General features: G+C 67.6%; 61 protein-coding genes and 3 pseudogenes (1 of these 64 cut by a window edge). 31 read left to right on the top strand and 33 right to left on the bottom strand.

What is annotated here, in order from left to right; translation table 11 throughout:
* Positions 1–25 precede the first annotated feature (25 nt).
* On the bottom strand, positions 26–871 hold the full coding sequence (locus tag C2R22_RS12540) for a hypothetical protein (protein ID WP_103426056.1): 846 nt from the start codon (positions 869–871) through the stop codon (positions 26–28).
* Between the two features lie 85 nt (positions 872–956).
* Between C2R22_RS12540 and C2R22_RS12535 the strand changes: the two genes are divergently transcribed.
* The gene (locus tag C2R22_RS12535; protein WP_103426055.1) at positions 957–1748 is read left to right on the top strand and encodes an MBL fold metallo-hydrolase; all 792 of its coding nucleotides are present in this window, start codon (positions 957–959) and stop codon (positions 1746–1748) included.
* 3 nt (positions 1749–1751) lie between these two features.
* On the opposite strand, the gene C2R22_RS12530 is transcribed toward C2R22_RS12535, so the two are convergent.
* From C2R22_RS12530 to C2R22_RS12515, 4 genes are all read right to left on the bottom strand, one after another.
* The gene (locus C2R22_RS12530) at positions 1752–2525 is read right to left on the bottom strand and encodes an isopentenyl phosphate kinase (RefSeq protein ID WP_103426054.1); all 774 of its coding nucleotides are present in this window, start codon (positions 2523–2525) and stop codon (positions 1752–1754) included.
* The gene (mvk, locus tag C2R22_RS12525; protein WP_103426053.1) at positions 2522–3610 is read right to left on the bottom strand and encodes a mevalonate kinase; all 1089 of its coding nucleotides are present in this window, start codon (positions 3608–3610) and stop codon (positions 2522–2524) included. The genes C2R22_RS12530 and mvk overlap by 4 nt, the downstream gene beginning before the upstream one ends.
* A 132-nt stretch (positions 3611–3742) precedes the next feature.
* A complete protein-coding gene (locus tag C2R22_RS12520; protein WP_103426052.1) occupies positions 3743–4486 on the bottom strand; it encodes an acetoacetate decarboxylase family protein in 744 nt (247 codons plus the stop codon).
* Positions 4487–4490: 4 nt separating this feature from the next.
* The gene (locus C2R22_RS12515) at positions 4491–4832 is read right to left on the bottom strand and encodes a hypothetical protein (RefSeq protein ID WP_103426051.1); all 342 of its coding nucleotides are present in this window, start codon (positions 4830–4832) and stop codon (positions 4491–4493) included.
* An 85-nt stretch (positions 4833–4917) separates the two neighbouring features.
* Between C2R22_RS12515 and C2R22_RS12510 the strand changes: the two genes are divergently transcribed.
* Complete coding sequence (locus C2R22_RS12510) at positions 4918–5982, top strand: M42 family metallopeptidase (protein WP_103426050.1); 1065 nt, start codon at positions 4918–4920, stop codon at positions 5980–5982.
* A gap of 4 nt (positions 5983–5986) precedes the next feature.
* Here C2R22_RS12510 and C2R22_RS12505 read toward each other — a convergent pair whose 3' ends face one another.
* Positions 5987–6232: a hypothetical protein gene (locus tag C2R22_RS12505; RefSeq protein ID WP_103426049.1), complete on the bottom strand. Its 246-nt coding sequence runs from the start codon at positions 6230–6232 to the stop codon at positions 5987–5989.
* Between the two features lie 133 nt (positions 6233–6365).
* Between C2R22_RS12505 and C2R22_RS12500 the strand changes: the two genes are divergently transcribed.
* Entirely contained in the window at positions 6366–6683 is a 318-nt protein-coding gene (locus C2R22_RS12500; protein ID WP_103426048.1) for a PadR family transcriptional regulator, read from the top strand.
* A gap of 88 nt (positions 6684–6771) precedes the next feature.
* Here the strand turns inward: C2R22_RS12500 and C2R22_RS25640 are convergent, their stop codons facing one another.
* A complete protein-coding gene (locus tag C2R22_RS25640) occupies positions 6772–6921 on the bottom strand; it encodes a hypothetical protein (RefSeq protein ID WP_173862801.1) in 150 nt (49 codons plus the stop codon).
* 206 nt (positions 6922–7127) lie between these two features.
* Here C2R22_RS25640 and C2R22_RS12495 point away from each other — a divergent pair, with 206 nt between their 5' ends.
* The gene (locus C2R22_RS12495) at positions 7128–7616 is read left to right on the top strand and encodes a 50S ribosomal protein L11 (protein ID WP_103426047.1); all 489 of its coding nucleotides are present in this window, start codon (positions 7128–7130) and stop codon (positions 7614–7616) included.
* A 152-nt stretch (positions 7617–7768) separates the two neighbouring features.
* On the opposite strand, the gene C2R22_RS12490 is transcribed toward C2R22_RS12495, so the two are convergent.
* Both C2R22_RS12490 and C2R22_RS12485 read right to left on the bottom strand, forming a co-directional pair.
* A complete protein-coding gene (locus C2R22_RS12490) occupies positions 7769–8635 on the bottom strand; it encodes an inositol monophosphatase family protein (protein ID WP_216824724.1) in 867 nt (288 codons plus the stop codon).
* A gap of 93 nt (positions 8636–8728) precedes the next feature.
* Positions 8729–9034: a MazG nucleotide pyrophosphohydrolase domain-containing protein gene (locus C2R22_RS12485; protein ID WP_103426046.1), complete on the bottom strand. Its 306-nt coding sequence runs from the start codon at positions 9032–9034 to the stop codon at positions 8729–8731.
* Between the two features lie 233 nt (positions 9035–9267).
* On the opposite strand from C2R22_RS12485, the gene C2R22_RS12480 reads away from it, so the two are divergent.
* The 6 genes from C2R22_RS12480 (at position 9268) to C2R22_RS12455 (ending at position 13339) form a co-directional block, all read left to right on the top strand.
* Positions 9268–9906, top strand: a complete 639-nt coding sequence (locus C2R22_RS12480; RefSeq protein WP_103426045.1) for a 50S ribosomal protein L1 — start codon at positions 9268–9270, stop codon at positions 9904–9906.
* On the top strand, positions 9906–10955 hold the full coding sequence (locus C2R22_RS12475; RefSeq protein ID WP_103426044.1) for a 50S ribosomal protein L10: 1050 nt from the start codon (positions 9906–9908) through the stop codon (positions 10953–10955). Before C2R22_RS12480 ends, C2R22_RS12475 begins: the two co-directional genes overlap by 1 nt.
* 20 nt (positions 10956–10975) lie before the next feature.
* On the top strand, positions 10976–11317 hold the full coding sequence (gene rpl12p / locus C2R22_RS12470) for a 50S ribosomal protein P1 (protein ID WP_103426043.1): 342 nt from the start codon (positions 10976–10978) through the stop codon (positions 11315–11317).
* 237 nt (positions 11318–11554) lie between these two features.
* Positions 11555–12796 (top strand): tripartite tricarboxylate transporter permease, encoded by a 1242-nt coding sequence (locus C2R22_RS12465; protein ID WP_103426042.1) that lies wholly within the window; start codon positions 11555–11557, stop codon positions 12794–12796.
* 82 nt (positions 12797–12878) lie between these two features.
* Positions 12879–13064 (top strand): HVO_2753 family zinc finger protein, encoded by a 186-nt coding sequence (locus C2R22_RS12460; RefSeq protein ID WP_103426041.1) that lies wholly within the window; start codon positions 12879–12881, stop codon positions 13062–13064.
* Positions 13065–13072: 8 nt separating this feature from the next.
* Positions 13073–13339, top strand: coding sequence for an elongation factor 1-beta (locus tag C2R22_RS12455; protein WP_103426040.1), 267 nt, complete (start codon positions 13073–13075; stop codon positions 13337–13339).
* 54 nt (positions 13340–13393) lie between these two features.
* Here C2R22_RS12455 and C2R22_RS12450 read toward each other — a convergent pair whose 3' ends face one another.
* On the bottom strand, positions 13394–13690 hold the full coding sequence (locus C2R22_RS12450) for a hypothetical protein (RefSeq protein WP_103426039.1): 297 nt from the start codon (positions 13688–13690) through the stop codon (positions 13394–13396).
* A gap of 148 nt (positions 13691–13838) precedes the next feature.
* Between C2R22_RS12450 and C2R22_RS12445 the strand changes: the two genes are divergently transcribed.
* The 8 genes from C2R22_RS12445 to C2R22_RS12410 all read left to right on the top strand — a co-directional run bounded on the left by C2R22_RS12445 (position 13839) and on the right by C2R22_RS12410 (position 20178).
* Complete coding sequence (locus C2R22_RS12445) at positions 13839–14129, top strand: 50S ribosomal protein L21e (RefSeq protein WP_103426038.1); 291 nt, start codon at positions 13839–13841, stop codon at positions 14127–14129.
* Complete coding sequence (locus C2R22_RS12440) at positions 14130–14486, top strand: RNA polymerase Rpb4 family protein (protein WP_103426037.1); 357 nt, start codon at positions 14130–14132, stop codon at positions 14484–14486.
* 130 nt (positions 14487–14616) lie between these two features.
* Complete coding sequence (locus C2R22_RS12435) at positions 14617–15237, top strand: DUF655 domain-containing protein (RefSeq protein ID WP_103426036.1); 621 nt, start codon at positions 14617–14619, stop codon at positions 15235–15237.
* Between the two features lie 53 nt (positions 15238–15290).
* Positions 15291–16133 carry a 16S ribosomal RNA methyltransferase A gene (locus C2R22_RS12430; protein ID WP_103426035.1) on the top strand — a complete coding sequence of 281 codons (843 nt, stop codon included), beginning with the start codon at positions 15291–15293 and terminating at the stop codon, positions 16131–16133.
* A complete protein-coding gene (locus tag C2R22_RS12425; RefSeq protein WP_103426034.1) occupies positions 16133–17395 on the top strand; it encodes a mechanosensitive ion channel family protein in 1263 nt (420 codons plus the stop codon). Before C2R22_RS12430 ends, C2R22_RS12425 begins: the two co-directional genes overlap by 1 nt.
* Positions 17392–18009, top strand: a complete 618-nt coding sequence (locus C2R22_RS12420) for a HemK2/MTQ2 family protein methyltransferase (protein ID WP_103426033.1) — start codon at positions 17392–17394, stop codon at positions 18007–18009. The genes C2R22_RS12425 and C2R22_RS12420 overlap by 4 nt, the downstream gene beginning before the upstream one ends.
* Before the next feature lie 85 nt (positions 18010–18094).
* Complete coding sequence (locus C2R22_RS12415; protein WP_103426032.1) at positions 18095–19099, top strand: 5-methyltetrahydropteroyltriglutamate--homocysteine methyltransferase; 1005 nt, start codon at positions 18095–18097, stop codon at positions 19097–19099.
* Entirely contained in the window at positions 19096–20178 is a 1083-nt protein-coding gene (locus C2R22_RS12410; protein WP_103426031.1) for a methionine synthase, read from the top strand. The genes C2R22_RS12415 and C2R22_RS12410 overlap by 4 nt, the downstream gene beginning before the upstream one ends.
* Before the next feature lie 99 nt (positions 20179–20277).
* Here the strand turns inward: C2R22_RS12410 and C2R22_RS12405 are convergent, their stop codons facing one another.
* Positions 20278–20517 (bottom strand): hypothetical protein, encoded by a 240-nt coding sequence (locus C2R22_RS12405; protein ID WP_103426030.1) that lies wholly within the window; start codon positions 20515–20517, stop codon positions 20278–20280.
* A 75-nt stretch (positions 20518–20592) separates the two neighbouring features.
* A complete protein-coding gene (locus C2R22_RS12400; RefSeq protein ID WP_103426029.1) occupies positions 20593–20796 on the bottom strand; it encodes an HVO_0649 family zinc finger protein in 204 nt (67 codons plus the stop codon).
* A 170-nt stretch (positions 20797–20966) separates the two neighbouring features.
* Between C2R22_RS12400 and C2R22_RS12395 the strand changes: the two genes are divergently transcribed.
* Entirely contained in the window at positions 20967–21734 is a 768-nt protein-coding gene (locus C2R22_RS12395) for an Lrp/AsnC family transcriptional regulator (protein ID WP_103426028.1), read from the top strand.
* Positions 21735–21775: 41 nt separating this feature from the next.
* Here C2R22_RS12395 and C2R22_RS12390 read toward each other — a convergent pair whose 3' ends face one another.
* Positions 21776–24121 carry an amino acid permease gene (locus C2R22_RS12390; protein WP_103426027.1) on the bottom strand — a complete coding sequence of 782 codons (2346 nt, stop codon included), beginning with the start codon at positions 24119–24121 and terminating at the stop codon, positions 21776–21778.
* Positions 24122–24309: 188 nt separating this feature from the next.
* Between C2R22_RS12390 and C2R22_RS12385 the strand changes: the two genes are divergently transcribed.
* Both C2R22_RS12385 and C2R22_RS27470 read left to right on the top strand, forming a co-directional pair.
* Positions 24310–24735 carry a dCTP deaminase/dUTPase family protein gene (locus C2R22_RS12385; RefSeq protein WP_103426026.1) on the top strand — a complete coding sequence of 142 codons (426 nt, stop codon included), beginning with the start codon at positions 24310–24312 and terminating at the stop codon, positions 24733–24735.
* Positions 24736–24821: 86 nt separating this feature from the next.
* Positions 24822–25306, top strand: a pseudogene (locus C2R22_RS27470) (ester cyclase).
* Between the two features lie 19 nt (positions 25307–25325).
* Here the strand turns inward: C2R22_RS27470 and C2R22_RS12375 are convergent.
* The 6 genes from C2R22_RS12375 to rpl7ae form a co-directional block, all read right to left on the bottom strand.
* The gene (locus C2R22_RS12375; protein ID WP_245902750.1) at positions 25326–25676 is read right to left on the bottom strand and encodes a 2Fe-2S iron-sulfur cluster-binding protein; all 351 of its coding nucleotides are present in this window, start codon (positions 25674–25676) and stop codon (positions 25326–25328) included.
* Positions 25673–27079, bottom strand: a complete 1407-nt coding sequence (locus C2R22_RS12370) for a selenium-binding protein SBP56-related protein (protein WP_103426024.1) — start codon at positions 27077–27079, stop codon at positions 25673–25675. The genes C2R22_RS12375 and C2R22_RS12370 overlap by 4 nt, the downstream gene beginning before the upstream one ends.
* A 164-nt stretch (positions 27080–27243) precedes the next feature.
* Positions 27244–27723, bottom strand: a complete 480-nt coding sequence (ndk, locus tag C2R22_RS12365) for a nucleoside-diphosphate kinase (protein WP_103426023.1) — start codon at positions 27721–27723, stop codon at positions 27244–27246.
* Entirely contained in the window at positions 27720–28169 is a 450-nt protein-coding gene (locus tag C2R22_RS27465; RefSeq protein ID WP_103426022.1) for a 50S ribosomal protein L24e, read from the bottom strand. The genes ndk and C2R22_RS27465 overlap by 4 nt, the downstream gene beginning before the upstream one ends.
* The gene (locus C2R22_RS12355; RefSeq protein ID WP_103426021.1) at positions 28169–28393 is read right to left on the bottom strand and encodes a 30S ribosomal protein S28e; all 225 of its coding nucleotides are present in this window, start codon (positions 28391–28393) and stop codon (positions 28169–28171) included. The genes C2R22_RS27465 and C2R22_RS12355 overlap by 1 nt, the downstream gene beginning before the upstream one ends.
* Positions 28394–28399: 6 nt before the next feature.
* Complete coding sequence (gene rpl7ae, locus C2R22_RS12350; protein WP_103426020.1) at positions 28400–28762, bottom strand: 50S ribosomal protein L7Ae; 363 nt, start codon at positions 28760–28762, stop codon at positions 28400–28402.
* 299 nt (positions 28763–29061) lie between these two features.
* On the opposite strand from rpl7ae, the gene tmcA reads away from it, so the two are divergent.
* The gene (gene tmcA / locus C2R22_RS12345; protein ID WP_103427664.1) at positions 29062–31422 is read left to right on the top strand and encodes a tRNA(Met) cytidine acetyltransferase TmcA; all 2361 of its coding nucleotides are present in this window, start codon (positions 29062–29064) and stop codon (positions 31420–31422) included.
* A 6-nt stretch (positions 31423–31428) separates the two neighbouring features.
* Here tmcA and C2R22_RS12340 read toward each other — a convergent pair whose 3' ends face one another.
* Entirely contained in the window at positions 31429–31779 is a 351-nt protein-coding gene (locus C2R22_RS12340; protein ID WP_103426019.1) for a hypothetical protein, read from the bottom strand.
* Between the two features lie 200 nt (positions 31780–31979).
* On the opposite strand from C2R22_RS12340, the gene C2R22_RS25635 reads away from it, so the two are divergent.
* Positions 31980–32144: a hypothetical protein gene (locus C2R22_RS25635; RefSeq protein WP_173862800.1), complete on the top strand. Its 165-nt coding sequence runs from the start codon at positions 31980–31982 to the stop codon at positions 32142–32144.
* Here C2R22_RS25635 and C2R22_RS12335 read toward each other — a convergent pair.
* The 6 genes from C2R22_RS12335 to C2R22_RS12310 all read right to left on the bottom strand — a co-directional run bounded on the left by C2R22_RS12335 (position 32141) and on the right by C2R22_RS12310 (position 38386).
* Positions 32141–32884 (bottom strand): GNAT family N-acetyltransferase, encoded by a 744-nt coding sequence (locus tag C2R22_RS12335; protein ID WP_103426018.1) that lies wholly within the window; start codon positions 32882–32884, stop codon positions 32141–32143. The genes C2R22_RS25635 and C2R22_RS12335 overlap by 4 nt on opposite strands.
* A gap of 169 nt (positions 32885–33053) precedes the next feature.
* Complete coding sequence (locus tag C2R22_RS12330) at positions 33054–33461, bottom strand: hypothetical protein (RefSeq protein ID WP_103426017.1); 408 nt, start codon at positions 33459–33461, stop codon at positions 33054–33056.
* Positions 33458–35161, bottom strand: a complete 1704-nt coding sequence (locus tag C2R22_RS12325; RefSeq protein WP_103427663.1) for an FAD-dependent monooxygenase — start codon at positions 35159–35161, stop codon at positions 33458–33460. The genes C2R22_RS12330 and C2R22_RS12325 overlap by 4 nt, the downstream gene beginning before the upstream one ends.
* Entirely contained in the window at positions 35154–36860 is a 1707-nt protein-coding gene (locus C2R22_RS12320) for an electron transfer flavoprotein subunit alpha/FixB family protein (RefSeq protein ID WP_103426016.1), read from the bottom strand. The genes C2R22_RS12325 and C2R22_RS12320 overlap by 8 nt, the downstream gene beginning before the upstream one ends.
* A 2-nt stretch (positions 36861–36862) precedes the next feature.
* Entirely contained in the window at positions 36863–37753 is an 891-nt protein-coding gene (locus C2R22_RS12315; protein ID WP_103426015.1) for an electron transfer flavoprotein subunit beta/FixA family protein, read from the bottom strand.
* A 288-nt stretch (positions 37754–38041) separates the two neighbouring features.
* A complete protein-coding gene (locus C2R22_RS12310) occupies positions 38042–38386 on the bottom strand; it encodes a 4Fe-4S dicluster domain-containing protein (RefSeq protein WP_103426014.1) in 345 nt (114 codons plus the stop codon).
* Positions 38387–38846: 460 nt separating this feature from the next.
* Here C2R22_RS12310 and C2R22_RS12305 point away from each other — a divergent pair, with 460 nt between their 5' ends.
* Positions 38847–39329: a DUF456 domain-containing protein gene (locus C2R22_RS12305; RefSeq protein ID WP_103426013.1), complete on the top strand. Its 483-nt coding sequence runs from the start codon at positions 38847–38849 to the stop codon at positions 39327–39329.
* 76 nt (positions 39330–39405) lie between these two features.
* Here the strand turns inward: C2R22_RS12305 and C2R22_RS12300 are convergent, their stop codons facing one another.
* Positions 39406–40047: a cyclase family protein gene (locus C2R22_RS12300; protein ID WP_103426012.1), complete on the bottom strand. Its 642-nt coding sequence runs from the start codon at positions 40045–40047 to the stop codon at positions 39406–39408.
* 155 nt (positions 40048–40202) lie between these two features.
* Here C2R22_RS12300 and C2R22_RS12295 point away from each other — a divergent pair, with 155 nt between their 5' ends.
* Both C2R22_RS12295 and C2R22_RS12290 read left to right on the top strand, forming a co-directional pair.
* Complete coding sequence (locus C2R22_RS12295; RefSeq protein WP_103426011.1) at positions 40203–41735, top strand: sodium:solute symporter family protein; 1533 nt, start codon at positions 40203–40205, stop codon at positions 41733–41735.
* A complete protein-coding gene (locus C2R22_RS12290) occupies positions 41732–41962 on the top strand; it encodes a hypothetical protein (protein WP_103426010.1) in 231 nt (76 codons plus the stop codon). Before C2R22_RS12295 ends, C2R22_RS12290 begins: the two co-directional genes overlap by 4 nt.
* Before the next feature lie 12 nt (positions 41963–41974).
* Here the strand turns inward: C2R22_RS12290 and C2R22_RS12285 are convergent, their stop codons facing one another.
* On the bottom strand, positions 41975–42970 hold the full coding sequence (locus C2R22_RS12285) for a DUF128 domain-containing protein (RefSeq protein ID WP_103426009.1): 996 nt from the start codon (positions 42968–42970) through the stop codon (positions 41975–41977).
* A 305-nt stretch (positions 42971–43275) separates the two neighbouring features.
* On the opposite strand from C2R22_RS12285, the gene speB reads away from it, so the two are divergent.
* Complete coding sequence (gene speB, locus C2R22_RS12280; RefSeq protein ID WP_394342393.1) at positions 43276–44289, top strand: agmatinase; 1014 nt, start codon at positions 43276–43278, stop codon at positions 44287–44289.
* Between the two features lie 82 nt (positions 44290–44371).
* On the top strand, positions 44372–46528 hold the full coding sequence (locus C2R22_RS12275; RefSeq protein WP_103426007.1) for a hybrid sensor histidine kinase/response regulator: 2157 nt from the start codon (positions 44372–44374) through the stop codon (positions 46526–46528).
* 169 nt (positions 46529–46697) lie between these two features.
* Here the strand turns inward: C2R22_RS12275 and C2R22_RS12270 are convergent, their stop codons facing one another.
* The 5 genes and pseudogenes from C2R22_RS12270 to C2R22_RS26975 form a co-directional block, all read right to left on the bottom strand.
* Complete coding sequence (locus tag C2R22_RS12270) at positions 46698–48431, bottom strand: glutamate--tRNA ligase (protein ID WP_103426006.1); 1734 nt, start codon at positions 48429–48431, stop codon at positions 46698–46700.
* Positions 48432–48684: 253 nt separating this feature from the next.
* Positions 48685–49736 (bottom strand): annotated as a pseudogene (locus tag C2R22_RS12265) (polyprenyl synthetase family protein).
* Positions 49736–51082 (bottom strand): RNase J family beta-CASP ribonuclease, encoded by a 1347-nt coding sequence (locus C2R22_RS12260; protein ID WP_103426005.1) that lies wholly within the window; start codon positions 51080–51082, stop codon positions 49736–49738. The pseudogene C2R22_RS12265 and the gene C2R22_RS12260 overlap by 1 nt, the downstream one beginning before the upstream one ends.
* Positions 51083–51310: 228 nt before the next feature.
* On the bottom strand, positions 51311–51646 hold the full coding sequence (locus C2R22_RS26980; RefSeq protein ID WP_281259237.1) for an SDR family oxidoreductase: 336 nt from the start codon (positions 51644–51646) through the stop codon (positions 51311–51313).
* A gap of 68 nt (positions 51647–51714) precedes the next feature.
* Positions 51715–52089 (bottom strand): annotated as a pseudogene (locus C2R22_RS26975) (SDR family NAD(P)-dependent oxidoreductase); the annotation flags it as partial.
* A 142-nt stretch (positions 52090–52231) separates the two neighbouring features.
* Here C2R22_RS26975 and C2R22_RS12250 point away from each other — a divergent pair.
* The 3 genes from C2R22_RS12250 to purF all read left to right on the top strand — a co-directional run.
* A complete protein-coding gene (locus C2R22_RS12250) occupies positions 52232–52462 on the top strand; it encodes an LSM domain-containing protein (RefSeq protein ID WP_103426004.1) in 231 nt (76 codons plus the stop codon).
* Entirely contained in the window at positions 52459–52635 is a 177-nt protein-coding gene (locus C2R22_RS12245; RefSeq protein ID WP_103426003.1) for a 50S ribosomal protein L37e, read from the top strand. The genes C2R22_RS12250 and C2R22_RS12245 overlap by 4 nt, the downstream gene beginning before the upstream one ends.
* Positions 52636–52925: 290 nt before the next feature.
* Positions 52926–53394 carry the beginning of an amidophosphoribosyltransferase gene (gene purF, locus C2R22_RS12240; protein ID WP_103426002.1) on the top strand. Its footprint extends 1004 nt past the window's final position, so the window shows 469 of its 1473 coding nt (coding positions 1–469); its start codon is at positions 52926–52928; its stop codon lies off the right edge, out of view.

Below are 53394 nucleotides of genomic sequence, written 5' to 3'. Positions count from 1 at the left end.
GCCCCGCGGCGTCGGGCCAGCAGCCTCAGAGCTGAACGATGTCGAACGAGAGCCGCACGTGCGTGCCGCCGTCGTCCATGTCGATGCGGAACCACGACTCGCCGGTGTCGCGCGAGTACTCGCCGGGCGTCGGTGCCTGGTCGAGGAACCACCGCGTGTTCGGTGTCCAGTTTTCGAGGGTGTCGTCGTCGTTGGCCCCCTTGTCGGCCTCGAAGAAACTCGGTTCGATGGCGATGTACGCCGCCTCGCGGTCGACGCTCGCCGGGAACTCCACGACGGGGTCGAACACCGACGTCAGCCCGAGGCCGTTCCCCTCGCCGATTTCGACGGTGTCGTTCGAGCTCCGTCCCCAGACCTCGCGGAGGCCGGCGGTCGGTTCGACGTCGGCCGACCCGTCGTTGCCGTGCACGTCGATGCTCCCGTACAACTCCTCCGTGTCGGGCGAGTTGAACACGCCGTCGCTCGCGCTCACGACGTACAGGTAGAAGTTCGTCAGCCGATACCTGAGCGGACCGGGCGTCGGGGTCACCATGTCCACGACGACGTACTCCGGTTCGGGCTGGGCGGTCAGTATCACGTACTCCGGATCGGACGTCGCGGTCGGAGTCGGCGTGGCCGTCGGCGTCCGGGTCGCCGTCGCAGTTGCGGTCGGTGTCTCGGTCGGGGCCGGCGTGGCCGTCGGCCGTCGCGTCGACGGCGGTGTCGACGTCGACCGGGAGGCGCCACTGGTCCCGACGTTGACGTTGAACGTACACCCCGAAAGCGCTGCCAACGACGCGCCGGCTCCGGCGAGGAACGCTCGTCTGCCTCGTCGTCTGCGCCGAGCCGGACGCGACCGGTCCGGTGATCCATCGCTCTCTGCCGAATTCATGAAACTAGTTTATTCTGATATGTTATCAAGCTTGCCCCGACGAACACACCAGAACGACTTTGCGGACGCCCACAGACCGACGCGTATGCGCGTCACCTTCCTCGGCACCGGGAGCGCGATGCCGACGCCCGAACGGGTCCAGACGGGTATCCTCGTCGAGTCGGAACCCCTCGACGACGGCGACGCCGGCGGGAACGGCGACGAAGACGAGAACAGCGACGGACGACGCCGACGCCTGCTCGTCGACTGCGGGAGCGGCGTCCTCAATCGTCTCTCCTCCACCGACGCCGGCTACGAGTCCGTCTCGACGGTCCTCCTCACCCACCACCACCTCGACCACGTCGCCGACCTCCTCCCACTTCTGAAAGCCCGGTGGCTCGCGGGCGAGGAACACCTCGAAGTCGTCGGCCCCGCCGGGACGAAGTCACTCGTCGACGGACTCCTCGACGTTCACGACTACCTCGACGGGAGGGTGGACCTTCGAATCCGAGAGGTCGGCGCCGAGTCGTTTACCCTCCAGGGGTTCGACGTCGAGGGCTTCGAGACGCGACACTCGATGCCGTGTCTCGCGTACCGCTTCGGCGACGACTTCGTCTTCAGCGGGGACTCCGAAGCGTTTCCCGGGTTGGCGAACTTCGCGTCCGGAGCGAAGATGCTCGCGCACGACTGCTCGTTCCCCGACGAGGTGGACGTCTCGAACCACCCGACGCCCTCGCAGTTGGGCGAGGCGCTCGCCGGAACAGAGATCGGTCGAGTCTACCTCACGCACCTGTACCCACACACGCGCGGAAAGCACAGCGAGATGATACGGAGCGTCGAGCGTCGTTTCGACGGCGACGTGCGGATGGCGAAGGACGGTCTTCGGGTGGAGACCTGAGTTCTACTCTCCATCCGCGCTCTCGTCCTCGTCCGTGCCCGCGCCGTCGATTCGCGTCCCCGCCTCCTCGCCCGCCAGGAACGCCCCCAACCCGTCGGGGCCGAAGACGAACGCCGGCGCGCCGAGGCTCAGAAGCGACCGGACCTTCGCGGCCATCCCCCCGGTCACGTCGGTGGCGTCCGACCCGCCCAGCGCCGCGGCAGCGTCCTCGAACGCCCCGATGTGGGGAATCACTTCGCCCTCGGCGTCGAGTACGCCCGGGACCGTCGAGCACATCCCGACCCGTTCCGCGTCGAGGCTCCCGGCCAGCGACGTCACGAGTTCGTCGCCGGAGACGACGGTCGTTCCCTTCCCCCGATGAGCGACGAGGTCGCCGTGGAGGACGGGGACGAACCCCTCGTCGAGGAGCGTCCGGACCGACCCGGCCGGGAGCGTCAGGTCGCCCTCGGCGTCTCGCGCGCCGAGCGACAGCGGGTGGACGGGGACGGCCGGGACGTCGCGGGCGAGTAAGGCGTCGACAACGCGACGGTTGAGCGTCTTCATCGCCCCGTGGACGTCGGCGACTGCGCCCGAATCGTGCGTTCCCTGGGTCGTGGTGACGCCGTGGGTCGCGGCGTGGTAGTGTCCGAACGAACCCCCGCCGTGGACGACGACCAGTCGTTCCACCTCGCTACCGGCGACGGCGTCTGTAGTCCGCGCGAGGGACACCTCGTCGACCTGCTCGGGGTTGTCCTTCTCGGTGACGACGCTCCCGCCGAGCTTGAGGACCGTCGTCATACCCCATCCCCGTCCCCGTCGTCTATCACATCTCCGTCGATAGCCGCGTCTTCCTCGCCACCGCCGTCGTCCGCGTCCTCGGCGCGGACACCCTCTCTCGCCAACTCGGCCCGAAACGCGTCCTCACAGCCGGGGGTGAACCGGAGCGCCGTTCGGGTCTCGGGTGTCGGGTCGAGCGCGACGATACAGCCGCCGCCGCCGGCACCGGTGAGCTTCGCGCCGTAGGCGCCGGCGTCGCGGGCGGCCCACACCATCGCGTCGAGCGAGCGCGAGGAGACGCCGAGCGCCTCCAGAAGGCCGTGGTCGAAGTCCATGAGCCGACCGAGTTCGGTCAGGAGTTCCTCCGAGGGCTGCGCGCTCGGGTCCGACTCCGTGAGGAGTTCCTCCCCGCGCCGGACGATGTCGCCGATGCTCTCGACGGTGTCGGCGGCGAAGTCGTACTCCTCTTTCAGCCGGCGAACGCCCGCGACGAGTTCACCGGTATCGCCCGCGCCGCCGTCGAAGCCGACGACGAAGGGGAGCGCGGGCGTGTCGATTGCCCGGCAGTCGTCGCCTTCGACGCGGACGGCCCCGCCCATCGCCGAGCAGAACGTGTCGGCCCGCGAGGCCTGCCCGTCCTGAACCTCGTACTCCGCCCGGAACGCGCGGTCGGCCACCTCTTCGGGCGGGAGTTCGTGACCGAGTTCCCGCGTCGCGGCGTCGATGCCCGCGACGACCACAGCGGCCGAGGAGCCGAGGCCCGCCCCGAGCGGGATGTCGCTCTCGACGACGATGTCGAAGCCCGCGTCCGGCGCGTCCGCAGCGTCGCGCGCCTGGTCGACCGCCGCGTCGACGTAGCCCATCGCCGCGTCGACGAGCGACCGGTCGACGTCCACGTCCGGTCGCTCGTCCGTGGAGCCGTGGTACTCGACGGTGAAGCCGTCGAGGCTCAGGTCCGTCGCCCGCACGCGGACGTGGTCGTCGTCGCGCGCCTCGACGCGGACGCGCGCCCGTCGCTCGATGGCACACGGGACCGCCGGTTCGCCGTAGACGACGGCGTGCTCCCCGAAGAGGTACACCTTGCCCGGGGCGCTCGAGAGGGTCATGTGCCGAGGTCACGGCGGGTGGATAAAAATGGTGTTCGATAGGGCCCGAAGACCCGTTTCGCCACGTGGCTCTCCCCGACCTACCGGGGACGGTTCGACCGCGGACGTTCCGAACGCACGAATCCCGAGCGGTCAGCGTCGTTCGACCGGTTCGGGCGGGTGAATTTCGGCCGTCGCGTGCGACGCGACGAACTGCGCGTAGACGCGCGGACGGACCCCGAGGTCGCGGAGAACCGCCGCGTAGCGCCCGCGTCCACGGGCGAGCCGAACGCCCTCCGCGGTTCGTGACAGCCGAACCTCGGCGTCGAGGTCGACGGGCACCCCGACCAGGTCGTCGCCGCGGTAGGCGAAGGCGGTGAGTCGCTGGCGGACACGTCGCGCCGGCCCGTCGCCGGGGGCGACAGAGAGTTCGACGTCTCTGCGGTCCCCCTCGAAGAGGGTTACGGAGAGTTCGCCCGGCGTGCCGTCGAGGTCGATCCCGGCCACCGACTTCGGGAACCCCCACACCTCGTCACCGAGCGCGCGGGCTGGCTCGGTCGTCACCGGCAGGTCGACGACGTAGCCGCCGACTCCAGTGAGAGAGGTTGGCACGCCAGCGACGCCGTCGCGCGCGACGGGGACGACGACCGCCACCTCGCGGTACGGCTCCAGCGTTCCGACCTCGTGGTAGTCGACACCGACGACGGCGACGGCGCCGCGGCGCACACCGGTTCTGAGCGGCGTCAGGTCAGGCGGAAGCGCCGCTCGGAGGGGCGCCCAGTCGGCAGCGAACACCGCGCCGCCGAGACGCGCACGACACGAGAGCGGAAGGGCGACGTCGTGGCCGGTGGACAGCCGTCGGTGGCGTGGTTCAGGGGACTCCGAACCGGTCGCCATCCGGTCAGTGCTCGGCTTCCCCTTCGTCGTACGACTCGGCGAGGTCGTCGAGTTCGGCGATCTCGATCTCGGCGTCGGGGCGCTTGAACTTCCGGAGGGCGACGGCCACGACCACGATGGCGACGAGCGTCAAGACGAGCGGGAGCGGGCTGGGACCGCGGCTCGACGAGTCGTCGGCCTCGGTCTCTTCGTCCTCCTCGGCCGGTTCGGACGCTTCGGTGACCTCCTCCAGCTCCTCGTACTCCTCGTCGTCGTCGCCGGAGCGACCGATGGCGGGGGCGGTGTTCGTCGCGCTGAACTCCATGCCGTCGTGGACGTGCACTTCGAACAGGGTGAACTTGTCCATGGGTAATAGACGGCGACGGACAGTATCAACGTTGTGACGACTTCGCGGGAGCAACGTATTTCGGCGCGGTCGCCCGAGGTGGCGTATGGACGACACGCCACGGCAGTTCCTCACCGACCTCCTGCGGACGCACAGCCCCTCGGGGTTCGAGACGCGCGGGCAGCGCGTCTGGCTCGACTACGTCTCCGACATCGCCGACGAGGTGTGGACCGACGCGTACGGCAATGCGGTCGCCGTCGTCGAGGGGAGCGGGTCGGGGCCGGAACTCGCCTTCACCGGCCACGTCGACGAAATCGGCTTCATCGTCCGGGACGTCACGGACGACGGGTTTCTCAGAGTCGGCCCCATCGGCGGCGCGGACCGCACCGTCTCGAAGGGCCAGCACGTGACCGTCCACACCGACGACGGGAGCGTCCAGGGCGTCGTCGGCCAGACCGCCATCCACCTGCGCGACCACGGCTCGGAGGAGTACGAGGACATCGAGGCGCAGTTCGTCGACGTCGGCGCGGACGACGAGGAGACGGCGCGGGAACTGGTCCAGGTGGGCGACCCGGTGACGTTCACGAGCGGGATGTACGAGCTTCACGGGAACAGGCTCGCCGCCCGCGGCGTCGACAACCGCGTGGGCGTGTGGGCCGCCGCGGAGGGGCTTCGCCGCGTCGCCGAGACCGACCACGAGGCGACGGTGTACGCCGTCTCCACGGTGCAGGAGGAGGTGGGGCTGCAGGGCGCGCGGATGGTCGGATACGACCTCGACCCCGACGCCGTCGTCGCGCTCGACGTCACCCACGCCACCGATTCGCCCGCCGTTTCGGGCGAGAAGAACGGACCCGTGGAACTCGGGAAAGGGCCGGTCATCTCGCGGGGCAGCACCAACCACCCAGTGCTCGTCGACCTGCTCCGGGAGGCCGCCGAGGAGGCCGGCGTCGACGCACAGCTTCAGGCCACCGGGGTCCGGACGGGGACCGACGCCGACGCCTTCTACACGACGCGCTCGGGCATCCCGGCGGTGAACGTCGGCATTCCCAATCGATACATGCACACGCCGGTCGAGGTGGTCGACACCGCCGACCTCGATTCGACGGTCGACCTCCTGGCCGAGTTCGCGGTTCGAGCCGGCGAGTACGACGACTTCGCCGTCGAACTCTGAGGACTCACCTGAGACGGCCGCGCACCCTCGCGTCGTCGCTGAACCCCAGCCAGACGCCGAGCACGCAGACGACGAGGAGCAGATACGGGGGGAAGGCGACGACACTCAAAAGCACGAGTTCGGGGAGCGTCAGCGCGCCGTTCCACAGGTAGAACCCCGATATCGCACACGCGAGGAGGGCGGCGGCGAGAGAGCCGAGGTTGAACGCGCGTGTCGAGACCGGGCCGGGTTTCAAGCGGACTGACGACATTCGATGTACGACCGGTCGTTGGCGGTCGGAGCTAAGTATCTCACTCTCCGGCTCTCAGCCTCGATACTGGAACCGACACGGTCCGGACGACGCGATGGCCAACACCTTTCGGCGGCCACGCCGAACGTCGCGCATGCGGTGGCTCCAGAGCGGACTCAGACGCGACATCTGCGTCATCGTCGCCGAACTCGACGACCCGACCGGACAGCAGGCGAAGGCGGCGCTCGAACGACACTACGACGACAGAATCCGGCCGAAGACGTTCCACGGCGCGCTCGACGCGCTGGTGAGAGACGGCTTCCTCTCGCGACGACAGGACGGGCTCGCCGACCGGTACGCGCTCACCGACGCGGGCGAGAGACGGCTCCTCGACCAGCACGCCTGGGTGGCGTCGGCCACCGAAGCCCTCGCCGAGCGCGACGACCGGGAGCGAGGAGACGGTGCGACGTGACCGACCGAGCCGTTCTGCGGTACTGAGACCGATACTCGGACCCGCACCCGTCCCCGGTCGCCAGCAAAGCGCGCTCACTGCGCGTCAGCTAGAGGCGTCGCCTGAGGTAGAAGACGAGGATACCGAGCACGAGGAGTCCGACCCCCCAGTAAGTGGAGGGGTACGGGAGGTACGCCAGGAGGAGGGTGACGATTCCGGACGTGATGAGTGACCATCCGATAGTTGTCTGATATGACACGGTAGTGACTCGACGATTGCCGTGGATAAAGCCAACGACTGCGGTCGTTCTGGGGACCACTCGGCCCGATTTCGGCCGTGGCGGGGGCTTCGACATCGCCGCGTGCGACCGTTTCGACGGACGGCCCAGCGGCCGCCGTGGTGTCGTCTCGCACGCGAGCGAGTGGAAAGAAAACCGTTAAAGGTCGCTGGAGGGTCGAAATAGACATGGCCGGAACTATCGAAGTGCTCGTTCCCGGCGGCGAGGCCAATCCTGGCCCGCCGCTCGGTCCCGAGCTCGGACCGACGCCCGTGAACGTCCAGGACGTCGTCAGCGAAATCAACGAACAGACCGCCGCGTTCGACGGTATGGAGGTCCCCGTCACCGTCGAGTACGACGACGACGGCTCGTTCTCCATCGAGGTCGGCGTCCCGCCGACGGCGGCGCTCATCAAGGACGAGGCCGGGTTCGAGACCGGGTCGGGCGAGCCCCAGAAGGAGTTCGTCGCCGACCTCTCGGTCGAACAGGTCCAGAAAATCGCGAAGCAGAAGCAGTCGGACCTGCTCGCGTACGACCTGAAGAACGCGGCGAAGGAAGTCGTCGGGACCTGCACGTCCCTCGGCGTCACCATCGAGGGCAACAACCCCCGCGAGTTCAAAGAACGGCTCGACGGCGGCGAGTACGACGAGCTGTTTACGGAAGAGGCGGCGGCGTAAGCCGCTGTCGACCGGGCGAACACCCGAAAACGAACGGCCACGATACGAGCGACTGTTCTCTGTGGCCGTCGGAGGTTCGGAGACGAGAGCCGCAGGTCTCAAGCGGGGCGACTGCCGCTCGCTGTCGGCGTGTCCGCGGGGGTGACGCTCGCCTATCGTACTCCCTCAGTCGCGTCCCACAGCGTCGCGAGCGTCTCGTCGTCGCTGGCAGCGACCGAGAGCGGACCGTCGCGCCGCGTGACTGCGCCGGCCTCCCGCGCGAGGAGGTCCGTGACCGCCCGTTCCTCCTCGTCGGGGTGGAACTGCACGAGCCCCTGGAGCCGACCGCGGGCGAACAGTCCCGAGTGCACGGTCGGTGCCCAGCTACTGATGACCCGCTTCACCTCGACTTCGAGTCCTTCCCGGACGGCGTCCGCCCGCCGTGCGAGGTCAGGGTCGCGCGGAACCGCACGGCCGACGATGGTCGCCACCGTGGCGGCCTCGACGCGCCTGTCGCTGTCGGCGGTCACCCGCTGGCCGTCGTAGCGGACGCCCCTCCCCCGACGGGCGAGGTAGGTCTCGTCGGTAGCTGGCTGGTGGACCGCCGCCAGCACCGGCGTCCCCTCGTGGAGGACGGCCACCGACGAGGCGAACGTGGGAAGGCCAGCGGTGAAGTCGTTCGTCCCGTCGAGCGGGTCGATGATCCAGCGATAGGGACCCCGACCCGAAAACTCGCCGGCCTCCTCGGCGAACACGGCGTGGTCGGGGAACGCGCGTCTGACGAGGGGGAGCATCCGCGCCTCCGCCGCCTCGTCGGCCGCCGCCGACACGTCGTGGGTGCCGTACTCCCCGTCGGTGTCGCCGTCGCGGTAGCGCCGACGGAGTTCCGCACCGCCCGCTAGAACGGCCGCACGGGCGACGACTTCGATGCCATCGATGCCGGCCTCGATGTCGTCGAGGTCGGCGAGAGCATCGGGACCGTCGGGGTCCCCTGGTCCGTCAGCGCCTTCGGGGTTCTCAGGGTCGTTGGAGTTCGTCACGTCCGGTCGTGCTCGGCAGCGAGAAAAGAAGGTGCGGTTCGTCGGTCGGGCAGGTTGTGCGTGGTCGGCCGCGCTCGCGCTCCCCGGTCGGCGCTACTCGCCCGACGCGGGCGTGTCGTTCTCCGCGATCCGACGCTCGTACTTCGCGAGCGCCTCGTCGAGCGCGTCGCCCGCGTCGATGTCGGCCGAGTCGGCGAGCGCGAGCAGCGCGAAGAGGACGTCGCCCACCTCGTCCGAGTCGAGCGTGAGCGCCTCGGGGTCGTCGCCGTAGTCGGTCGACTCGGTCGCGTTCTTCGCCACCTCGCCGAGTTCGGACACCAGGTCCAGAAGGCGGAACGCGGGCGGCGCCTCTATGTCGTGTCGCTCGACGAACGCCGCCACTCGTCGTTGTTCCTCCATGACAGACGGTGATCGGACCCGCTGCAAAAGGGTGGTGGGTCGCGCGCACCCGGCCGGGCTCAGACCGCTCCCCCTGTGGGTCGCTGTCACGGCCCGTACCCGCGGAAATCGGGTTTTTCACGCGCCACAGCTTCGACGGGTTTAAGTCTCGCATCCACCCACTTCCGGTGAGACAGGCATCGCCTGTTTCACTGACCCGTAGGAGCAGATCCTGCGTACTACGGAGGTGAATAATGGCAGATACGATAGTCGAAGCAGTCTCACGCGCACTGGATGAGGCGCCGCCTCGCAACTTCCGCGAGACGGTCGACCTCGCCATCAATCTGCGCGACTTAGACCTCAACGACCCGGCGAACCGCGTCGACGAGAGCGTCGTCCTCCCTGCTGGGACCGGACAGGACACCAAGATCGTGGTGTTCGCGTCCGGCGAGACGGCGCTGCGTGCCGAAGACGTCGCTGACCAGGTTCTCTCGGGGGACGACCTCGAAGACCTCGGCGACGATACTGACGCCGCGAAGGACCTCGCCAACGAAACGGATTTCTTCGTTGCCGAGGCGTCGATGATGCAAGATATCGGTCGATACCTCGGGACCGTCCTCGGGCCGCGCGGCAAGATGCCGACGCCGCTGCAGCCCGACGACGACGTCGTCGAGACCGTCAACCGAATGAAGAACACCGTTCAGCTCCGGTCTCGTGACCGCCGCACGTTCCACACGCGCGTCGGTGCCGAGGACATGACGGCCGACGAAATCGCCGAGAACATCGACGTCATCGTGCGTCGACTCGAAGCGAACCTCGAGAAGGGCCCCCTCAACATCGACGGCATCTACGTCAAGACGACGATGGGTCCCTCCGTGGAGGTGCGCGCCTGATGAGCACCGACGCACGGAAGACCGAGACCATCCCGCAGTGGAAACAGGAGGAGGTCGACGAGCTCGTCGAGTTCGTCGACTCCTACCAGTCGGTGGGGGTCGTCCGCGTGACGGGCATCCCCTCGCGGCAGCTGCAGAACATGCGCGCGGACCTCCACGGCAAGGCCGCGGTGCGGATGAGCCGGAACACGCTCATGGAGCGCGCGCTCGACGAGGTCGACGACGGCCTCGAACAGCTCAACGAGTACGTCGCCGGCGAGGTTGCGCTCATCGGGACGGACGACAACCCGTTCGGCCTCTTCAAGCAGCTCGAGGCCTCGAAGACGCCCGCACCGATCAACGCGGGCGAAGTCGCTCCGAACGACGTCGTCATCCCCGAGGGCGACACGGGCGTCGACCCGGGTCCCTTCGTGGGCGAACTCCAGCAGGTGGGCGCGTCGGCGCGCATCATGGACGGCTCGATCAAGGTCACCGAGGACTCGACCGTCCTCTCGGAGGGCGAAGTCGTCTCCGCGGAGCTGGCGAACGTCCTCTCGGAGCTCGGCATCGAGCCCAAGGAAGTCGGACTCGACCTGCGAGCCGTCTTCTCCGAGGGCGTCCTCTTCGAGCCCGACGAACTCGCCATCGACGTCGACGAGTACCGCGCCGACATCGAGAGCGCGGCCGCCGCCGGACGGAACCTCTCCGTCAACGCGGTCTACCCGACGTCGCGGACGGTCGGCACGCTGCTGGCGAAGGGTGCGGGCGAGGCCAAGTCGGTCGGCCTGCAGGCCGCCATCGAGGACGAGGAGCTCATGCCGGACCTCGTCCGGCGCGCGGACTCTCAACTGCGGTCGCTCGCCGCGCTCATCGACGACGAGGACGCGCTCCCGGAGGAACTGCGCGGTGCGACCGCACCGGCTGCCTCCCCTGACACGGAGACGGAGACGGACGGATCGGACGACGAAGACACGGACGACACCGACGCCGAAGCCGACGCTGCCGACGACGTCGACGACGACGACGACGAGGACGACGGCGCGGACGGCCTCGGTGCGATGTTCGGATAACCACTCACGAGGACAACACAATGGAATACGTTTACGCAGCACTCATCCTGAACGAATCGGGCGAAGAGATCAACGAAGACAACATCACGTCGGTTCTCGAAGCCGCCGGCGTCGACGTCGAGCAGTCCCGCGTCAAGGCGCTCGTCGCCGCGCTGGAGGACGTCGACATCGAGGAGGCCATCGAGACGGCCGCCGCCGCGCCCACCGCGGCCGGCGGCGCTGCCGGCGGTGCCGGCGGCTCCGACGACGACGACGACGAGGACGGCGGCGACGAGGCCGACGAGGCCGAAGCGGCCGAGGAAGAAGAGGAAGACGAGGACGACGACGCCGGCGGCGAGGGCCTCGGCGAACTCTTCGGCTGAACGCGGGTTCTCCCTCGTTCACTGCCGGCCTCGCGTCGCAGACGACCCACGATTTCTTTCGACGACCTGGCTCGTGAGCGGTGGCTGCATCGATGTTCGGTGTGAGCGTGTCGTGGCGAGGGCTCGGAGAATGTACATCGAGTCGGTCGTGTGGTCTCGGTGAGGCTGTAGACGACCGCTCTCTCTCGACACCGACACGAGCCTTCAAATACGAAAACGAGGCCATCCCGGGGTACGATGGCTGGAGCCGTTCTCACCGTCGCCCTCTCGCTGCCGTTCGAGCGCGCGGGCACGCTCCTCGCGTACACCCTGGCAGGCGTCGCCCTCGGAACGGTCTCCGGACTCGTGCCGGGCGTCCACGCCAACGCCTTCGCGCTCCTCCTGGCGGCGACGGCGCCGACGCTCTCGGGGCCGTCGACGGGCGTCGCGTGCGCCGTGCTCGCCGCCGGAGTCACCCACACGTTCCTCGACGTGGTGCCGGCGCTCGCGCTCGGCGTCCCCGACGCCGCGATGGCCGCCGGGTCGCTTCCCGGACACCGACTCGTTCTCGGTGGCCGGGGACGAGAGGCGCTCAGGCTCTCCGCGCTCGGCAGCGGCGGGGCGCTCCTCGTCGCGTTGCCCGTCGCCGTACCGTTGACGGCGCTCGTCCGCCGGCACGAGACGCTCCTGACCGCGTCGCTGCCACTGGTCCTCGCGGGCGTGTTCGGACTGCTCGTGCTGTCCGAGCGCCGCCCGTGGCGGATGGTCGCGGCCGCGTTTCTCGTCGTCCTCTCGGGCGCGCTCGGGCTGGCGACGCTCGACCGGCCGTTCGACGGCCTCGTCTCGGTCGGCGGCGTGCTCACGCCGCTGTTCGGTGGGCTGTTCGGCGTGCCCGTCCTCGTCGACGCTGCCCGCGGCGGCGGCGTCCCGCCGCAAGAGGGCACGGCACTCGCGGCCGGGCCGTGGACGGTCGGCCGTGCCGCCGCTGCCGGTGTCGCCGGTGGCGGACTCGTGGGGTATCTCCCGGGCGTGTCGGCGGGCGTCGCCGCGACGCTCGCGCTGCCGTTCGCCGGCCGGGACGCGCCCGACCGCACGTACGTCGTTGCGACGAGCGGGGCGAACACGGCGACGGCGGTCTTCGCGCTCTTCTCGCTGGTCGCGCTCGACGCGCCCCGAACGGGCGTGACGGTCGCTCTCCGGGAGGTCGGTCCGCCGCCGCTCTCGACGCTCCTCGCCGCGACAGTCGTCGCCGGCGTCGTCTCGGCCGTCCTAGTCCCCGCGCTCGGCGACCGGTACCTCGTCGCCGCCGGTCGGGTGGGTCCGCGGCTGACGAGCCTCGTCGCCTGTGGCCTGCTCTGTCTCCTCTCGGGACTCTTCGCGGGCGTCGAGGGCGTCGTGGTGCTCGTCGCGGCCGGCGTGGTCGGTCTCCTGCCGGTTCGACTGGGCGTCCGCCGCGTCCACCTCATGGGCGTCCTCGCGGTGCCGCTCGCGGTGGGGTGAGCGGCGCGTGGAGGAGAGTGCCAAAGAACGAGACGGCGGTCGAAAGACAACCGTTAAACGTGACGCCCGGGTTCGTTGGTGTATGAGCGAGAGCGAGCCAGAGCGGCGGCACGCCCGACAGTGCGTGTCCTGTGGCATCAACATCGCCGGCATGAGCGCCGCGACGTTCAAGTGTCCGGACTGCGGCCAGGAGATCTCCCGCTGCGCGAAGTGCCGCAAGCAGAGCAACCTCTACGAGTGTCCCGACTGTGGGTTCCGAGGTCCCTGACTACAACAATGGGAAAAGTAGCCGCCAAGATCAAGGTCATGCCGAACAGCCCCGACATCGACCTCGACGCGCTCCAGGAGCGTCTCGAGGAGTCCCTGCCCGAGGGCGCGCGCATCAACGGGTTCGAGCGCGACAACGTCGCGTTCGGCCTCGTCGCGCTCCTCCCGACGGTCATCGTCCCCGACGACGCCGGCGGAACCGAAGCGGTCGAAGAGGCGTTCATGGGCGTCGACGGCGTCGAGAGCGTCTCCGTCGAGAACGTCGGCCGTATCTGAACGACAGTTCGCTTCTCGCGGTTTTCCGTCCGGCGAGCCTCGGCTTCGGCGCTCTCAGGCCCGCGCCGCGAGGACGGTGCCGACGAGCGTCCCGAGGATGAACCCCCCGAACATCGCCAGCGGGAGCGAGTTGAGGAGGATACCGACGACGCCCCCGAAAAGCATTCCGGCGGCGAACCCGGAGCCGAAGCGGACGGCGAACCCGCCCTCGCTCGCGCCGGGTCCAAAGTCGGCCGCTTCTGCCTCGTGAGCGGACTCGACCGCCATCTCCGTCTCGTCTTCCGCCTCGACCGGCGAGTTCGTCTCCTCGGCGCGTGAGACGTCGGTGACCGTCGGGGCTTCCTGACTCATGGGAGAGAGTGGTCCGCGGAGCCTGATATGCTTTGCCACGAGTGGCATCGGGTGAGAACCATCGGCCTCCGGGCTGTGTGCCGCGTTGCCGTGCGCGGACGGGAACGTGTCTTTTATAACGCCGTCAGAAGTAGTACGTTCCACGACTATGCCGAGTTCCAACGGTCCGATGAAGGGGACGCGGAACAAACTCAAGAACAAACCCCGAGAGCGTGGCACGTCGCCGCCACAGCGAGCGATTCAGGAGTACGAGGTCGGGCAGAAGGTCCACCTGAAGATCGACCCCAGCGTCCGGAAGGGTCGCTTCCACCCGCGCTTCAGCGGGCACACGGGTGAGGTCGTCGGGAAGCAGGGCCGCTCGTTCAAGGTCGAGATCACCGACGGCGGGAAGACGAAGACGCTCATCACGCGCCCGGCGCACCTCCGCGCACAGAAGTAGATGACCATCTTCAAAGAGAAGCTCGGCGAGGAGTTCCTCACGACGTCGGAGGTGAAGCGGCTCCTCGAAGAGGTCGAGGCCGAACGCGCGGCCGACGAGGAGCGCGAGGTCCGGTACGAACTGGCCCGCGCCATCGAGCACGTCAACCGATTCGCCTTTCTCGACCCCGAGGACTCGCGCGCGCTCGCCGAGGAACTCCTCGAACTGGAGAAGGTCGACGAGGCGACGGCGTTCAAGATCGCCGACCTGCTCCCCCAGTCGCGCGACGAACTCCGCGCGGTCTACGCTCAGCAGCGCTACGCGCTCTCGGGCGACGAACTCGACGAGATTCTCAACGTCGTCGCCAAGTACGCCTGACTCGGCGCTCGTCTCGAATCCGGGCCTTCGGCCCCCGGAGACGAACGACGGCGACGACCGCCACACGGCGAGAATACGCTGGCTCTCTCGGTGCCAACGATTTAAATAATCTGTCAGCATAGAGTTGTGTATGACCACCAGCGAGAGCGGCGACGCAGTCGACGCGGCCGGCGACGAGACGGAGGAGAGCACGCTGCGTATGGCCGTCGTTCTCGACGTGTTGCCGCACGGTCGCACCGATGACGACCGCCCACGGTACAAGAAATCGCCGTTGGCGTACGCGCTCGGCGAGGAGGACTTCCGCCTCGTCGAACTCAGACTCGCGGACGACGCCGACGTGAGCATCGGCGACCGTGTCGTCCTCGGCCCCGCGGACGAACGCGTGGCCGTCGAGGAACTCCGCGACATCGAGTACGACGCCCTCTCGAACACCGCGCTCTCCGAACTGGAGTACGTCGTCGACGAGGTACTCGCCGAACACGAGTCGCGGTTCGTCGGCTTCTACAACGACGCCCAGCCCATCACCATCCGCCTCCACCAACTGAACCTCCTGCCGGGAATCGGCAAGAAACTCCGCAACAACATCCTCGACGAGCGGAAGCGGGGTCCGTTCGAGAGCTTCGAGGACCTCGAAGACCGCATCTCGGGCCTGCACAACCCGAAGGACATCCTCGCCGAACGGATCATGTCGGAACTCCGTGACGACGACCTCAAGTACAAAGCGTTCGTGCGGCGCGACGCCGAGTCGTAGTCGACGACGGCCGAATAACAGACTTTAGGCCCGCCGGGACGAAGGGTGTGATAATGAACACGGACGGCACCGGCCGTCGCGACCCCGACCGGCTCATTCGCCGGGCCGGGGTCCGCGGCGACCCGGACCGCGACCAGCACTTCCTCGTCGACGACCGGGTACTCGACCGGATTCCGAGCTATCTCTCCCGGGAGACGGACACGAGCCACCTCCTCGAAATCGGCGGCGGAACGGGGGCGCTCACCGACCGCCTGCTCGCCCTCGGTGACCGCGTGACGGTCGTCGAACGCGACGCCGACCTGGCTGCGTTCCTCCGCGAGGAGTTCGCCGAGGAGGTCGAATCGGGCCGGCTGACCGTCCTCGAGGGCGACGCCCTCTCGGTGGAACTCCCCGACTTCTCGGCGTGCGTCTCGAACCTCCCCTACGGTATCTCCTCGGAAATCGCGTTCCGACTCCTCCCCCGGGGGAAGCCCCTCGTGTTGATGTTCCAGTTCGAGTTCGCCGAGCGAATGGCGGCCGACCCGGGGACGAGCGAGTACGGTCGGCTCTCGGTCGGGGCGCAGCACTACGCCGACGTCGAACTCGTCGAGCGCGTCCCTCGCGAGGCGTTCGCCCCGGCCCCGGCGGTCGAGAGCGCGGTCGTCCGGACGGCGCCGCGCGACCCCGAGTACACCGTCGCGGACGAATCGTTCTTCTTCGACTTCGTCAAGGCGCTGTTCACCCAGCGACGCAAGACCGTGCGGAACGCCATCCGGAACACGACGCACATCTCGGGTATCTCGGACGGCTCCGCTGTCGTCGAGGCGGCTCCCGAAGAACTGCTCGCGAAGCGTCCCGGTTCGCTCACCCCGGGTGAGTTCGCCGCCCTGACGAACCTCGCCGCCGAGTATCGGTGATGCTCCCGCTCCAGACGACCGGCATCGACTCGCTCGTTCCGACGCTCCCCGAGAAGGTGGCCGTCACGCTCGTGACGCTGCTGGTCGTCGCGGCGACCTGGCGGGTCACCGACTACCTCCACACCCGCAGCGACGAGAGCGACCGGATACCGAACACGTGGCGACACCTCCTGCTCTCGGGCGTGAGCCTCCTGACGACGTTCGGCGGCGGCCTCCTCGTCATCGCGGTCTGGGGACTCACCGGTCCGCTCTTCGAGGAGGTCCAGTCGTACGGCCTCGGGCCACAGAGCGTCGTCAACGCCGTGCTCGGGCTCATCGTCTTCGTGACAGCGTACGCCATGACCGACGTCGTCGGTCGCATCACGCGCGAACTCTCCGACGGGCGGCGAGCGATCACCGAACACCAGCGGGAGATCGTCTACCGGCTCTCGCAGGTCACCCTCTACACCATCGCCGGCTCGCTCGTGCTCGGCATCTGGGGCGTCGACCTCGGCGGAATCCTCGTCGGAGCCGGGTTCTTGGGCATCGTCGTCGGTCTCGCGGCGCGACAGACTCTCGGCGCGCTGCTCGCGGGGTTCGTGCTCATGTTCTCCCGCCCGTTCGAGATTGGCGACTGGATCGAGGTCGGCGACCACGAGGGCATCGTCACCGACATCACTATCGTCACCACCCGGATGCAGACGTTCGACGGCGAGTACGTGATGATACCCAACGACGTCGTCTCCTCCGAGAGCGTCATCAATCGCTCGCGGAAGGGCCGACTGCGCATCGAGGTCGACGTCGGCGTCGACTACGACGCCGACCCGCGGGAGGCCGCGAAGGTCGCCCGCGACGCGGTGCGCGGCCTGGATAACGTGCTCCGGGTCCCGACGCCACAGGCGGTCGTCAAGGAGTTCGGCGACTCGGCGGTGGTGCTCGGGGTGCGGGTGTGGATCGACAACCCCAGCGCGCGGCGGATGTGGCGCACCCGGACCGCCGTCGTGGGCGCGGTGAAGACCGCGTTCGACGAGGAGGGCGTCAAGATTCCCTTCCCGCAGCGCGAACTCATGGGACGCGAGGAGACCGGTGGGTTCCAACTCTCCGAGGGAGCGGTCCTGGCCGGCGAGCGAGAGACGGTCGCCGCCGAGGCCGACGGCGGACGGGCGGACGTCGATGCGAACGCGAGCGAGACCGACGACGACAGCGAAGGGAACGACGGTGACGGTCGCGCCGGCGACGAGCGCGGCGACGACGATGACGACAGCGACGGAGAGAGCCAGTGACCCGCGACGACCTCGCGGCCCGCCGCGGCGTCGAAACCACCGTCTATCAGCCCGCCGAGGACTCGGCGCTGCTCGCCCGGGCGGCCGTCGACGGCGTCTCGGACGCGGACCGGGTCCTCGAAGTCGGCACCGGGTCGGGCTGGGTCGCCGGGGAAGTCGCGAGAGAGACGCGGGCCGACGTGGTCGCGTCGGACCTCAACCCCCACGCCTGCCGTCAGGCGCGTGAGCACGCCCGGACACTCGCGGACGAGAGCGGGGTGGGGTTCGAGGTGGTGACCGCGGACCTCGTCTCGGCCTTCGCCGACGGCGCGTTCGACGTCGTCCTCTTCAACCCCCCGTACCTCCCGACGGACCCCGACAACGACTGGGGCGACTGGATGGAGCGGGCGCTCTCCGGCGGGGAGTCGGGACGGGACGTCATCGAACCGTTCCTCGACGCGGTCGGCCGCGCGCTCGCGCCCGGCGGACGCGTGCTGTTGCTCGTCAGCAGCCTCACCGGCTACGAGACGGTCCTCGACTACGCCCGCGAGCGAGGGTTCGGAGCGGAGAAGGCCGTCGAAGAATCGTACCCGTTCGAGACGCTGACGGTCGTCCGTCTGATCGGGACCGACTGACGGCGGTCCACCTGCCCCAATTAATTCCCAGTAGTAATAGAATGGTTTAGCAAATATTAAGCGTCGGCATTTCAAAGGCCCGGTGATGACTGAACTCGTAGCGACGACACCCGGACTGTTCCCGCTCCCGGACTGGGCGAAGGAGGAACTGTCCGACCTGAAGGGCCACCAGAAGGGTGACCTCATCAGCGGCGACGAGGGCGGCGACATCGTGGCGGCGTACGACCGTGCCCGCGGCGAAGTCGTCGACGACCAGGAGGAGGCCGGCCTCGACCGTATCGTCGAGGGACAGCTCCGCTGGGACGACAACCTCGCTCATCCTCTCACCGTCCACGACAACGTCGAGACCGGCGGTATCGTCCGGTACTACGACAACAACAACTTCTACCGCGACCCCCGGGTGACGGGCGAACTCGACTTCTCGGGCGACGTCGCCGCCGAACTGGAATCGGCGTCCGAACTGACCGACGAGCCCCTGCAGGCCGTCCTGCCGGGTCCGTACTCGCTCGCGGACCTCGCGAGCGACGAGTACTACGGCGACGACTCGGAGTTTTTGGCTGCGGTCTCCGACTTCCTCGCCGGCGAGGTGGAGGCGTTCCCCGACCACGAGACGCTGTTCCTCCTCGAACCCTCGCTGGTCGAGGAACCGCCCTCCGACGACCTCGCCGCGCAGGTCCCCGAAGCCATTTCGGCGGTCGCCGCCGAGACCGATGCCGACGTCGTCGTCCACTCGTACTGGGGCGCGCTCGACGAGAAGACGTACGCGCACCTGATGGACGCCGAAGTGAACGCGCTCGGCTTCGACGTCGTCGCCGGCGACCGCGAACAGACGCTGTACAACGTGACCGAGTACGGGACGAAGTCGGAGGTGGCGCTCGGCCTCGTCGACGGCCAGAACACCCGCGTGGAGTCCCCGACAACGGTCCGCGAGCGGGTCGAGTGGTTCACCGAGCAGGTCCCCTCCCAGGAGTTCGACACCGCCTACCTCACCTCGAACACGGAGCTGTTCTACCTGCCCGTCTCGAAGTGCCAGGAGAAGCTCGTCGCGCTGGGCGAGGCCGCGGCGGCCGAAGAGGAGGTGGAAGCATGACGGGACACCGCACCGAAGGCGTCGACACCCGCGAGCAGTTCCGGCCCGAGGGCCACGACACCGACCACTTCATCCTCACCTCGGTCGTCGGGTCGTACCCGAAGCCGAAGTGGCTCAACCGCGCCGACGACCTCGTTTCTGACCCCGATTCGAAGTTCACCGAGGAACACCTCCACGAGGCACACGACGACGCCTGTCGCGTCATCGTCGACGAGCACGAACGCGCGGGCCTCGACACCGTCGTCGACGGAGAGATGCGCCGCAACGAGATGGTGGAGTTCTTCGCCCACCGCATCGACGGCTACGAGTTCCACGGCCCGGTGAAGGTGTGGGGCCACAACTACTTCGACAAGCCCTCGGTCGTGGAAGAAGTCGAGTACGACGAGCCCTGGCTCGTCGACGAGTTCGAGTTCACGCGCGATGCGGCGTCGAAGCCGGTCAAGGTGCCCATCACGGGCCCGTACACGCTCGCCAGCTGGTCGTTCAACGAGGCCTACGAGAGCGAAGCGGAGCTCGCGTACGACCTCGCCGACCTCGTGAACACGGAGGTCGAGAAACTCGTCGAGGCCGGCGCGCGCTACGTCCAGATCGACGAGCCCGCGCTGGCGACGACGCCCGACGATCACGCCATCGTCGGCGAGTGCTTAGAGCGAATCGTCGCCGACATCGACCCCGAGGTTCGGATCGGTCTCCACGTCTGCTACGGCGACTACTCGCGCATCTACCCCGAGGTCAACGACTTCCCCATCGACGAGTTCGACGTCGAACTCTGCAACGGCGGCTTCGAGCAGATCGACGTCTTCACCGACCCCGAGTTCGAGCCCGACCTCGCGCTCGGCGTCGTCGACGCGCACACCGCCGAGGTCGAGTCCGTCGAGGAGATCAAGCAGAACATCCTGCAGGGCCTCAAAGTGGTGCCGCCGGAGAAGCTGACCATCTCGCCCGACTGCGGGCTGAAGCTCCTCCCGCGCGAAATCGCCTACGGGAAGATGGAGAACATGGTGAAAGCCACCCGTGAGGTCGAGGCCGAACTCGACGCCGGCGACATCGACCTCGCCGACCCGCTCCCGACGGCGTAAGCGCCTCGGGGAGATCAACAGGACTCGACTCCCTTCTCGAAGCTCTCTTTCGACGAAGTCACCACCCAGCGACGTCTCTCGAAGTCGACGGGGCGCGGTTCAGTTCCCGGGTTCTTCGCCGAGTGTGGCCCAGTGGAGCTTCGTCTCCCCGTCCGGATGGCGTTCGAGCGTGACGTGGTAGTGTTCGGTCCCGCCGTCTCCCTCGACGGTCGCCACGACGCCGGGAGTATCCGCGGGTCGCACCTCGAACCGTTCGACGTCCGAACGCGCGTCGAGTTCCTCGCGTACTCGGTCGATCAGCCGTTGCGTGTCGTCGTCGGGTAAATCGGTGTCAGTCATGGGAAATCACGGGTCGTTCTCGCCGTCGCGTCCGTGTCGGTCACGTACACCGCGTAGCGTGTCGGCTCCATCGGCTCACTCCGTCAGGACGTCTAACGTGTGCTCTCGAACTGACCCACAGCATGGGCACTCGTGGTAGTAGTGGACTTCGCGACCGTTCGTTTCGCTCTCCCACGAGCCGTCGTCGTCCTCGTACCCACACGCGGGGCAGGTGAGCTCTTCGTGGTCGTAGTACGCTCTGAGCCGTTCCAGCGGCGAGCGAGTGCCGTCCGACGCCATACTCCGTGTCGTTGCGGTAATAACAAAAAACTTCGGTATTCTATTTTCGATTGAATAGTATATCTCGTCTGTATTTTTTCTCCAAAAACGCCACTCGGAGATTCGAGCCGGAGCGTCGTCGGGAAGACCGCTGCGTAATGCCTTTTGTCGGACCGAGAGTAGACTGACGTATGGACTACCGGATCGACGAGATAGACCAGCTGATTCTGTTTCATCTCACGGCCGACGCCAGGAACACGTCCGCGCCGATGATCGCAGAGGAGGTCGACGTGACGCCGGCGACGATTCGAAATCGGATTCGCCAGCTAGAAGAACACGGGATCATCCGCGGGTACCACGCGGACATCGACTACGAGGCCACCGGGGGGAAGTTCACGACGCAGTTTACCTGCACCGCTCCGGTGAGCGAGCGCTCGAAAATCGCCGCGGACGCGCTCACGACACACGGCGTCGTCGAGGTCCGGGAACTGCTGGCCGGCCAGGAGAACCTGGTCGTCACGGCAGTCGGCGAGGATACCGACGACATCAACCGGATCGCCCATCAACTGTCGACGCTGGGGGCGACCATCGAGCGGGAGGACATCATCCAGAACGAGTCGGTCCGTCCCTACCAGTCGTTCGGACCCGAGAACGGGACGTCGCGGTCGGCGGTCACCGGCTTTCAGAGCGTCGTCGGCGGGGCGGAGGTCGTCGAGTTCACTGCCTCCGAGGACGCGGAGATAACCGGGCACACGCTCGACGAGGCTGATCAGGCGGGGATGCTGCCGGGGGAGGTGCTGGTGATCAGTATCGAACGCGGCGACAAGCGCATCACACCGGACGGTGAGACGACGATCGAGCCCGGTGACGTGGTCTCGATGTTCTCCCCGAGCACGTTCCCGACGCGGCTCATCGAGGCGTTCGATACGAAGCGATACGGTCCCGACGAGGTGGGATAGTCGCACAGGACGCGCGTGACGTGACAGCGCGCGGGGTCGGCCTACGTCGTCTCGCGCGGCGTGCGGACGACGCGGTTGAACGGCCGATGTCTGGCGAGATGACGCCGGAGGTAGCGGTAGATGGGATAGAGGTAGTCCTCGACCTGCCCCGAGACGTCGCTCGTGTTCGCGTAGACCAGTACCGGAACGTCCGCTTCGCGGGCGCGGACGATGACTCGGTCGGGCGTGCTGCCGAAGACCCATCGGCGGAGTCGGCGGTCCCGCGTCGCCCCGATCAGGAGGAGCCCACCGTTGCGCTCCGCCGCCGAGACGAGTCCCTCCGCCACCGTCGGGGCGGTCACGTCGTGTACTTGGACCGATTCGACGTCCGAGAGCGCGTCCACCGTCCCCTCGACCGACTCCGGACTGCCGCCCCGTTCCGGGTCGACACCGACGACGTGGATTTCGGCCCCGCCAGCGCCGAGTCGGTTCACGAGCGGGAGGAGCGCCGTGTGGTGGGGACCGCCACCCGCTCCGAGAGTGATCGTCGAGAGGTCGTCGATGGCGTCGACGTTGCTCGTGAAGAACACCCCGCACGGCGCCTCGTACTCCACTGTCTCGGCGATGTCCTGGTGCTCTTCGGGGTACCCCATGAGGATGCGGTCGGCGCCGTCGTCCCGTGCCGTCTGGAGGATGTCGAACGCCACGTCCTGACAGACGTGTCCCTCGACGGTGTACTCGACGTCGATGTCGGCAGCCGTGAGGAGTTCTTCCATCCGGTCGGTCCGCTCCTGAGCCGTCTCGTAGACCATCTCGTTCGGCGTCTGCTCCGGGATATGGGTGACGTTCAGGATCTGGACGACCGGCTCGCCGTCCTCACCGTCGGCCAGCCGTTCGGCGAGTCGAACGTACGGGACGGCCCGACTCGGACGCGCGACTGAGACGAGTATCCGGAACTGCTCTTCGTCGTCGGCTCCCGTCTCGTCGTCCGCCGTGGTCGTCGTCCTCCCGCGCAGGCCGGTCGGGACGTGCGGCGAGACGACTTCCTCGACGAGTTCGTCGACGTGTGGTGCGCCGCCCCAGACCAGGTAGGCGACGAACAGCGCGACCACCATGAGGCCGCCGACACCGACGCCGACGGGGGGGAGGTTCGAGATGAGTGCGAGGTTCGCCAAGATTCCGACGACGGGCAGGGCCGGAACGAGCGGCATCCGGAAGCCGCGCTCGATGTCCGGGAAGTTTCGCCGGGAGTAGATCAGCGTGGCGTTCACGACGGCGAGCGGGACGAGGAGGTTGAACGTGGCGAACCCGGTGAGTGGATTGAGTCCCAGGACGTGGACGCTCGAGAGCCCGTGTTCGGAGAAGAGCGTGATGAACACGAACACGAGCGCGATGATGGTCGCGATGGCCGTCGTGATGCTCCAGAACGGCGTGCGATACTGCGGGTGGATGCGGGCGAAGCGGCGAGGGGCGTGGCCCTGTCGGCCCATGAGCGAGCCGATGCCACTGGCGGCGAGAATCGACGCATTCGATGCCGAGACCATCGAGAAGACGGCGCCCGCGACGATGAGGGTCTGTCCCCACGGCCCGAGGAACGAGGCGGCGACACTCCCCATCGCCGTCTCACCCTGTGCGAGAATCTCCCGGGAGACGGGTGCGTTCACCATGGCCACGATGACGAACGCGTACAGTACGGTGACGGTGACGATGCTCGCCGCGATGGCGCGGGGGACGGTCTTGCGCGGTTCGATGATCTCACCCGCGCTCGCGGCGATGGCGGAGAACCCGAAGAAGGTGATGAACGCCAGCGCCGCGACGGAGACGATTCCCACCGGTTCCGCCTGAAACCCGGTGACGAACGTCTCGGTGGCGTTCGCCGGCCCGGCGAACGCGACTGCCCCGCCGATGAAGACGAACAGGACGCCGACCTTCGCGCTCGTGACGAGCAACTGGAACATCCCGGACTCCTCGGTCCCGCGGGCGTTGAGTACCCCGAGGGTGAACGCCGCCAGTATCCCGACCGTCCCGTGTGGGAGGGCCTGGAGCGACTCGGGGAGGATGAAGCGGAAGAACCACTCGTCCATCGTGGCGAGGTAAAAGGCCGTCGTCCCCGTGTATCCGAGGAACAGCGACATCCCGATGCCGTACTTGAGCCGGTCGAACCCCTCGAACGTCCGCGAGCAGAAGAGGTAGCCACCGCCGTTCTCCGAGTAGACCGAGGCGAACTCGGAGTACGCGGCGGCGGTGATACCGGCGACGACCGCGGCGAGGACGAACGCGATCACTGCGCTTGAGCCGATCCGATACACTGCCGTCCCCGAGAGGGAGAAGATGCCCGCCGCGATCATCGTCCCCAACCCGATCGCGAAGGCGATCTTGAAATCCAGCGTCCGGGTGTGTTCGACCATACTGGCGGCGTTATTCGGAGTCAGAAAAAACGAACGGTTTGCGTTTTCGATTAGATGGGTAAGGGGCGGATTATTTTCTCTCACGGGCAATCTTCTGTCTCACGGCTGGCCCGACGCCGCACACGCCGGTCCGACCGCTCACGTGACCCCCACAGCACTTTTCACCCACGCCGCTGCCACAGGCAGGTATGTCACCCGACGACCTCGCAGACCGAGTCGAGAACCTGGTCCACCGCGACACGCAGGTCCACGACGCCGGCGTCGACCTCACCGTCTCCAGCGTGTCCGCGCTCACGGGCCCCGCACAGGTCGACTTCGGCGGCGGCGAACTCACCGAGGCAGGGGCCTCACAAATCGACCCGACGAAGCGCACGGCCGACGACGACTACGGCTGGTGGCACCTCGGCGGCGGGACCTACCTCGTCGAGTACAACGAGTCGCTGTCGGTCGAGCGACCCGTTCAGCTTCAGCCGCGCACCGCGCTCGTCGAGCGGGGCTGTTCGCACCCGACGCTCGGGGTGAGCGAACTCCCGGCGATGCCGCTCACCGTCCCGCCCGCGGGGCTTCAATTAAAAGAGAACGCGCGCGTGTCGACGCTGCTCCCGCTCGGGTGAGCGTGCGGCCTCGGAGCGGCCGACCGACGGTGTCGGGAGCGATGTGTGTGCTAAAAGCTATCGTGGAACACGACGTACCGTGAGGTATGGCTGCAACACCAGGGGAGAGAGTCGACGCGGCCGACCTCGGCCGGCGGTACGTCGAGGGGTTCCTGAACACGGGGGACGTCGAGGTTGCGGAGGCCGTCCTCGCCGAAGAGGTCGTCGCACACCAACTCGGCGTCGAGGTGGACCGCGAGGGGAGAGACGCGGTTATCGAGGGGATACGGGCGTTCAGGGAGGCAGTCCCCGACTGGCACCTCGACGTCGAGGACGTCGTCGCGGAGGGCGACCGCGTGATGCTCCGGGTGACGGCGCGGGGAACCCCACAGAAGCCGTGGGGAAGCTCGTCCCCACCGGGAAGTCGTTCGAGGCAAGCGGGTTCTTCGCGTTCAGAGTCGAGGACGGGCGAATCGCGGAGCAGTGGAACCTGGTGAACCTCGCCGGCATCGGGCGGCAGTTGGGCCTGATGCCACCGACGCCGCGGGCGCTCGTGGCGATGGCTCGCCATCGGCTGTTCGGACGAGGGTGAGAGGCCCCGTCGGCGACGCTCACTTCCAGGGATTGGGGACGAGGTCGGCCTGGACGGTCGCCCCGACCTCGACTCGACAGACGCTCCGGGGCACGGCCAGACAGAGGAGGACGTAGCCCGCCTCACGGTGTCTCTCTTTCAGCGCCCGCGGTTCCGCGCGGTGTTCGAGGGTTCCGTCGAGGAGTTTGCCGGTGCAGGTCCCACAGGCGCCGTACAGACAGCCGTACGGGAGGGACAGCCCCACCCGCTCCGCCGCATCGACGACCGTCTCGTCCCGCGCGACCAGAAGCGACGTCTCTCGACCGTCGCGCCAGCAGAGGGTGACCTCGTACCGCTCAGGCTCTTCGGCCTCGGCCCCGGGTGTACTCACTGCCAGACGTCGCTCGTACAGTCGCCGCCGGGCCATCGAATCTCGTGCGCCCGCGCCGGACCACCGGGCGCGTCGCCGAAGTCGACGACGAACTCCTCGTCGAGTTCCATCCGCCCCTCGTCGGGGAAGACGTCCGCCTTCAGCATCAGCGAGCCGTGCTCGCCGATTTCGGGGTAGAACTGGTTGTCCCACGAGGAGTACAGGGAGGTCGTCCAGTACAGGCGCTTGCCGTCCCGCGACAGTTGAAGCATCTGCGGAGCGCCGTGGATGTCGTGGCCGGCGACCTCCTGCCTGTCGCCGAAGTTGCCGCCGGCCCAGATTCGGTCGACGAGTCGGGGGTTCGCGCTGTCGGAGACGTCGTACATCCGGACGTCGCCGTGGAGCCAGTTCGAGAAGAAGAGGTACTGGTCGTCGAGCGAGACGAGGAGGTCGGTGATGAGCGGCGGCACGGGCATGTCCCAGTCGGGGTGCTCGCGACTCTCGAGGTCGATGACGACCTCCCAGTCCCACTCGCCGTCTTCCTCGTAGAAGCGGATGACGTTCGAGGAGAGCGCGGCGCCGACGTAGCCCTGCGTCTCTTCGGGGTTGTGCATCATCCTGACTTCGAGCGGAATCAACCCCTCCTCGCCGAACGTGAGGGTCTCTTCGTGCTCGCGCGTCTCCCAGTTCCAGATGTGGATGCTGTCGCCGTACTTGCCCGCCTCGACGTCGTCGAGGTCGAAGCCGGGGTAGTACGTCTTCGGCGCGGCCCACTCCGAGGAGACCATCACGTTGTGCCGTGGCTGGTACCAGTAGTCGTAGTTCATCTCCATCTCACCCAGGTCCGCCTCCCAGTGGCCGTCGATGGAGAAGTCCTCCTGGTCTAGCTGGAGGAACCCGCCGGGGAGTTCGCCCTCACGATTCCCGAGCATCGAGACGATGATCTTCCCCTCGGGCACGCAGTGGACCGTGTGCGGGGCGGAGAGGTCGTGTTCGAACACCTCCTCGGGCTCGATCACGCGCTCGATGGAGAGCTCTCTCGGCTCGGACGCGTCGAGGATGTGGATGCGCGACGAGCGCTGACCGGGGACGATGAGGTGGTCGCGGGTCATCCCCTCGGCGTGGCACGACGACGAGCAGGCGTTCCACCCGAAGTGGTGAAGCTCGTCCCCCTTGTTCGGCATCTCCACCGTCCCGATCAGTTCGGCGTACGTCGGCGAGTCGGGGTCGACGTCGACGACTCCCACGAAGTCCGGCGCGTCGACGTCCATCCCGACCCGGATGCCCATCACGAACGCCGTCTTCTCCCGTCCCGATTCGGTCCGCATCGCCGCCGGCGTCGTGTAGCCGGGGCCGGCGACGCCGTGTTCGTGGTCCGGGTCGTGCTCGTGTGTGTGCCCGCCGGGAGTTTCCGCATCACTCATACCCTCCGATACGATGGACAATGATTAACAATTTATTGTTGGATTACACTACGTTTCCGGTGAACGGAAGCGACGACGTCAGCCGTCGGTCGGCGTCGTGAACGCCGACGGAGACGGCTTTCGCGTGTGAGTGTCGTCGAAAAAACGCCGAGACGGTTTCGCTGTCAGTGGGTTTCGTCTTCGTAGACCCACGCAGCCGAGTCGAGATCCCAGTCGACGAGTTCCTCGCTATCGAAGAAGAGGTCGATCTCGCGCTCGTTGGCGCCCTCGTCCTCGTGGTCGGAGCCGTGGATGACGTTGTGACCGAGGTCCAGCCCATAATCGCCGCGGATGGTCCCCGGCGGGGAGTCGGCGGGGTCGGTCTCGCCCATCATCTTCCGCACCTGGCGGGTCGCATCGGCGCCCTCCCAGACCATCGCGAAGACCGGTCCGGAGGTGATGAAGTCGACGAGGCCCTCGAAGAAGGGTTTGCCCTCGTGCTCGCCGTAGTGCTCGTGGGCGAGTTCCTCGTCGATCCGCATGAACTTCGCGCCGACGAGTTTCAGTCCGCGCTCCTCGAAGCGCGAGACGATGTCTCCGATGAGGCCGCGCTGGACCCCGTCGGGCTTCACCATCACGAACGTGCGCTCGTCGTGGTGGCTCATTCTTCGTCGTCCTCCTCGTCGTCAGCCTCGACTTCCTCGTCGGCTTCGGATTCGTCGGCCTCGGTCTCCTCGTCCGCGTCGGATTCGTCGGCCTCGGTCTCCTCGTCCGCGTCGGATTCGTCGGTAGCGGCGACGTCCTCCGCTTCAGCCTCGTCGGATTCGTCGGTAGCGGCGACGTCCTCCGCTTCGTCCGCGTCGGGTTCGGCCGCTTCGGCCTCCGCCTCGACCGCCTGAGTGGCCGCGTCCCGGGACGCCCGTGCACGCTCCGCCTGCTGGCGACCGGTGGTAGTCCACTCGAGTTCGCGGGCCTCCCGACCCAGCAGGTAGTTCTTCTCCGCCTTCGAGTTCTTGAAGTGCAGAACCGTGCCGTCGGTCCTGACGAACATCGTCCCCGTGCCGGGTTCGATCTCGTCGCCGGTGTAGTCGCAGGTTCGTTTCTCGACCATTACTGTCCTCCGATGGAGTCGGCGTCGCGCTGGGTCTCTCTGAGTTGGAGAATGTCGCCCTCGCGGACGGGGCCCAGCACGTTCCGCGTGATTATGCGACCCTGGTTCGAGCCCTCGCGGATGCGGCACTTGACCTGCATTGCCTCGCCGTGCATGCCGGTCTTGCCGACGATCTCGATGACCTCCGCGGAGGTGGAGTCGCTGGCGCTCTCTTCTGCGCTCATTGTCGGTTATCGGAGTTCCTCGACCTTCGAGGCGATGTCCTCGACGCTCTCCTCGGCCTCGCCGGCGTCGACGATGGCCGCGGCGGCGCTGCCGACTTCGAGGCCGGCGGCGTGGCCGATGTCGTCCTGCGTCTCCACGAAGATGTACGGGATGCCCTTCTCCTCGGCGAGTTCGGGGAGATGCATCACGATCTCTTCGGGGGAGACGTCTTCGGCGACGAGGACGAGCACGGCGTTACCGCGCTCGACCGCCTTCGTGGTCTCGTTCGTTCCTTTCTTTACGGTTCCTGTGTCTCGTGCGACCTCGAGCGCCTCGATGGCACTTTCGGCGAGGTCTGCGGGTACATCGTAATCGACGTAAACTGGCATTGTATCCTCCTCCCTCCCGGGGCTCGACTGCCTCGCCGAACCGGTCTTCCGGCGTCCGCCGTCACGGCGGAGTTCCCTGACGGCGAGGAGTAGTCATCGACCACGGACAGGGGTGTACGCAGTCGTAGCGCACCACTCCATAAAAACGCTTTCAAACCCGTCACGGCGTGCGATACGGGCACACGCATCGTCTGCTCGGAGTCGGGGACGCGGCTGACGAGGACACCTTCAGTCAGGGGCCTCCGAGCGACCCGAGCGGAACCCGAACCGCCTTACGCGCGCTCGACCAACGGCCGCCGATGGCGGATTCGTCCCCCCCGACCTCGACCGTCCGGGCGCTGGCCGGCGACCTCAGCGCCCGCGCGCGGGCGACCGACCAGCGCCGCCTCCTCGTGTTGAGCGGTGACCGTGACGCCGGATGGGACGCCGCGTTCTCGGCGGTCGACGGCGCGGACGTCGACGACGACGCGGTCACGTTCGTCACCACCCGCGAGGGCGTTCGGTTCGACCGCGTCTCGCCCGCCCGCACCGACTCGCTTCTCGGAACCACCCGGTCGGTGGTCGTCTGCGACGCACACGAGGGGTTCTCGCCGAATCTGTTCGGGAAGCTCTCGGGCGTCGTCGACGGCGGGGGCCTCCTGATCCTCCTGACTCCGTCGCTGGATGCGTGGCCCGATTCGAAGAGTGCGTTCGACGAGAGCCTCGCGGTTCCACCCTTCCCGACCGAGGCGGTGACCGGGCGCTTCCGACGGCGACTCGTCGACCTCCTGTGGGCGCACCCGGGTGTCGCTCTCGTCGAGGTGGACGGCGACGGTGGAGAGACCGTTCGGCGCACGGGCGAGACGGACGCTGACGTGTTCGCCGGCGGTCGAACCGCGCCGGCGACGCCCGCCGCCGCCGCCTTCCCCCGCGTGGCGTACGAGGCGTGTCGAACCCGCGACCAGTCGCGGGCGCTCGCGGCACTGGAGCGACTCCGAGGAGGGACGGAGGCAGTCGTCGTCGAGGCCGACCGCGGGAGGGGCAAATCCAGCGCGGCCGGCCTCGCCGCGGCGTGTCTCGCAGCCGAAGGGGAGAGCGTCCTCGTGACGGCCCCACGGTACCGAAACGCCGAGGAGGCGTTCCGACGCGCGCTCGAACTCCTCGAGACGCTCGGCGTCGAGGCGAGCCACGACGCCGATGCGCACGTCGTCAGCGTCGACCCAGGCGGCGCTGGGGGAGGTAGCGGTGGTGGGCGGATCCGTTTCTGCCGACCGGCGGAAGTGGGGTCCGAACCCGCGGACGTCCTCCTCGTCGACGAGGCGGCGGCGCTCCCGGTTCACCTTCTCACATCGTTTCTCGACGCCGACCGGGTCGCGTTCTTCACGACGGTCCACGGTTACGAGGGCGCGGGTCGCGGCTTCACGGTCCGCTTCCGCGACCGACTCGACGAGAGCGAGCACCGGGTCACGGACGTCCGCCTCGACGACCCCATCCGGTACGCCCGCGGCGACCCCGTCGAGTCGCTCGCGTTCCGCGCGCTCCTCCTCGACGCCCGCCCGCCGGTCGAGCAGATGGTCGCCGAGGCGACCCCCGAGTCGGTCACGTACCGGTCGTGGTCGCCCGACGACCTCCTCGCGGACGAACACCGACTCCGGGAGGTGTTCGGTCTGCTCGTCCTGGCGCACTACCGGACCGAGCCGAACGACCTCGCGCGTCTGCTGGACGCGCCGAACCTCACTCTTCGGGCCCTCACGCACGACGGACACGTCGTCTCGGTCGCGCTCCTCGCCCGGGAGGGCGGACTCGACGCCGAACTGAGGCGTCGAATGTACGAGGGCCAGCGCGTCCGCGGGAACATGCTCCCCGACGTGCTCACCTCGCAGGTCCGCGACGAGGACGCCGCCGTCCCCGTCGGCTACCGCGTGATGCGCATCGCCACCCACCACACGGTTCGGTCGCGTGGGCTCGGATCGACGCTCCTGGACGAGATTCGGCGTGAACTCCACGCGGGCGACCCGCTCGCGGGACGTCTCGGTCCACACGACACCGGCGAGGCGGGCGCGCGGAACCGAGGTGAACGGCCGGTCGACTGGCTCGGCGTCGGCTACGGCGCGACTCCCGCGCTGGTCTCGTTTTGGCGCGACAACGGCTTCGCCACGCTCTACCTCTCGACCTCGCGGAACGAGACGAGCGGCGAGCACTCGGTCGTGATGTGCGACGCGCTCTCGCGGCGGGGGAGACAGATGCAGGACCGACACACAGACTGGTTTCTCGACCGACTGGAGGGAACGCTCTCGGACCCCCTCCGTGACCTCGACGCCGACGTCGTCCGCGCGGCGCTGGGGGCGGTCGACCGTGCGTTCGCGCCCTCGCTCACCGACCGCGAGTGGCGCGTCGTCGTCGACGCCTCGTTCGGTCCCGGCCTCTACAGCGTGAACCCCCGGCCGTTCCGACTGCTGGCGCTCCGGGCGCTCACAGTGGAGGAGCGGCCGCTGGACGAACGGCAAGAACGCCTGCTCGTCCGGAAGGTGCTGCAGGCTCACCCGTGGGACGCCGTCGCCGACGAACTCGGCTTCGTCTCGACGGGTCAGTGTATGAAGGCGCTCGGGCGGGCGTATCAGGTGCTCGTCGAGCGGGACGGTGAGGAAGACGCGGCGGCGTACCGGCGCCGATACGAGTAGCCGCCGTCACTCCTCGTGGTGTTCGTCGGTGTCGTCGGTATCGTCGGCCTCGTCGACCGTGTCGGCCTCCTTCGCTGCGTCCTCCATCGATTCGTGTTCGTCGACTCCGTCCGCCGCGTCGCCGCTCTCTTCGGACTCCGCCTCGTCGGCCCTCGCGGTCAGTTCGTGGGCCTCGTGGTCGTCCCCCTCACCCTCGTCGGCGGCCTCCACCTCGATTTCAGCCTCGACTTCGATTTCGACCCCGCCGGCGGTGAGTTCGGCTTCGAACTCCTCCGCGTCGCCGACCTCGACTTCGAGTTCCTCGGTGTCGACCTCGACCTCGACCTCTACGTCGACCGTGACCTGTGAGTCGTCCATGGTCGAACCCGGACCGCTGTCGTCAAATAAATGTCGGACAAATAGTATTTATGGCGCTCGCGTGCACGACATCAAAGCGACAGACCGAAGAGAACGGGATGGTCGAGAGAAGAGGACACGTGGTCCGTCCGGTGGGGTCACCCGTCGCTTCCGATTCGGCAGGCCCCACACTCTTGTCGGTTGGGCGTCTCCTCTCATCCATGGCGACCTGTAGCGAAGATGGCTGTGAGAACGAGGCCGCCGTTCGGGTGTACGTCCCCTGGGAGGCCGACAGGGACGTCTGTACGGCCCACGCGCGGGCCATCGTCCAGTCCGAGGGGGTCGTCGCCGAACCGCTGGAAGGGTCAGAGAAGAACTGGCGCTAGTCGAGGAGGTCGACCGCCATCATCACCTCGTCGACGTAGTCGCCGTCGATCTTGTAGTGGTCGCTCCGGACCGTTTCGGTCTGCCAGCCGTGGCCTTCGAGGAACTCGATTGCGCGCTCGTTCGTCGCCGGGATGGAGTTGTAGAGCTTCTCGAAGCCGTGGTCGCGCGCCCACTCGACGCCGCGTTCGAGGAGCGCCGAGCCGATGCCGTGGCCGCGGAACTCCGCTCTGCACCCGACCGTGAGCACCGCCGTGTGCGAGAGGAACTCCGTCTCGGGGAGGTCGAGGTGGACCCACCCGGCGACCTCGTCGTCGTCGCCGACGCAGGCGACGAAGAAAAGCCGGGAGTGGACCTCGTTGTGCCGGATGAGTACCTCCTCGTGGTCCAGTACCTCGGCCACCGTCTCGGCCTCGAAGTAGTCGCCCTCCTTCGCGACGTCGCGGATGGTCTCTGTGAGTTTCTCCTGGTCGTCCTCGCGGGCGGTGCGGATGACGAACTCGATGTCGTCGAACTCGTACGTCCGCGGGGCCTCCTCCTGGTAGGCGATCTGGAGTTTGTCACCGACTTCGCGGATGTACCCCTCCCGGCGGAGGATGGTCGTGTGGACGCCGAACGCGCCCGGTTCCATGTTCAACGAGCGCCGCGCCTCGTCCTTCCGGACCGTCCCGTGGCTCTCGACGTAGTCGTACAGGTCCTTGCGGTCCTTGTGCGAGAAACTGAGCTTGTCGGTGATATCCATGCGCACCCGTACCACACCTCGATACTTAATAGTTGTTCGTGATGTTGTCTCGGAAGATTCGAATTTCCTGAACGGATCCACGCCGCGAGTGTGTCATACGGTCTGTCGCACCCGTGTCCCGGTCGTCGCCGGGGCGGCGACAGCCGGGACTGACTCGCGACAGGCCGTCTCAGTCCCGCGAGGGGACTTTCGTCACCAGTTGCGCCGTGTCGACGATGTTGTGCGTCTTCAACAGCACCTCTGCGGCCTCGCGGACCGTGACGTCGGTGTCGAACGCGACGCCGTGACACCGGGTGTAGAGCGAGAGGTAGTCGTTCGTCGCCCGGTGGAGCAGTCGAAGTTCACGGGCGGAGAACTCGACGTCCCAGGCGGCGGTCCGGGCCTCGATGTACAGCGCGACGACGTCGCCGAAGCCGTCGCGGGCGTACTCCAGCGCCCGCTGTTCGTCGGTCTCCCCCGTGAACTCGAACGTCTCGCGCTCGTGGCGGGCCGCCTCGGCCAGGTCGGCGATGCGGGGGTAGTACCCCGAGTGGCGTTCGCGCTCGCCGTCCTCTTCGGTCGAGTCCAGGTCGCTCATCCCTGCGTGAACTCCACGCCCTTCCCGCCGCGGGGGTGGACCCACGTCGTGTCCGCGACGACGGCGCAGGTGCCGCACTCGACGCAGGGCTGGGTGTCGAGCGACACCACCTTCTCCTCGTGGCCGTTCGTTCGAATCGTCTCCTCGCGGTAGCAGCCCCCGCCGAAGTCGCGCGCCGAGACCGGACACGAGTAGACGGCCGCGCCCGACGCCTCGATGGAGTTGTCCTCGACGACGATGTGGGGGTTGCCGATGTCGGTGTTGTACGAGAGGTTGCCGATGCGTTCTTCGAGAGACGGCGGCTCGACGTGGCTCTCGCCCCGGACGGGCGTTCCCAGTTCCTCGGCGATGACGGTGGGGAGCGTGACGTACGGCGTCCGCGTGTCGGGTATCATCGACGTCAGGAACGGCGAGTTGTACAGCGTCTCGATGCGCGAGCCCAGGAGACGAACCCCGAACCGTCCGAGCGGCGAGTCGACCACGTCGTCGACCACCCCTGCGAAGGGCTCGCGCTCGCCCAGCGAGCCGAGCAGGTCGTACTGCTTCGGCCGGAGCTTCTTCATCACGCCCTCGTCGCGGAGCTTCTTCGCGTAGAGCGGTCCCGCCTTCCCCGGCGAGCCACGCGCCCGCGACTCCGCGAACGCCTCCGCGGCGAGCGCCCCGGCCGACACGGCGTGGTTCATGCCCTTGATGATGGGCCCCTGTGCCTGCATCTGCCCGGCGGCGTCGCCCACGAGCACGAGGTTGTCCCGATACGGCTCACGGAGGGCGACCTTCTTGGAGTCGGGAACCAGTTTCGCGGAGTACTCCCGTTCGTGGTACTCGTCGCCGAGCCACTGCGCGAGGAGCGGGTGGGTGAGCAGGGCGTCCAAGAGTTGGTGTGACTCCAGTTCCTCCTCGACGATGCTGTCGAGGTGGAACACGGTGCCCAGCGAGAGCGAGTCCTCGTTCGTGTAGAGGAAGCCGCCCCCGCGGGCCTCGTCGAAGAGGTCGCCCGAGAAGAGGTGCGCCACGCCCTCCTCGTCGGCGATGTCGAACCGCTCGTTCACTTCCTCGCTGTCCATGTCCACCACGGCCTTCACGCCCTGGAACCACTCTTCGGGGCGCTCCCAGTCCATCAGCCCCGCCTGCCGGGCGAGTTCGGAGTTGACGCCGTCGGCGGCGACGATCAGGTCGGCGCGAATCGGGTCGAGTTCGTCACACGTCACGCCGACGATTTCGCCGTCTTCCTCCAGGAGGCCGTTCACGTGTACTTCGGTGAGGAGACCGCCGCCAGCCTCGCTGGTACGCTCGTGGACCTGCTCGGCGAGCCACGAGTCCATCTTCCTTCGAAGCACGGAGTCGGACCACTCGGTGTCCGACTCGTGGAGGTCGGTGAGGTCGAACGACTCGACCTTCGTCCCGGCGACGTTGTGGATGTAGTACTTCGTGATGGGCCGCTCCGCCGCCTCCTCGCGGAAGCCGTCGAAGATGCGGTCGATGGTGTACGGCGCGCTCTCCTCGGCGTAGATGAGCCCTCCCGAGACGTTCTTCGACCCCGCGTCGACGCCGCGTTCGAGGACGAGCGTCTCGACCCCGTAGGAGGCGAGGGTTGCCGCCGCGGCCGCCCCGCCGGGACCCGCCCCGACGACGACCGCCTCGTAGTGTTCGTACTCTGCGCCCGGGTCCGCCTCTGTCGTGTCCGTGTTTGCGCTACTCATCGTCGGCACCTCCGGTTTCGTCCGCGGTTCCCGCCGCCGTTCCGCCGTCGATTCGTCTGCCCCCATCGGCGACCGCACCGACGTCGAGTTTGCCGGTCTTCACCGCCTCCGTGAGTCGGGGCAGCACCTCGAAGAGGTCGCCCTCGACGAAGTAGTCCGACCAGTCCTTGATGCGGGCGTCGGTGTCAGTGTTGATGGCGACGATGGTTTCGGACTCGTCGCAGCCGACCTTGTGCTGGACGGCGCCGGAGACGCCGGCGGCGATGTACAACTGTGGCTGGATGACCTGTCCGGTCTCACCGATCTGTCGCTCCTCGTGGGTGTACTGCTCGACGTGGCCGTCGAACTGGAACGACCCGGTGACGATGCCGCGGGTGACGCCGACGTCGCTACTCTCGAACGCGTTCGCGAGTTCGAGCGCGAGTTCGACTCCCTTCGTCGGGTCGGCGCTGATGCCCCTCCCGACGCAGACGACCACGTCGTTGCCCGAGAGGTCCACCCCCGAATCGAGCTGTTCGAACTCGGTCACGGAAACGCGGAACCAGCCGTCGTCGAGCGGCAGGTCGTGTTCGACGATTTCGCCCGTTCTCTCCGAGTCGGGGTCGGGAACCTCGAAGCTCCCCGGGATGACCGAGCCACCCTGCGGGTGGAACTCGCGGTGGGGGTTGTCCAGACAGAGGATGGTCGAGTACTCGAAGCCCGAGAAGTCCGGGCGCTTCATGTGGAGGACGCGCTCGAACGTCTTCTTCGTCCCGGGCTCGCCGGTCTTCACCGGGTTGGAGATGACCGTGTCCTCGATGTACAGCCCCGAGCAGTCCGAGGCCAGTCCGGAGTCGAGTTCGGCCTGGACTTGCGCGGAGAGGTCGCGGCCGTTGTTCGTCGCCGGGAACAGCACGTACCGCGGCTCGTCGTAGTCGCGCCACTCCTCTGCTTCTTTCTCCCGGCCGAACCGGTGGTCGGCGGCGCGGGCCATGTCGCAGAATATCTCGGTGAACGGCTTGTGCTGGAACCTCGATAGGCGCTCGTCCTCCTGGTAGACGACCACGTCGGCGCCGAGTGCGACGCACTCTTCGGTGTGTTTCTCGACGTCGTCGCCGATGAGCACCGCGACGACTCGCTCGGACTCGTCGTAGTCGTCGTTGTACGCGTCCATCAGTTCGCGGGCCTTCCCGAGCATCTCCCGCGAGACGTCGATCAGCTCCCCGGCCTGCGTCTCACAGTACACCCACATGTCGCGGTACTCGCCGTTCTCCAGCGCGTGGACGTACTGCTTGTCCTCGGTCGGGTGGTCGAGGTCCGGGTGGCGCTCCTCGGGACTCTCCCGCTCGGCGACCTCGCCGTCGTCGTCGCCGCCCTCCAGCGATTCGAGGCGGTTCTCGAACTGTCGGACGATGGTGTCGCGGTTCTTCCCCTCCCGTTCCTCCTCCAAGAGAGAGCGGAGGCGCTCCGTGTCGTCCATCGACTTGATGGCGTTCGCGAGGTCCGCCAGCCCCATCTCGTCGAGGTCGATGTCGCCTCCTGCTTCCTCGTCGTCCTCGGAGAGCTTGTCGATGCGCGACTGGATGAGCGTCTTGACCGGTGGGCGGTCCTCACCCGCTTCTTCGGCGGCGAGCATCTCCGCCAGTTCGTCGGGGTCGTCGATGTCCTTGATCTTCGGGCCGAGTTCGGCGATTTCGTACTCGGTGGGGTCGACCTCCATCGTCAGTCACCCCCCGCCTCGGCGGCTCCCGCACTCGACGCGAACGGTGTCAACTCCTCGACCACCTGCTGCATCGCCTCCGAGTCCCCCGGGTCGACCATCGTCGCCTCGCGCTCGGCGGGCGCTTTGGGGATGGGGTCCACGGAGGAGACGATGGTCGGCGAGCCGTCGAGGCCGATGTAGTCGGGGTCGAGGTTCAAGGCGGCGTGGTTCCAGACGGTGATGTCCTCGTCGTCGTCGAGGGCGGCGGCGCGCTCGCGCGTCTCCGCGCGGAGGGACTTCAGTTCGAGGCGGTCGCGCGCGGTCCGGTACTCCGGCTCGAAGTCGGGGTCGGTGACGATGAACGCGGGGAGGGACACCTCGACCGTCTCGACCTCCTCGATGTCGCCTTCGACGAGTCGCTTCGCGTGGACGCGCCCCTCGTCGGTGTCGATTTCGAGGGCGACGACGTGGGTGACGATGGGCATATCGAGACACCAGCACGTCTGTGGGCCGGTGTGGCCCGTCTCGCCGTCGGCCGTCTTGAACCCCGCGAACACCAGGTCGGGGACGCCCCGCTTCCTGATCGCCGTCGCGAGCGTGATGGCGGTCGCCCACGTGTCGGCGGCGGCCATCTCCCGGTCCGAGACCAGGGTCAGGTCGTCGGCGTACACCGTCTCCATCGCCTCGCGGAGGACGTCCTTGTAGCCCGGCGGCCCCATCGACATCACGGAGACGTTCCCGCCGTGTCGGACCCGGGTCTGCAGCGCCGCCCGGAGCGCGTGCTTGTCGTTCGGGTTCATCACGGTCGGCGTCTTCCCGCGTTCGAGGTGGCCGTTCTCGTCGAACGACACCTGCCCCTCGCGGAAGTCGGGAACGCCTTTCGTCAACACGACAGTGTCAAGTTCTCCCATAGTCTCGCAATCACCTCAGCACGTTTTCGTAATAATCTTTTGGCTCAATTCTCGACTGACACGACTGTCCGAGGGACGGGCGCGTCCGGGGGAACGAACGCGGTCGCTCGTGGGAGGGAGAGAGGTCTCTCACGGGAACGAGAGCGTGGGAAGGACAACGCGGACGAGAACGGAGACAGGGCGAGAAGAGCGGACGAATCGACGCGTCGGCGAGGCGGTGGCTCGGGGCCGGCGGGGTGGTTCGGACCCGGTCGAACGTCGTTCAGTTCGACTCGGCTCGGAGTCGGCTCAGATCCGGCCCGCGCGTCCGGGGTCGACGTCGATGGCGTCGACCGGGCAGACGTCGACACAGAGCATACAGTCGATGCACTGGTCCTCGTGCGTCGGTTCGGCCTTGATCTCCGACTCGGGATGGCCGGGCGTGTCGACCCAGGTGAACACGTCGACCGGGCAGTCCTCCAGGCAGGCGCCGTCGGCGAGACAGATGTCGAAGTCGACGGCGACGTGTGTGCCGTGGATTCCCTGCTTCTCCGGCGGGTCGTACGGGCCCCAGACGGCGACGTCGTCCGCGAAGGCGTCGTCGTCGACCTCTACTCGCTCGCGGTTCGTCTCGAAGTTCGCGTCGATAGCCATGATAGCTACGGGTATGTGACAGGGAGGGCACTTAACTCTTGCACGGGGACGGGTTTTCGTGGGCAGTACGGTGGGTGTACGTCGCAGTCGCGTCGTGAGGAGTCGTCGGCGACGGCGTCGCGGCGAGTGCGGTGACCTGGTGACGAGTGTTCGGTGACGGTGTTTCGAAGCGCGGGGACAGTGTTCCGACGGGTGGGGACAGTGTTCCGACGGATGCAGTGACCGCGCGAGGTCTAATCAGTGAGTCGGCTGGGGAAGAGGTGGCCTCACCGCGCCCGTGCACCGTGCGACCGTCGTGTCGTCTCCTGCTCGTTCTCGTTTCGGCACGCGGCCCCGACGACAGATACGTTCGACTGGGCGTGCGTGTGCGACCTTCGAGCATCGCATCGAGAAACCGCGGAGCCGTCACGGAGTGCACAGCGTTTTCCCCGTCCACGCCCGAGAGACGCGGCACACACGAATGGTCTCCACACTCGCGTGGGTCGCGCTCGCGCTCGCCGCCCTCGGCGTCGTCGGGAGCCTCCTGCCCGCGGTGCCGGGCGCGACGCTCTCGCTCGCCGCCGTCCTCCTCTACTGGTGGTCGACCGGCTACACCGACCCCTCGCTCGTCGTCCTCGTCGGCTTCGCCCTCGTCGCACTCGCCGCCCTCGTCGTCGACGTCGCCGGGAGCGCGCTCGCCGTCCGCGCCGGGGGTGCGTCGCCGCTGACGGCCGCAGTCGCGCTCGTCGCAGGACTCGTCCTCGGCCTCGTCACGGGCCCCCTCGGGTTCGTCGTCGGCGTCGCGGGCGCGGCCTTCGCCGTCGAACTCTACCGCACCGGCGAGTCCGAGGCGAGCGTCCGCGCCGCGCTGTACGCGACGGTCGGCGTCCTCGGCTCCGCCGTCGTCCAAGCGCTTCTCACGCTGTCACTGCTGGTCGCGCTCGCCGTGGTCGTGTTCCTCTGAGGAGTTCCGCCTCCGAGGGGGTTCGAACGCGACGTACGGTGGCATTCACATGCCATCGTAGAGCCGTCGGACGGGGTCAGTTCGGGGAAAACGCGACCGCTCGGACGGGCGAACCGTCCGCGTCGAGCGCGAGCGGATAGGCGTGGAGTTCCACCCGCGACGGAAGCCGTTCGAGCCCGGTCAGGTTCTCGTAAATCAGTCGTCCCGCGCCCAGAATCGCGTGGTGAGCGCCGAACCCCGAGGGCTCGTCCTCGCCCGCGTTCGGGCTCGGCGTCGGGTCGACGTTCAGCGCGTCGGTCGCCACGTGGTAGTCGTGGTCGACACACCACGCGGCGGCCGCTTCGGTGAGAAAGGGGTGGTCGAGGTAGCGGTCGGTCCCCCAGTGGGCGTCCCAGCCCGTGTGGAGGACGAGGAGGTCGGCGTCGGTCGCCCCGGGCAGGTCCGCGACGTCGATCGGTTCGCGGGCACCGCGTCGGACGTCGGCCACCTGCGCGTCGAACCGGAACGCGTCGAGGCCGAAGTCGTCGAGCGTCTCTCCCCCGCGCTCGGTGTGGCTCGGCGCGTCGACGTGGGTGCCCGCGTGGCTCCCCATCGAGAGGGCCGTCACCCGGTAGCCGTCGGCGTCGAAGTCGGCGTGGGGCGCGAGGGCGACGTCGGGGTCGTCGGGATACGTCTGCATCCCCGTCTCGATGGGGTGTGAGAGGTCGTAGGTGGGCATACGTCCGGCTTCTCGTCACGAGAGTTACCTCTTACCGTGTGAACGCACACCACAACGCTTATTTGTCGCATTGCAGAGTGTGGATAACATGTGGCAAAAGGTTACCACCGTTCGGCGTGTCGCGCACGCCGCGCGCTCGGGGACGGGGGGAGAGAATGGTTAGCCAGACCGGCGGCTTCGCGCTCTTGGGGCTCTGGGGCGCGCTGATGATCGGCTTGACGTACTACATCTACCGTCGACAGGGTGTGACCGACACCCGCGAGTTCATCACCGCCGGCGGACGGGCGCAGGTCGGACTCACCACCGCCTCCTTTGCCGTCACGTGGATGTGGGCCGGCGACATCCTCGGCGTCCCGGAGTACGTCGGCTTCGTCGGCGTCGCCGGCATCTGGATGTACGCCGGTCCGGCGGTGCTGTCCTCGTTCGTCGTCATCCCGTTCGCCCTGCGGATGCGCAAACTGTTCCCGCAGGGGCTGACCTACAGCGAGTACTTCATCGAGCGGTTCGACAAGCGCGCACACCTCGCCGTCGTCTTCGTCATCCTCTACACCATGGTCCTCGGCGGCGTCATCCAACTGTACGTCGGCGGGGCGGTCATCGGCGGCCTCACCGGCATCGACACCAACGTCGTGATGGCCGTGCTGATGGGCGTCATCGGCGTCTACATCCTCCTCGGAGGGCTGTGGGGGTCGATGACGACCGACTTCATCCAGTTCATCTCCGCGGTGGTGCTCACGCTCGTGTTCGTCCCCATCCTCCTCTTCGAGGCCGGCGGCCCCGGCGCGGTCTACACCAACATGGTCCAGAACCTGGGTTCGGACGCGCCGGCGTTCCTCTCGATGGCCAACTTCGCGCCCATCGAGGACTTCTTCCTTCCCTACGCGCTCGGCCTGGGCGTCTGGGGCGTCGTCTCGCTCGCGACGTGGCAGCGCATCTTCGCCGTCCGCCGCGACAAGACCTCTCGATTCCTGACCATCGGCGGCATCGGCGTCTTCACCACCATCGCGATGTACGCCGTCATCGGGTTCGTGGGACTGGCGGTGTTCACCGACGTCTCGCCCGGAAACCTCTCGGTGGAGACGCTCTCCCTGCTACCGGAGTGGGCCACCATCGTCTTCTTGCTCGTGACGCTGATGGTGCTCGGGTCGTCGACCGACTCGTACCTCACGGCCATCGCGTCGCTCACCTCCCGCGACATCTACTTTCGACATCTCGACACCGACGCGAGCGACGCGGCCCAACTCCGCGTGGCCCGCGTCGCCAGCATCGGGTTCGCGCTCGTCATCTTCGCCGGCACCGTCTTCGCCATCGACAACGTCGGCTTCATCCAGTTGCTGCTCATCGGCGGCATCGGCGCGTCCGCGCTCGTCGGGCCTTTCGCCCTCTCGCTGTTCTGGCGGAAGGCCTCCTCGGTCGGCTTCATCATCGGCGTGCTCGTCAGCCAGGTCGTCACCGGCTTCCTGCTGGCGTCGTCGACGGGCCTCGTCTCGGGGGGCATCGCGCTCAAACTCTGGGAGATTATGGCCGTCGGCCACCTGGCCTCGACGACGCTGACGCTCGTGGTGAGCCTCCTCGCCCCCGACGACTTCGCGTTCGAGGACATCGCACAGGAGGGCTCGGAGATGCTCGCCGACGGGGGCACGGCGGTCGACGAGGGGCGCGAGACCGAGGGAGGTGACCGCCGATGATGGGACAGACGCTCTTCACGGCGCTCATCGCCCTGTTCTGGGTGGCCGAGTTCGCCTTCGCGGGCGTCGTCGTCTACTGGTTCGTTACCCAGGGGTTCTCCGACGAGGAGAAAGGAGCCGCGAGCGGGGTCAAACCCCTCGAATCGAAGTCGTTCACGCGCACCTCGCTCCTGATGTGGGGCGGCTTCTTCCTCGCCATCGTCCTGCTCATCGTCGTCGGCGCCTGACGGCCTTCCCTCCTACTCGGTCTCGACACCCGCTTCGGCGAGTGCGGCGCGGACGACCGACGCCGGCTCGAACGCGCTGCGGGCGAGGGGTTCGCCGAGCGTCTCCCACGAGTCGACGAGCGACCGCTCGGCGAGCAGCGCCAGCGCCAGTTCGCCGACGCCGCCGTAGGTGAGCGACGCGAAGTCCCAGCTCGGCTCGCCCCGCGGGAACGGGCCGGACTCGCGGGGGCGACGGATGTCGAGGACGCCTCCTAACCGGGCGTTCGTCGCCGCCGCGAGGTCCTCGCCCTCGGCGAACCGTGTCAGGGGGAACTCGCGGTTGTCGACGATCAGGACGCCCGTCGCGTCCGCGAGGGCGGCGTCGACGTCGGTGCGGCCGGCCTCGATGAGGAGGCTCACCACGTCCATCGTCGACCCTTCCCCGCTGAGCGTGTCGATGTACCTGATGACCGTCCCGTCGGCGGGACGGTACTCGACCAGTCCGGCCGTCGTGAGGTTGACGTCGATTCCCCGGGAGAGCAACACCCCGTCGAGGGTGATGCTCGACGGCAGCCTGAGTTCCACGGCGTCGTCGTCGACGCGCGCGGCGACCATCGCCGGACCGAGCGAGGAGCCGCCGAGCGCCTCCAGCGCGTCGAACGCGTCCGGGACGTCGTCGCGGGCGACCCTGGCGGTACACGGGAGGAGTTCGCCCGCGTCCTCCGTCGGGTCGTACGTGACCTGACTCGTGAGCGTCGCGATGCGTTCGCGCACCTGTCGCAACCGCCCGCCCACGTCGCCGCGGTCGAGTTCCGCGTACCCCTCTTGTGTGAGGCGCCGGCCCTTGCCCGGCACCTTCTCCGTGAGGCCCGCCTCGTCGAGGTCCGACAGCATCAGTCGAACCGTCCGGCCCTTGATCTCGTAGCCACGCTGCTGTAGCAGGTCGACGAGGCGGATGCTCCCGATGGGTTCGTTCACCCGGATGAGCCGCAGGAGGTCGTACGTTCGACGGTCGAGGTCCGCGGGCATCGTTGGTCACACCTCTCGGGTGGGGCACATAGGCGTGCTGTTCGCTTCGAGAGGCTCGACGCGCGACCCCGGGTGGTGCGGAATCTCTCTGCCACCGTCCGTCGCCCGCGTCAACCGACTCGGGTAGCTCGGTTCCCGCCGGGGACGACTCCCAGACGCCGCCGCGAAGACGCGAACTGTAGCCCGGTCTGTCGGTCTTTTGCCCTTCGGTCCACCGAGGAGTGGAGTAACCGAATTTTTAATATCCGTTCCGACGGACTCCCCGAGAGGCGGAAGGTATCTTCCACAATGAACGGTGAGACATGATGGACGAACGAACTGAAACGCGCGCCGAGGCGTTCCGCGACCGGACGACGGGAGCGTCGGTCGAACTCCCGTACGCAGGTATCGACACGTTCCTGAAGTCCGAGATACGCTCGCCGAGCGACGTCGAGGGGGCGGACGCCGCCGTGCTCGGCGTGCCGTACGACGGCGCCGTCTCGAACCGCCCCGGCGCGCGGTACGGTCCGGGTGCCATCCGCGAGGCCAGCGCGTGGTGGGCGTACCTCTCGGGCTACAAGGGCGGACTGACGAACATGCGGACCGGCCGAACGGTCGACTTCGACGCGCTCGACCTCGTCGACTGCGGCGACGTTCCCGTCTTCCCGATGGACCGCGAGACCACCGCCGAGAGCATCACCGCCCACGTCGCCACCGTCGCCGCACAGGGGACGATGCCGGTGCTTCTGGGCGGCGACCACTACTGCACCTTCCCGTCGGTGACCGGGTTCGTCGAGGGCGTCGACGCCGACCGGGTCGGCGTCGTCCAGATCGACGCTCACACCGACACGGTGGCGGAGAGCCCCGTCTTCGGCGAGCACTTCCACGGGTCTAGCACGCACCACGTCGCCGATTCCGCGTTCTGTGACTACGAACACGTCGCGCAGGTCGGCATCCGTGGGTACGAGTCGCCGGCGTTCTTCGAGTTCGCCGAGGAGACGGGCCTGTCGCTCTACACGGGAGCGGACATCGAAGAGCGGGGCATCGCCCCCGTCATCGAGGAGGCGGTCGACAGCGTCAGCGAGGGCGCGGATGCGGTCTACGTCACCTTCGACATCGACGCCGTCGACCCGAGCGTCGCTCCCGGGACGGGGACCCCGGAACCCGGCGGGCTCTCCGCCGCCGAGGCGCTGACCGTCATGGAGGTTCTCGGCGCCCGGACGGAGGTGGGGGCGGTCGACCTCATGGAGGTCGCACCGACGTACGACCCCACCGAGGGGACACAGCGACTGGCCGCGTACCTCCTCGTGACGTTTCTCGAACGACAGTTCGCGGCGTGAGCGCGGCTTCCGAACGGCGGTTCGGGAGTACCGACCGACGCCAACGCGTAAAACTATAATCGGCGCCCCTCTGTAGCATCGTATGTACCCGGCCCTCGACGCGATCCGCGTGCTCCACGTCGATGACGAGCCGGAGTTCGCTGCGACCGCCGCGGCCTTCCTCGAACGGACGGACGACCGGTTCGAGATAGAGACCGCCGCGAACGCGACGGAGGGGCTCACACGGCTGTCGGAGCGTCCGTTCGACTGCGTCGTCTCCGACTACGACATGCCCGGTCGGAACGGGCTCGAGTTCCTCGAATCCGTCCGCGAGGAGTATCCCGACCTGCCGTTCGTCCTCTTCACCGGGAAGGGGTCGGAGGAGGTCGCCAGCGAGGCCATCTCGGCGGGCGTCTCCGACTACCTACAGAAGGAGATGGGGACCAGCCAGTACACCCTGCTCGCGAACCGCATCCGCAACGCGGTCGAACAGCACCGGAGCCGGGTGGCGCTCGAAGAGAGCGAGAAGCGGCTCTCGCTGTTCATCGAGCAGTCGCCGCTGGGCGTCGTCGAGTACGACGAGGACTTCGAGATCGTTCGGCTGAACCCCGCCGGCGAGGAGATATTCGGCTACACCGAGGCGGAACTGCGCGGCGAGACGTGGGAGGTGTTCGTGACGGAGCGCAGCTACGAGAACGTCGACGCGGTCACCGACGCGCTCTCGAAGGCGACGGGAGGCTTCCACAGCATCGACGAGAACGTCCGCAAGGACGGGACGCACATCGTCTGCGAGTGGCACAACCGCGTCGTGACCGACGAGCACGGGGAGGTCGTCGCCGTCTTCTCACAGTTTCAGGACATCACCGAGCGCACGGAGCGCGAGCGCGAGTTGGAGTCGATTCGACGGCGACTCGAAGCCATCCTGGAGAACACGACGACGCCGATGTTCATGAAGGACGACCGGGGAGCGTACGTCTTCGTCAACCGCAGTTTCCGGGAGCTGTTCGGCCTCGACGACGAGGAGATCGTCGGACGCACCGACCGCGAACTGTTCGGCGAGTCGGTGGACGAGGAGGTGATGCGGAACGACCGGGCCGTCCTCGAACGGGCCGAACCAGTCGAGACCGAGGAGACGGTTCTCATCGAGGGCGAGGAGCGGGTGTTCCTCTCGACGAAGGTTCCGGTCTACGACACGGGCGACCGCTCGGACCCGGACGACCCCGTCGCGGTGTTCGGCCTCGCGGTCGACATCACCGAGCGCACCGAGCGCGAACGCGAGCTGAAACGCTACGAACGCCTGGTGGCGACGATGCAGGAGGCCGCCTGTATTTACGACGCGGAGGGAAGATTCGAGTTCGTCAACGAGTATCTCGCGGGGTTCTACGGGACGACGCCAGAGGCGCTCGAAGGACGGGAGAGCGGCCTCGTTCCACACATCCGTGCCGAGGGTGACGGGGACCCGTACCAGGAACTCCTCGACGGGGAGCGCGAGGAGTTCGACGGGGAGACCGAGATCGAACTGCGCGGTCGGGGCCCGGAAATCCTCCAGTACACGCTCACGCCGCTCCGCATCGACGGGCGGATAGAGCGCGTCATCGGCGTCGCCCACGAGGTCACGGCGTTCAAGGAACGTGAACGGGAACTCGAACGGAAGAACGAGCGGCTGGACTCGTTCACCCGCGTCGTCTCACACGACCTGCGGAACCCCCTGAGCGTGGCCGACGGACGGCTCGCCCTCGCGATGGACGCGTGCGACAGCGAACACCTCCCGCCCGCCGCACGCGCGGTGCGGCGGAGCCAGGCGCTGGTCGAGGACCTCCTGACGCTCGCGCGCGACGGCGACCGCGCCACGGAGACCACCACGGTCGACCTCGCAGCGCTCGTCTCCGAGTGCTGGGACGCGACCACGAGCGACGCGACCCTTCGCGTCGAGACCGAACGGAGCCTCCGGACCGACGCCAACCGGCTTCGGCAGTTGCTGGAGAACCTCCTCACGAACGCGGTCGACCACGGGGGCACGACGGTGACGGTCGGCGACCTCCCCGACGGCTTTCACGTCAGCGACGACGGCCCCGGCGTCTCTCCCACGGAGCGCGAGCGGGTGTTCGAGGCGGGCTACTCGACATCGAGAGCGGGGATCGGATTCGGCCTCGCCATCGTCCAGGAGGTCGCCGAGGCGCACGGCTGGACGGTGCACGTGACCGACAGCGACGCGGGAGGGGCGCGGTTCGAGGTGCGCGGCGTGGAGACGACGGAGTGAGCGCGTAGAACCCTTCGAGCGTGACAGCGTCCCGTCTCCTTCGCCACCCGCTCGAACTCTGCACTCGCCCGGTTCCCGACAAGACTGATGCCGACGAACCGTCGGACGCTCCGTGGCTCGACTGACGGCACCGAATCGGGGAGACGGTCGGTCGTACTCGTCGTTTTCGCTACGGGTGCGCGAAGTACACCACGCTCTCGTCGCCCGACACGGCCCCGTCCTCGGCGACGTCGTCGACGCGGACGAAACCGATTCGCTCGAACTGCCGTATCTCGTCGACGTCGGCGTCGGCGAAGCCCGGTTCGGCGTCGCCCAGCACGTCGCCGTCCATCGTGCGCAACCGCACGGGCAGTGAGCCGTCGGCGGGGACCCAGTGGATCACGTCCACGTCGCCCTCGCGGACGACGTCGATGTCGTCGCCCGTGAACTCGAACGCGTCACGGGTGTGCCTGACGCAGCCGTACCCCTTCAGCCACACCCGTTTGCCGTTCGGCGGCACGTCGTCGGGTTCGACGAGCACCGCGCCCGCGACGGGGATGTGGCGCCGTCCCCGCTCCTCGTGGTCGGGGTGGACCGGCGGTTCGCCCGCCTCGGGACCGGCGACGACCGCCTTCTCGACGCCGTCGCGGACGAAGAAACACCGGTCGCTCGCGTCGTCGACGATGTCGCGGTTCTTCGCGTAGACGGAGGACATCGAGAGGTCGACGTTCGATGTCGAGGTCCCGAGTTCGACCATCGCGTCGACGACCGCCTCCCCCCTGATACCCCGACGCCGGAGGCTCCCGAGCGTCGGCGCCCGGGGGTCGTCCCAGCCGTCGAGTTCGCCGGCCGCGATCTTCTCCTTCAACGTGGAGGTCGAGAGCTTCACGTCGTAGGCGTCGACGTTGACGTGGCCCCAGTGGATGACTTCCGGGTAGTCCCAGCCGAAGTAGTCGTAGACGAACCGCTGGCGCTTCGCCGAGTCCTGGAGGTCGATGCCGCGGATGATGTGGGTGATGCCGAGGAGGTGGTCGTCGACGCCCGACTGGAAGTCGAGCATCGGCCAGCATCTGTACCCGGAGGCCTCCTCGCGGGGATGGGGCGTATCGATCATCCGGAACGCGACCCAGTCGCGGAGGGCGGGGTTCTTGTGTTCGATGTCCGTCCGGACGCGAAGCACCATCTCGCCCGACGCGTACTCGCCCGCGACCATCGCGGCGAACTCCTCGTGTGTCTCCTCGACCCCCTTGTCCCGGTGCGGGCAGGCCTCCCCGGCGTTCTTCAGTTCGGAGAAGTCCTCTCCCGAACAGGAACAGGTGTACGCGCCGCCGGCGTCGATGAGGTTGCGGGCGTGCTCGTAGTAGGTCTCGACGCGGTCGGAGGCCTTCACCACCTCGTCCGGTTCGAACCCCAGGTAGTCGATGTCGTCGAGGATGGCGTCGTACGCGTCGAGGTCGGGCCGCTTCGTCTCGGGATCGGTGTCGTCGAAACGGACGACGAACGAGCCGTCGTATCGCTGTTTGTACGTGCCGATGACCGCCGGCATCCGGGCGTGGCCGATGTGCCACGGCCCGTTCGGGTTGGGCGCGGCGCGCATCCGCACCTCGTCGTGCGCCTCGACGTTCGGCAACTCGGGCAGGGTGTGTTCCTCGCTTTCCTCGTCGGCGTCGAGTTCCTCGACCAGAGAGGGGTCGAGTTCTTCGAGTCGTGCGCGTCTCTCCTCCGTGTCCATGCCGTTGACCCGCTGGACGACCGGGGCCACCACCCCGGGAACCTCGTCACCGTGCGGTCGGAAGTCGGGGTTCTCGCCCATCAGCGGTCCCATCACGGCGCCGACGTCGGCGTCGCCGTCGTGCTTGAGCGCGTTGAACAGGGCGTGTGCCTCCGCCTCCCGTTCGACGCGCTCGCGGAGTTCGTCTTCCATTGCCTCCTCGTCCGACCGGGGTCGGCAAAAGAGACCCGGATTCCTGGCCTCAGTTGGCAGGGACGCGGGCAGGGGTACGTCACCGGCTAGCACAGGGAGACGTATGAGTGTTTCGCGCCGCCGAACACGGCGACGTGGTAGTCAGTACACACCGACGAGGAGCGTGCCCCGGTTCGGTACCCCAGTGGCCCGGGCCCAGCCCCTCGAACGTGAACGACAGCGCGGGCCGAGAGCCGGCCGGGACGGCGCGGACTCAGTAGCCGCGGGTGATGAGGTAGTCCGCGATGTCTCCCAGGAGACTCCGCGCCTCGTTGTCGGGGAGCACTTCGAGGCGGGACTTGCTCCTCGCGACGAGGTCCTGGGCGGTCGTCCGGGCGTAGTCGATGCTGCCCGCCTCGTTCAGCTTCGCGACCGCCGCGTCGACCTCCGCCTCGGTGAGCTCCTCGGGGTGCTCGGCGTCGACGAGCGCGTCGACGTCGACGCCCTGCTGGCGGGCGTGCAGCGTGATGAGCGTCTCCTTGTCCTCGACGAGGTCCGACCCGCGCTGTTTACCCAGCTGTTTGGAGGGGACCGTGAGGTCGAGCACGTCGTCTTGGATCTGGAAGGCGCTGCCGGCCTCGACGGCGTACTGGTGGAGCGCGTCGACCACCTCGTCGTCGGCGTCGAGCAGGATGGGCGGGATGGCGGCGGCCGCCCCGAACAGCACGGCGGTCTTCGACTCGACCATCTCGAGGTACTCTTCGGGGGGACCTCCGTCCGCCCCTCGAAGTCGACGTCGAGCGCCTGTCCCTCGCAGATGTGGGTGCAGGTCGTCGCCAGCTTGCGGGTGGCACGGAGGCCGTTCTCGGCGCGCGCGCCGGTGTGGGTGAGAATCTCGAACGCTTTCGAGTAGAGCGTGTCGCCCGCGAGGATGGCCGTGTCGGTGCCGTACTCGACGTGGACCGCGGGAACGCCGCGACGGAGCGCGTCGTCGTCCATGATGTCGTCGTGGATGAGGGTGAACGCCTGGATGACCTCGATGCTCATCCCCGCCGCGAGGACGTCGATTCGGTCGCCCGAGAGGGTCGGAAAGTCGGTGTACGGCTCGGACCCCGGCTCGACGTCGAGGAGCGCTTCGGCGGCCAGGAGCGAGACGGTCGGCCGGAGGCGCTTGCCGCCGGCTAACATCAGGTACCGCGACGCCTCCCAGAGCCGCTCGGGCTCCGCCAGGGGGAGGTAGTCGTCGATGGCTTCGTTGACGACGCGGCGACGCTCCTCGACCGCGGCGAGCACCCGCTCCTCGGTCGCGTTCGCGTCGGAGGCCATCAGTCCACCAGCTGGATCATGTTGCCGTTCCGCGTGACGTGCAGGTCACGCCCCAGCGCGTAGCCCTGGTTCTCGGCGAGGTCGACGTACGGCGAGAAGCCCTTGAGGTTCTGGTGGGCGGGGATGACGTGCTTCGGCTGCAGCGCCTGCAGCATCGTGTAGTGGCCCTCCTCGCGGAGGTGACCCGAGACGTGGATGTCGTCGTAGATGCGCGCACCCTGCATCTTCAGGAGCTTCTCGGACTGGTAGCGCTGGCCCTCGTTGGTCGGCTCGGGGATGACCCGGGCGGAGAAGATGACCTTGTCGCCGTCGTCGAGTTCGAACGGTGTCTCGCCGCGGCCCATCCGCGTGAGCATCGCGCGCGGCTCACCCTGGTGGCCCGTCACGATGGGCAGGAAGTTCTCCTTGCCCTCGTTCATGATGCGCTTGAACGTCCTGTCGACGGACTTGCGGTGGCCGTACATCCCCACGTCGTCGGGGAAGTCGACGAACCCTAACCGTTCGGCCGTCCCGGAGTACTTCTCCATCGACCGACCCAGGAGAACGGGCTGGCGGCCGATGTCCTTCGCGAACTCGACGAGGGAAGTGACGCGGGCGATGTGTGACGAGAAGGTGGTGGCGACGATGCCGCCGTCGTAGTCCTCGATAGAGGTCATCACGTCCCGGAGGTGGCGGCGGGCGACGGCCTCGCTCGGCGTGCGGCCCTTGCGCCCGGCGTTGGTACAGTCCTCGATGTACGCCAGGACGCCCTCGCCCTCGCGGCCGATTTCGCGGAAGCGCTTCATGTCGATGGGGTCGCCGATGACCGGCGTGTGGTCCATGCGCTTGTCGAGGCCGTAGACGATGGCACCCTCGGGCGTGTGGAGGACGGGGTTGATGGCGTCGATGATGGAGTGGGTGACGTTGACGAACTCCATTTCGACCTGGTCCGAGATGGACATCGTCTCGCCCGCGGACATCTTCACCAGGTCGTTGTTGACGTTGAACTTGTTCTCGCCCTCGATCTGTTGTCGGACGAGTTCGATGGTGAAGGGCGTCGCGACGATGGGGGCGTCGTACCGGTGGGCGAGTTTCGAGATGGCGCCGATGTGGTCGAGGTGGCCGTGTGTCGGGACGATGGCCTTCACGTCCCCCTCCAGGTCCGACATCACCCGGTCGTCGGGGATGGCGCCCATGTCGATCAGGTCGAGACTGTGCATCTGTTCGGTTTCGACGTTGTCGTGGATGAGAACCTGCGAGAGGTTCAGACCCATGTCGAAGACGACGACGTCGTCACCGGCACGGACGGCAGTCATCTGCCGCCCGACTTCCTCGTAGCCGCCGATTGTTGCGATTTCGATTTCCATGGTTGTGGACACTGAAACGCGGACTGCGTGTTCGCGTGTATGTGAAACCCAGCGGATGTGGCGGAAGCCACAGGCCCCGGCGTCTTACAGCCTGTCGGTCGGTGGGTCCCGCAGTACGGCTCGACGCCGCACTTACCCGCGGGAGTGTGGTACTGAGGGCTACACGCCCGGGTATTAAAAGCCCACGGGTTAAGCGCTGCGTCGGGCGGTCAGGTCGAAACAGCCGCTTCAGCGAACGGTGTACCCGCCGTCGACGACGATACACGCGCCCGTCATGTACCGCGAGGCGTCACTCGCGAGGAAGACCGCGGCGGGTGCGACGTCCTCGGGGCCGGCGATTTCGTCCATCAGCATCTCGGACTTCCAGACCTCGTCGATGTCCGGGTCGATGGCGTCGGCCTGGTCGGTGTTGTCGGTGCGGATGTACCCCGGGGCGATGGTGTTCACCCGGATGTCGTGTTCGGCCCACTCGGAGGCCAACTGGCGCGTGAACGACTCGATTCCACCCTTCGAAGCGTTGTACGCGACCTGGCGCTGGGGGTAGTTGGCGACGAGTGCCGACATCGAGGAGACGCTGAGGATCGAACCGCCCCCGACTCTCGCATCTCCTGTCCGACGTACTTCGAGCAGAGGAACGTCCCGCGGAGGTTGACGTCGATCACCGAGTCCCACTCGTCGACCGTCATCGTCTCGGCGGCCTCGTGGACGACGATGCCCGCGTTGTTGACGAGGACGTCGACCGTTCCGAACGCCTCGACCACGGTGTCGACCATCGCTTGTACGCTCGCCTCCTCCGCGACGTCGGTCTCGACCGCGAGGGTCTCGACGCCCGTCGCCTCCGCGATTTCGGCGGCGGCCTCCGCACCCGACTCGGCGTTCCGGTTGGCGACGGCGACGTTCGCGCCCGCCTCGGCGAGCGCCCCGGCGATTTCGCGTCCGATACCCCGGTTTCCGCCGGTGACGACCGCCGTCTGCCCGTCGAGTCTGAATCTGTCGAGGATTCCCATAGGTGGCGGTCACGGAGGGGTCTGATAAGTGGTGTGACCCGCTCGGCGCCCCGGGACACCCGTCCGAGCGGCGCGCGGCGGTGAGAGACGGACCCGACCCGCAGACGGTACGTTTATTAATGCGACAGATGGCTGTTGAGGTATGAGCGGACGACCGCTGGACGTACTCGAGGCGTCGCTCGACGCGCTCGTCACGGTCCATCTCAAAGACGGCACCATCTACCACGGTATCCTCGCGGGCTACGACCAGCATATGAACCTGGTTCTCGAGAGCGACGAGGTCGACGCGGACGTCCACGGCGACCTCGACGCGACTGCAGTGCAAGACACAACGATTATACGCGGCGACAACGTCGTGACGATAACGACATGACTGGCGCAGGAACGCCGAGCCAAGGGAAGAAGAACAAGACGACGCACGTGAAATGCCGCCGCTGCGGCGAGAAGTCCTACCACGTGAAGAAGAAAGCCTGCGCGTCCTGTGGCTTCGGGAAGTCGGCCAAGCGTCGCGAGTACGCCTGGCAGTCGAAGGCCGGCGACAACTGAGACGGACGACGCGCACGCGATTCTCTCACTCCTCGACCGCGAGCGGACGCGCCCGCCGTCCCCGGTCGTCCGACTCGCTCGTGCTTTTCGTGACTTCTCGGCCGTCCCCACGTTCGTGAGTGTCCTCTTCGCTTCGATACTCGGAGTCTAACGCACGCGACGGGCCGACGCTCGTGTGGTCGACGACCCCTCGGCGAAGGTGTACACATACGTGTATATCTACCGGACAGCGACACGGAAATACAGCACAATCACGGGTCTTTTTATCGCTCGGCCCGCATCCCTCTCGTATGGCACACGGGCGGGACACACTCCCGGAGGGGCCGACAGAGAAGTGCGGGGTCGTCGGTCTCTCGCTGTCCGACCGAGCCGCTGCACGGCCCATCTACTACTCGCTGTACGCGCTCCAGCACCGGGGACAGGAGTCCGCGGGTATCGTCACCCACGACGGGTTCCAACAGCACAGCCACGTCGACATGGGCCTGGTGGGGGACGCCTTCTCCGAGTCCGACCTCGAAGGGCTGAACGGCACCACCGGCATCGGGCACGTCCGCTACCCCACTGCGGGGAGCGTCGACAAGTCCTGCGCGCAGCCCTTCACTGTCTCGTTCAAGTCGGGGTCGCTCGCGCTGTCACACAACGGCAACCTCGTCAACGCCGACGAGATCCGCGACACCCTGGCCGAAAAGGGTCACGCATTCACCTCCGACGGCGACACCGAAGTGATCGCTCACGACCTCGCGCGCAACCTCCTCGAAG

It is taken from the genome of Salinigranum rubrum (genome assembly GCF_002906575.1).
Classification (GTDB): Archaea; Halobacteriota; Halobacteria; order Halobacteriales; family Haloferacaceae; genus Salinigranum; species Salinigranum rubrum.
The sequence above is the reverse complement of the archived record's forward strand: the minus strand, read 5'-3'. Positions and strand labels throughout refer to the sequence as shown.

Bases quoted from the DNA above. Each gene is read 5' to 3' on its own strand.
- C2R22_RS12540 (WP_103426056.1), bottom strand. From the start codon at position 871: ATGAATTCGGCAGAGAGCGATGGATCACCGGACCGGTCGCGTCCGGCT.
- C2R22_RS12535 (WP_103426055.1), top strand. From the start codon at position 957: ATGCGCGTCACCTTCCTCGGCACCGGGAGCGCGATGCCGACGCCCGAA.
- C2R22_RS12530 (WP_103426054.1), bottom strand. From the start codon at position 2,525: ATGACGACGGTCCTCAAGCTCGGCGGGAGCGTCGTCACCGAGAAGGAC.
- mvk (WP_103426053.1), bottom strand. From the start codon at position 3,610: ATGACCCTCTCGAGCGCCCCGGGCAAGGTGTACCTCTTCGGGGAGCAC.
- C2R22_RS12520 (WP_103426052.1), bottom strand. From the start codon at position 4,486: ATGGCGACCGGTTCGGAGTCCCCTGAACCACGCCACCGACGGCTGTCC.
- C2R22_RS12515 (WP_103426051.1), bottom strand. From the start codon at position 4,832: ATGGACAAGTTCACCCTGTTCGAAGTGCACGTCCACGACGGCATGGAG.
- C2R22_RS12510 (WP_103426050.1), top strand. From the start codon at position 4,918: ATGGACGACACGCCACGGCAGTTCCTCACCGACCTCCTGCGGACGCAC.
- C2R22_RS12505 (WP_103426049.1), bottom strand. From the start codon at position 6,232: ATGTCGTCAGTCCGCTTGAAACCCGGCCCGGTCTCGACACGCGCGTTC.
- C2R22_RS12500 (WP_103426048.1), top strand. From the start codon at position 6,366: ATGCGGTGGCTCCAGAGCGGACTCAGACGCGACATCTGCGTCATCGTC.
- C2R22_RS12495 (WP_103426047.1), top strand. From the start codon at position 7,128: ATGGCCGGAACTATCGAAGTGCTCGTTCCCGGCGGCGAGGCCAATCCT.
- C2R22_RS12485 (WP_103426046.1), bottom strand. From the start codon at position 9,034: ATGGAGGAACAACGACGAGTGGCGGCGTTCGTCGAGCGACACGACATA.
- C2R22_RS12480 (WP_103426045.1), top strand. From the start codon at position 9,268: ATGGCAGATACGATAGTCGAAGCAGTCTCACGCGCACTGGATGAGGCG.
- C2R22_RS12475 (WP_103426044.1), top strand. From the start codon at position 9,906: ATGAGCACCGACGCACGGAAGACCGAGACCATCCCGCAGTGGAAACAG.
- rpl12p (WP_103426043.1), top strand. From the start codon at position 10,976: ATGGAATACGTTTACGCAGCACTCATCCTGAACGAATCGGGCGAAGAG.
- C2R22_RS12465 (WP_103426042.1), top strand. From the start codon at position 11,555: ATGGCTGGAGCCGTTCTCACCGTCGCCCTCTCGCTGCCGTTCGAGCGC.
- C2R22_RS12460 (WP_103426041.1), top strand. From the start codon at position 12,879: ATGAGCGAGAGCGAGCCAGAGCGGCGGCACGCCCGACAGTGCGTGTCC.
- C2R22_RS12455 (WP_103426040.1), top strand. From the start codon at position 13,073: ATGGGAAAAGTAGCCGCCAAGATCAAGGTCATGCCGAACAGCCCCGAC.
- C2R22_RS12450 (WP_103426039.1), bottom strand. From the start codon at position 13,690: ATGAGTCAGGAAGCCCCGACGGTCACCGACGTCTCACGCGCCGAGGAG.
- C2R22_RS12445 (WP_103426038.1), top strand. From the start codon at position 13,839: ATGCCGAGTTCCAACGGTCCGATGAAGGGGACGCGGAACAAACTCAAG.
- C2R22_RS12440 (WP_103426037.1), top strand. From the start codon at position 14,130: ATGACCATCTTCAAAGAGAAGCTCGGCGAGGAGTTCCTCACGACGTCG.
- C2R22_RS12435 (WP_103426036.1), top strand. From the start codon at position 14,617: ATGACCACCAGCGAGAGCGGCGACGCAGTCGACGCGGCCGGCGACGAG.
- C2R22_RS12430 (WP_103426035.1), top strand. From the start codon at position 15,291: ATGAACACGGACGGCACCGGCCGTCGCGACCCCGACCGGCTCATTCGC.
- C2R22_RS12425 (WP_103426034.1), top strand. From the start codon at position 16,133: ATGCTCCCGCTCCAGACGACCGGCATCGACTCGCTCGTTCCGACGCTC.
- C2R22_RS12415 (WP_103426032.1), top strand. From the start codon at position 18,095: ATGACTGAACTCGTAGCGACGACACCCGGACTGTTCCCGCTCCCGGAC.
- C2R22_RS12410 (WP_103426031.1), top strand. From the start codon at position 19,096: ATGACGGGACACCGCACCGAAGGCGTCGACACCCGCGAGCAGTTCCGG.
- C2R22_RS12405 (WP_103426030.1), bottom strand. From the start codon at position 20,517: ATGACTGACACCGATTTACCCGACGACGACACGCAACGGCTGATCGAC.
- C2R22_RS12400 (WP_103426029.1), bottom strand. From the start codon at position 20,796: ATGGCGTCGGACGGCACTCGCTCGCCGCTGGAACGGCTCAGAGCGTAC.
- C2R22_RS12395 (WP_103426028.1), top strand. From the start codon at position 20,967: ATGGACTACCGGATCGACGAGATAGACCAGCTGATTCTGTTTCATCTC.
- C2R22_RS12390 (WP_103426027.1), bottom strand. From the start codon at position 24,121: ATGGTCGAACACACCCGGACGCTGGATTTCAAGATCGCCTTCGCGATC.
- C2R22_RS12385 (WP_103426026.1), top strand. From the start codon at position 24,310: ATGTCACCCGACGACCTCGCAGACCGAGTCGAGAACCTGGTCCACCGC.
- C2R22_RS12370 (WP_103426024.1), bottom strand. From the start codon at position 27,079: ATGAGTGATGCGGAAACTCCCGGCGGGCACACACACGAGCACGACCCG.
- ndk (WP_103426023.1), bottom strand. From the start codon at position 27,723: ATGAGCCACCACGACGAGCGCACGTTCGTGATGGTGAAGCCCGACGGG.
- C2R22_RS27465 (WP_103426022.1), bottom strand. From the start codon at position 28,169: ATGGTCGAGAAACGAACCTGCGACTACACCGGCGACGAGATCGAACCC.
- C2R22_RS12355 (WP_103426021.1), bottom strand. From the start codon at position 28,393: ATGAGCGCAGAAGAGAGCGCCAGCGACTCCACCTCCGCGGAGGTCATC.
- rpl7ae (WP_103426020.1), bottom strand. From the start codon at position 28,762: ATGCCAGTTTACGTCGATTACGATGTACCCGCAGACCTCGCCGAAAGT.
- tmcA (WP_103427664.1), top strand. From the start codon at position 29,062: ATGGCGGATTCGTCCCCCCCGACCTCGACCGTCCGGGCGCTGGCCGGC.
- C2R22_RS12340 (WP_103426019.1), bottom strand. From the start codon at position 31,779: ATGGACGACTCACAGGTCACGGTCGACGTAGAGGTCGAGGTCGAGGTC.
- C2R22_RS25635 (WP_173862800.1), top strand. From the start codon at position 31,980: ATGGCGACCTGTAGCGAAGATGGCTGTGAGAACGAGGCCGCCGTTCGG.
- C2R22_RS12335 (WP_103426018.1), bottom strand. From the start codon at position 32,884: ATGGATATCACCGACAAGCTCAGTTTCTCGCACAAGGACCGCAAGGAC.
- C2R22_RS12330 (WP_103426017.1), bottom strand. From the start codon at position 33,461: ATGAGCGACCTGGACTCGACCGAAGAGGACGGCGAGCGCGAACGCCAC.
- C2R22_RS12325 (WP_103427663.1), bottom strand. From the start codon at position 35,161: ATGAGTAGCGCAAACACGGACACGACAGAGGCGGACCCGGGCGCAGAG.
- C2R22_RS12320 (WP_103426016.1), bottom strand. From the start codon at position 36,860: ATGGAGGTCGACCCCACCGAGTACGAAATCGCCGAACTCGGCCCGAAG.
- C2R22_RS12315 (WP_103426015.1), bottom strand. From the start codon at position 37,753: ATGGGAGAACTTGACACTGTCGTGTTGACGAAAGGCGTTCCCGACTTC.
- C2R22_RS12310 (WP_103426014.1), bottom strand. From the start codon at position 38,386: ATGGCTATCGACGCGAACTTCGAGACGAACCGCGAGCGAGTAGAGGTC.
- C2R22_RS12305 (WP_103426013.1), top strand. From the start codon at position 38,847: ATGGTCTCCACACTCGCGTGGGTCGCGCTCGCGCTCGCCGCCCTCGGC.
- C2R22_RS12300 (WP_103426012.1), bottom strand. From the start codon at position 40,047: ATGCCCACCTACGACCTCTCACACCCCATCGAGACGGGGATGCAGACG.
- C2R22_RS12295 (WP_103426011.1), top strand. From the start codon at position 40,203: ATGGTTAGCCAGACCGGCGGCTTCGCGCTCTTGGGGCTCTGGGGCGCG.
- C2R22_RS12290 (WP_103426010.1), top strand. From the start codon at position 41,732: ATGATGGGACAGACGCTCTTCACGGCGCTCATCGCCCTGTTCTGGGTG.
- C2R22_RS12285 (WP_103426009.1), bottom strand. From the start codon at position 42,970: ATGCCCGCGGACCTCGACCGTCGAACGTACGACCTCCTGCGGCTCATC.
- speB (WP_394342393.1), top strand. From the start codon at position 43,276: ATGGACGAACGAACTGAAACGCGCGCCGAGGCGTTCCGCGACCGGACG.
- C2R22_RS12275 (WP_103426007.1), top strand. From the start codon at position 44,372: ATGTACCCGGCCCTCGACGCGATCCGCGTGCTCCACGTCGATGACGAG.
- C2R22_RS12270 (WP_103426006.1), bottom strand. From the start codon at position 48,431: ATGGAAGACGAACTCCGCGAGCGCGTCGAACGGGAGGCGGAGGCACAC.
- C2R22_RS12260 (WP_103426005.1), bottom strand. From the start codon at position 51,082: ATGGAAATCGAAATCGCAACAATCGGCGGCTACGAGGAAGTCGGGCGG.
- C2R22_RS26980 (WP_281259237.1), bottom strand. From the start codon at position 51,646: ATGTCGGCACTCGTCGCCAACTACCCCCAGCGCCAGGTCGCGTACAAC.
- C2R22_RS12250 (WP_103426004.1), top strand. From the start codon at position 52,232: ATGAGCGGACGACCGCTGGACGTACTCGAGGCGTCGCTCGACGCGCTC.
- C2R22_RS12245 (WP_103426003.1), top strand. From the start codon at position 52,459: ATGACTGGCGCAGGAACGCCGAGCCAAGGGAAGAAGAACAAGACGACG.